Raw genomic sequence first — 57,671 nt, 5'->3', positions numbered from 1 at the left:
CAAGTCGGATTTATGGATGAACCTCAGGCCGCCTTTAAGGCGGGGCGCGCGGGGATGCATATTGATGGATCTTTCCGTATTGGGTCGCTCAATAACACGCGCGGATTGGAGTGGGCTGTTGCTGAGTTGCCTGTTGGGCCAACAGGTACGCAATCTAACTATTCCTCATATTGGGTGAACGCGATCACAACCAAAGCCGAAGGCGAACGTTATGAGGCGTCAGTTCGGTTCATGGAGTACATTACATCTGACGAAGCGATGCAAATCTGGCTGGATGTTGTGGGGGAACTGCCTGCGCGCCCATCCGTTGGGATGACCGAAGCCAATGCAACGCATGAGGTGTATGGTCCGTTTATTCGTGGGTTGGAGTACGCACACACGACTGTATTTGCGAACGAAAGTGCGCAGCGCCAGGTGTTGGTGGATATGCTTGATCGCGTTTCATTGCAGGGGCAATCTCTAAGCGACAGTTTAGCAGAAGCCGCCCAAGCAGAGCAGGCGATTTTGAACGAATACTACGCCGATTAATCCGATCTCCCTGTGGCGGGCCAGCGATGGCTCGCCTTTTTTATGCCAAAAGAGGCCGCGCAATGACGCTTTATCGCAATTTGACGATCCGCCAAAAACAGATCGTTTGGGCTTGGGCTTTTCTTACATTGCCGGTGATTTTTTACGGTGTTATCCGGTTTTACCCGACCGGAAGCGCGGTATTAATTTCCTTTCAAGATTGGAATTTATTGGGGGAACGCACATGGATCGGTGCGGATAATTACATCCAACTTTGGAACGACCCAGTGTTTTGGAAGGTGTTTAAAAATACCTTTGTTTATCTCCTGCTCGGAACGCCGGTTTCATTGGTTCTGTCGTTCACAATTGCCTATCATCTCGATAAATTAAGGTTTTTACACAGCTTTGTACGGATGCTGTATTTTCTGCCATTTATGACCAGTGCTGTCGCTATGGCTTGGGTGTGGCGGTGGTTCTATCAGGGCGTTCCTATCGGGCTTTTCAATAATATCTTAGCGAAATTTGGTATCGCACAGATCGAGTTTTTAAACTCCACATCTTATGCTTTGCCTGCGGTTTTGGCGCCTGCGGTTTGGGCTGGTCTTGGATTTCAGGTTATTATTTTTATGGCTGGCATTCGTTCGATCCCAACTTCGTATTATGAGGCCGCGCGCATTGATGGTGTGGGTTGGTGGACCGTTCTTACACAGATCACGCTACCGCTGTTGCGGCCGACCATTGTGTTTATCGTTGTGTTCTCATCCATTGGGTTCTTACGGATTTTTGATCATGTTTTTAACATGACCACGAATAATCCAGGCGGTCCCCTTAATGCGACAAAGCCGTTGGTTCTGATGATTTATGATACGGCATTCAACAGTTTCAATATGGGATACGCAACGGCGCAAACTGTCGTGCTCTTTACGATTTTGTTGATTGTGAGCCTTATTCAATTACGCCTGCTACGGAGCGCTTAAAATGACATCAATTGCCCCTACAAGCGTAAGTTTAAATAACGCGCGCCCCACAAAACCCCGGAACATGGGTCAAATTATTCGCTGGTTGATTTTGTTTTTTGGCGGCATCGCGATGATTATGCCAATTGTCTATATGATTTCGACATCGTTGAAGTGGCCGCACGAAGTTTACAACGTGAACCTTATGCCAGACGATCCAACACTCGAGAACTATACTTACGTGTTAGAGGATGGACGGTTTTACATTTGGTTTATGAACTCGGCGATCATTGCGACCCTGACTACAATTTCAAATCTGCTGTTTGACAGTCTGGTGGGGTATACTCTGTGTAAATTTAAATTTCCGGGCCGCACGCTTGTTTTTATCGCTATTTTGTCCACTTTGATGATCCCGACGGAAATGTTGGTAATCCCTTGGTACCTCATGAGCCAAAATTTTGGGTGGCTCGATAGTTACTGGGGCATCATGTTTCCGGGGTTGATGACGGGGTTTGGTACATTTTTGATGAAACAGTTCTTCGAAAGCGTCCCCGATGATTTTCTAGAAGCAGCGCGGATTGATGGCTTGAACGAGTTGCAGATTTGGTGGACCGTTGCCATGCCTTTGGTCAAACCGGCACTCGCGGCTCTGGCAATCTTTGTATTCCTCGGCAATTGGACTGCGTTTTTATGGCCGCTTATTGTGACAAACTCACCGGAGCTTTACACCATTCCTGTCGGATTGTCGGGGTTCGGTGATGAGGCCGATGTTGCTTGGGAATTGATCATGACCGGGGCAGCTATTTCTACAATACCTACATTGATTGTGTTCCTCATCTTCCAACGATTTATCATCCGAGGTGTTGTCATGGCGGGGTTGAAGGGATGATTGATAACTCTGTTTTTCCAGATCAAACATACGTCGAAACTGTTTTGGCACCGTTATTTGATGGTGTAAAAACCCATTTTGCAGATCATATGACGACAATCAATCGTGCCCACTTGGTGATGCTAAACGAAACGGGTATTTTATTACCGGATCAAAGCCGTGAGATCGCTAGGGCTCTGCAAGCAATTGAGACAGAAACAGATGTCGCCGCGCAAATTTATACTGGTGAATATGAAGATTACTTTTTCTTTGTAGAGGCAGAGTTAAAGCGGCGCTTGGGTGATCTTGGTGGGGCATTGCATACGGCGCGTTCGCGCAATGATATGGACCACACCCTATTTAAAATGGCCTTGCAGCTAAAGGGTGAAGCGCTTCTGGAGCAGTTAAATACCCTTTCCCAGGTGTTGATTGAGAAAGCGGAAAAAGAGGCTGATACATTAATTGTTGCTTATACCCACGGCCAACCTGCACAACCTACGACCTTTGGTCATTATCTGGCTGCGATAATTGAGGTTCTCAATCGCGATTGCTTACGATTGAACGCCGCACTGGAGGTTGTAGATCATTGCCCGATGGGAGCGGCTGCGATTACGACGTCTGGGTTCCCAATTAATCGGGCACGCATGGCGGATTTATTGGGATTTGATCAACCGACTCTGAACTCCTACGGCAGTATTGCCAGCGTGGATTATGTCACGGGGCTTTATTCAGCGATAAAGCTGGCCTTTCTGCATCTTGGTCGGGTTGTGCAGGATATGGCGTTTTGGTCGAGCTTTGAGGTGGGGCAGTTGTATGTTCCAAACGCGCTTGTTCAGGTCAGTTCTATAATGCCACAGAAACGTAATCCGGTACCGATCGAGCACATGCGCCATCTTGCGTCAGTCACCATTGGGCGCTGCGATATGATTATGAATACGATGCACAACACGCCGTTCACTGACATGAACGACAGCGAAGGCGAAGTGCAGCAGGCAGGTTATGGAGCTTTTGAAAGTGGTGCACGTATGGTCGCGTTGTTAACTGCGTTTCTTCCGGCTTGCTCTATCAATACGAAAAATGTCGCCCGTAACACTGATGCTGCATGCATTACAATTACGGAATTGGCGGATACCTTGGTGCGTGATGAGGGGCTTAGTTTTCGCCAAGCGCATGAAATTGCCTCCGTTACGGCACGCGCGGTCATTGACGACCAAGTTTCCCTAAGCGCGGGGTTTCAGGCATTTTCTGCCGCGTTTGAGGCTGAAGTAGGGCGGTCATCAATCCTGACAGAAGACTGCTTTAGCGATGCAGTTTCAGCCAAGGTTTTTGTTCAACGTCGTGACCGCCTGGGTGGCCCTTCACCAGCTGCGCTGGGGCATGCGTTGTCGACCTATGCAGGCGAAGTGAAGGCGTTGCACGCTCTACAATCTACTCGAAAATCACGTCGCATTGATGCGAACGCGCGGCTTCAGACCGCGTTTTTATCTCTGACGGAGTCCTGAATTTGGCCAATCTCGTCCTTAATAATCTTGTCAAAGCTTACGGCAAAACTGAAATTCTTCACGGTATTAATCTCGATGTAGATGATGGTGAATTCGTCGTGTTTGTTGGCCCGTCTGGTTGCGGAAAATCGACGACACTGAGATTGATTGCAGGTCTCGAAGAAATCACTTCGGGCGCTATCGAAATTGGTGGGCGTGAGGTGAATAATCTAGAGCCCAAAGAACGCGATATTGCGATGGTTTTCCAGAACTATGCAATTTATCCGCATATGTCGGTCAAAAAGAACATTGCGTTTGGTTTGCGATCTTCCAAGGCTTCTAAGGCCGAAAAAGAAAAACGCATTCAAGAAGTGGCGGGTATTCTGGATATGGTTGATTTGCTGGAGCGCAAACCAGACCAGCTTTCGGGGGGGCAGCGTCAGCGTGTTGCGATTGGCCGGGCCATGGTGCGTGATCCGGCGGTCTTTCTCTTTGATGAACCGCTGTCCAATCTAGATGCAAAGCTGCGAACACAGATGCGGCTCGAGATTAAAAAGCTGCACCAGCGTGTCGGCAATACAATTATTTTCGTAACCCACGATCAGGTCGAAGCGATGACCATGGCGGATCGTATTGTGATTATGAAAGATGGCTATATTCAACAGGTTGGTACACCGGACGATGTTTATAATCGTCCAGCCAATACCTTTGTGGCAACATTTATCGGCGCGCCGTCCATGAATATGATTGACGGAGAAATCGTAGAGGGGGGTGTTTCTGTTGGAAGTGAAGCAGTGCTCTCCGTCCCCATTGAAGGACACGAAAAAGGGATGGTCACCGTTGGCATTCGACCTGATGATCTGAAGCCTGATATTGGCACGCCAGTGTTAAAGGGAACTGTTACTGTGTGTGAACCACTTGGGCCGGAAACCTTACTTTATGTTGAAACAGGCCAGGGCGAAGTGATCGCGAAGGCCGACGGCCGTACTGCGCCTCAGGTTGGCGATAGTGTTCAGCTTGGTGTAGATTTGTCCACTGTTCATCTCTTCGATCACAAAACCGGAGTTGCGTTGACATCATGATGGACGCGCTAAACAAAATGGGTGGCGTTCTGTCTGTTGGGCGGTTGTACTGTGATTTGGTGTTTACCGGTGTTCCGAGATTACCAACCATGGGAACGGAAGTGTTTTCTGATGGTTTGCAAATCCATGCAGGTGGCGGGGCGTATATTACGGGGGCGACCATTCGCGCACTCGGTCGACCCGCTGCGCTTGCATCAACGCTTCCGGCGGCGCCTTTCGATCATGTGTTGTCGGCGCAATTGTCAATGTCGGGGCTTGATACAACGCGATGTGTTCCAGCGGATTCTGGAAGTGACCCACAGATCACGGTGGCCATTACCAATGGCGCAGATCGGGCATTCTTAACCCGTGCTGACGGACCCGCATTGGGAAATGTAACGTATGAATCCTTGAACAATTCTGGGATTTCTCATTTGCATATAGGTGAGTTACGCACCTTAGTTGAACATCCGGAGTTGATTTCTCTTGCCCGAACATTGGGCCTGACGATTTCTCTGGATTGTTCATGGGAAGATGCGCTGCCCGACATGGCGTCAGAATTGATCAACGCGGTCGATGTGTTTTTACCAAATGAAGAAGAACACATGCGGCTACTACAATCTGGTATCAATTTGAAACCAGAATTACTGACAGTTGTGAAACAGGGAAAATTGGGAGCAACGGCAATCTGGGATGGCAACGAACTGTATGCGAATGCAAAGCCAACACAGGTCGTTGATACCACTGGCGCAGGCGATGCGTTCAATGGCGGTTTTTTGCATAAATGGCTGTCGGATGAACCATTAGAAACCGCGTTAGAATGTGCCAATGATTGTGGGACGTCGGCCGTTTCTGTTGTTGGTGGAACGGGGTGGTTAGGCACTGTAAGGTGCCCATAAAAAGGGGCAGCGCATAAACCGCTGCCCATGAGTTGGGGGAGGTACTTTAGACTGTCCCGCCAAGTGAACCTTCCAGTGATGCCAATTCTTGACCACCAGCCATCATATCTTGCAGTTCTTCTTGCGTGACATTTCCGCGGGTTGCCGTACCAAGCGTTTTCCCGCGATTGAGAACGGTAAACCGGTCCCCAACAGCAAGCGCGTGGCGCACGTTGTGGGTGATGAATACAACCGCGATACCTTGTTTGCGAACCTTATCAATGGTTGCCAACACATTAGCGGTCTGACGGACGCCAAGCGCTGAGGTGGGTTCGTCCAAGATCAGGACTTTCGCCCCGAAATGAACAGCACGCGCAATCGCAACAGTTTGGCGTTCACCACCTGACAACGTGCCAACGGCCTGATCAGGGCCTCGAAGGTTGATACCCATCTTGCCCATTTCATCCATGGTCACCTTATTGGCGTGATCATGGTCAAAGACGCTGATGGGTCCCACTTTGCGAATAGGTTCGTTGCCCATAAAAAAGTTACGGCTGACGGACATAAGCGGGATCATGGCCAAATCTTGATACACCGTTGCAATTCCGGCAGCGATTGAATCGCGTGGGTCGGCAAAATGCATAGGCTCTTCATCAAACAGGATTTCGCCTTTGGTGGGCTTATGAACCCCAGACATTGTTTTAATGAAGGTAGATTTTCCAGCACCGTTGTCGCCCAACAGGCAATGGCATTCGCCAGGATAAATATCCACCGACACACCCGCAAGCGCAATTACAGAACCGAAATGTTTTTCGATGTTGGACATTTGAATAATTGGTTTTTGTGTCTCAGACATCTTATCTCTCCCCTGTGATCAGGCGGCGGATGTAGGTGTTTAGGATCACAGCAAACAGCAGGATCAATCCTAAGAAGACGCGGAACAATGAACTTTCAACGCCGGCAAAGAACAGGCCTTGTTGGACAACTCCGAAAATCAGCGCACCAAGTGCCGCGCCAATGACGGATCCATACCCACCGGTGAGAAGGGCCCCGCCAATAACAACGGCGATGATGGCTTCGAATTCTTTTAGTAAACCTCGATCTGCCCCAGCTGAGCCAAATTCCATGACCTGGCATGTTGCGAAAACGGTTGCGCAGAATGCGGTGAACATAAACATCAGGATTTTAACACGGTTTACAGGAACACCAGTGTAACGTGCGGCTTGGGCATCGCCACCAGCAGCGAAAATCCAGTTCCCAAATCGCGTCCGCACCAGAATAAAGTGCCCAACGATAACCAAGCCGATCGCCCAAACGATCAACATAGGGATGCCGTCAACGACGGGGTCTCCGGCACGTGTGCCGCGTTCGAAGGTCGCGATAATGCCATTGTCGCCAAGCCATTGAAACAACCCGCCGAAAATCTTGCCGCCAAACAAACCAGCGAGCCAATCACCCTCGGCTGCGTCGTCAATGCCACCAATAATAGTGCGGCGTTCGATCAATTGAGGAAGATAGATCGTAAACCCACGAAGAATGAACAAAAAGGCCAAGGTAACAATAAAGCTGGGCAATCCTGTGCGTACGACAATGTAACCGCTTAAGGCACCAATTGCGATGCAAAGAGCAAACGTAACCAGAATTGCCTGCCACACAGGCCACTCGAGGGTCACCGTGAAGATCGCAATCATCATGCCGGCAAAGCCGATCATTGAACCGACCGACAGGTCAAATTCGCCTGCAATCATCAACATGCAAGCGCCAACGGCGATGATCATGAACTGTGCAGATACGATCGACCAGTTCATCACGCCTTGGCTGTTGAACATGCCGCTGTCGCCAGCAAAAATTAGAAATAGCGCAAATACGATGATCGTGCCGCAAATACCGCCGAGCTCAGGCCGGATAAGGGCCGTTCGCAGTCGCGAGGTATTTTTGATCCGTTCATCACTTAAGGCGGTGTTGGCCTCAGACATGGTTGCCCCCAAAACGTGGTGTTGGATAAAAAAATGGCGACAACACGCGCTGTCGCCATTTTCAGGATTACAATTTAGCGATATTCGCCAGCGTATTCTTCAACCAAAGTCAGACCATCGGCGGTGATGAAGCCAGGACCAGAGTTGATGTTGTTACCCGGCAAAACGCCATAACGGTGGTAGTTGGTCATAACGACAACCGGCAGATAGGCCTGCAGGAATGGCTGTTGGTCGATGCCCCAGTTGATGATGCCATCTTTGATGCCTTCAACGATGTTGTCGCCGAGGTCAAAGGTGCCAAAATAGATTTCACCAGCTAGGCCATTTTCTTCGAGCGCAAGCAGGGTCGGGTCAGCACTTGTTGGACCAAGCGTCAGAATCGCATCTGTTTCTGGGTTGGTGTTAAGATAGGCGAGAACACGGTTTTTGATCTCTGCAGGGTCTTGGCCGCTGTCGATCATCTGATTGCCCAATTCAACGCCGAGGCCGTCGGCAAAGCCTTGGCAACGCTCTGTTGAAGAAGGAGAGCTGATGTAGTGGTTCACGCAAAGGAAGGATTGAACGCCTTCACCTGCCGCACGCAAACCTGCTGCGTGGCCTGCATCATACTCGGGCTGGCCAACATACATCAAAGCACCAACTTCGCGCGCTTGTTCTGGTGTGCCTGAGTTCATGATGATGACGTCTACACCGCTGTCGACTGCGGCGCGGATCGGACCAGAAAGTACGTCGTAATCAGAAAGAGTCGTGATGATGCCGTTTGGGCCGGAAGCAGCTGCCTGTTCAATAATGCGTGCCATATCTGCAAGGTCGCCGGTCGGCGGGTTGCGATATTCAACTTCGACATCCATTTGCTCGCCCGCGAGCGCGATGCCATTTTTGATGGTGTTCCACCAGCTGTCGCTGTCTGGGGCATGGCTTACGAGGATATAGCGTTCGCCTTCGGCAAGTGCTGTTGTCGCTGCCAACGCCGGTAGCGATGCAACGGTTGCCGCAATGGCAATTTTTTTAATGAGTGCAGTCATGGTTTCCTCCCAAAAAGTCATTTTTGCGTTCTGTGTGAATGAGGCGCAATCGCCATTCCAACGTAGCAAAGCACGAATCAAATTATTTTGCAACCGGTTGCAAAAAAGGTTTTAAAATTCCATGCTGCTATTGAAGGCGAAACCCATTACACACCTACTGGCTACAAAAATTAGGCAGTTTACACCGGAGCAAGTATCCATATGTCGGCTACACTGAAGGATGTCGCGTTGAAGGCGGGGGTTTCTACCTCAGCAGTGTCACGTACCTTCACACCCGGGGCGTCGGTGTCGACAAAGATGCGTACCCGGGTCGAAAAAGCGGCTGAAGAATTGGGGTATCAGCCAAATTTCCTAGCGCGAAGCCTGACGACTCGGCGGACCAAGTTGATCGGACTGGTGTCAGACAACTTTACCAATCCGTTTTTTCTACATGTGTTTGACCTGTTTACATCTGGTTTACAGGAACAAGGTCTGCGCCCACTTTTGGTAAATATCTCGGGCCAACATGACCCGGTGGAAACGGCCCAGATGTTGCGGCAGTATTCTGTTGACGGTGTTATTGTTGCATCATCCACCGTTGGTCGGGATTTTGTTGATGCTTTTCAAAATGTTAAAATTCCAATCGTCTATACGTTTTCCAGATATTACAGCAGCCCTGAGGTCAATATTGTCGGCATTGATAACCGCGCTGCGGGCGAATATGCCGCGAATATTTTGATTGATCGAGGATATGAAACCATCGGGTTTATGGGTGGCCCTAAAGAAGCGATTTCAACCTATGATCGTTATCTCGGGTTCTCAAAGGTGATGTCCGAGCATCCAGAAATAGACTTTTCCTATAGTTTTGCTGAGGCTTATTCATTTGCAGCTGGCCGTAAGGAAATGATGCGTCTACTCGAGGGGGATAAAGCCGAGGCTTATTTTGGTGCGGATGACGTCGTGTCGATCGGCGCGCTGTCCGCAATCGAGGCGCACGGGTTATCTGTACCGGATGATATTGGAATACTGGGATTGAACGATATTGAAATGGCGGGTTGGGAAAATATTAACCTGACTACGATTCGTCAGCCCGTAGCCCAAATTGTTGCGTCATCGATTGAATTGATGGCCTCACTTCTCGAACGAGAGGGGGAGCAATATCCAGAGGCGCGGTTGCTACCGAGTCGACTGGTTGAACGGGGGACATTACGCCCCCCGTCAGATATTTAAGACCGATTAGCGAAACATTGGCGGGCGGGCATCAACCCATGTTCCGTTGTCTTTTCCAGAATCAGCAACCGCAAAAACAGCAGCCATAGACCGAAGCCCATCTTCAGCGCGCGGATATAAATCTGCGGCAGGATCAATTGCGCGGCCTTCTTTTTGGGCGCGAATAGCTTCGTCCAGATCAGAGTAGATATTCGCGAACGCCAATGGCATGCCTTCGGCGTGACCGATGGTGACGCGTGTTGTGCGATCTGCCTCAGGTGACAGGTTCGCTTCGCCTCGTTCAATCACTTGCAGACGTTCATTCAGCGGCATGTAATAAAGTTGGTTTGGCTGTTCCTGTGACCAACGCAAACCACCCGTTTCACCAAAAACCTGCAGGGTCAAACCGTGCTGGCGACCAATCGCAACTGAGGAGGTCCAAAGACGGCCAACTGTGCCGCCATCCATGCGGAAATTGACCATTGCGTCGTCTTCCAACACGCGGCTTTCAATGCAAGACACAGTGTCTGCTGACAGGCGCTCAACCTCTTGACCCGTTACAAAGCTAGCCATGTGCAGCGCGTGAATACCGCAATCTGCAAACTGGGCAGAAACACCAGCCTGTGCCGGATCATAGCGCCAACGCACCCGCGGATTGTCCGCATCCGCAGCATCAGCGTGGTGGCCATGCGCGAATTCTGCTTTGACCAAGCGGATTTTACCAAGGTCGCCGCGCGCGACCATCGCCCGCATGTGACGCACCAATGAATACCCGGAATACCCGTAGTTCACTGCGCAGATTTTACCTGTTGCCTTGGCGATTTTGACGATCTCTTCGCCTTCCTCAACGGTCATTGTCATGGGCTTTTCGCACAAGACATTAAAACCGTTTTCAAGGAAAGATTTGGTGATCTCAAAGTGGGTTGCGTTGGGCGTTGCAACGGTGACCAGATCGACGCGATCATCACGGTTTTTTTCGCCCTCAAGCATTTCACGCCAGTCGCCGTAAGAACGATCCGCAGCAAGACCCAAGCGCTGGCCATATGCGCGGCCTTCTTCTGGGCGGTGATCCAGCGCACCCGCGACAAAAGAAAACGCGCCATCAAGCCCAGACCCAAGCCGGTGTGCCGGGCCGATTTGACTGCCTTCGCCGCCGCCGATCATGCCCCAATTTAGTTTAACCATGGTATAATCCTTAGTTGAAGCCGATGGATTCTAGGTATTCGCGGTTGAGACGTGCATCGCCAACCGGATCAGGGTCAAGGGTTGGGTCGCAATCTTGTTCCACGGTGCACCAACCTTCAAAACCTGCATCAACTAGAACCTGACGCACAGCAGGGAAATCAACATCACCGTCACCAAGGTTGCAGAAAATACCTTGACCACAAGCATCATAAAACCCAGTGGATTTTGCAATGACGTCAGTTTTGATTTTGGGGTCTACATCTTTGAAATGCATATAGGAAATGCGATCAATATGCTTTTTCATGAACGCAACTGGATCAAATCCTGCATAGGAATGGTGGCCTGTGTCAAAACAGATTTTGAGAATGCTCTCGTCGACCTCGTTCAACAGGCGTTCAAGCTCTGGTTCAAAATCCATGAACCCGGCGGCGTGGGCGTGAATGCCAACGGTCAGGCCGTATTCTTCGGCGCCGAGCTTTGCCACGGTCGCAATGCGATCACGGAATGCAGTCCATTCTGCTTTGTCCATTTGTTCGGCGTCAGCGGCACGTCCGGCAGTGGGGGCGCGGCGTTCTGAAATGCTGTCGATCAACACAAGATGTTTGGCACCATGTGCGGTCAACGCTTTGCAAGTGCGTACGGCGCCATCCATTACGTCGTCCCATTGGTTTGGGTCGTGAAATGCGCGAAAAACAACGCCGCCGATCAGTTCTAGATCGTGTTCCGCCAGCCCATCCGCAAGCAACGCGGGGTCCTCTGGCATAAAACCAACAGGGCCAAGCTCGATGCCTTTGTAGCCTGCCTCGGCGTTTTCCTTAAGCACGGTTTGCCACGCTGGATTGCGCGGGTCATTTGCAAATTCTACACCCCATGAACAGGGGGCATTGCCAATTCTGATTGTCATTCTGTGAGGCCTTTCAAATGGTCAGAATGTTTGTACGGTCTGCCATGATTTCGTACGCGACGATTCCACTGCAGCGGCTATGACTTGGTTTGCGGCAACCCCATCGTTGAAGGTTGGCCACACCGAAGTGTTGGTGTGAATGGCGTGCAAAAAATCGCGCGCTTCGATAATGATCTGGTCTTGGTACCCTGTGCCGTGACCGGGGCCTTGGCAAAACGGCAGGTAATCCGGATGCGCGGGGCCTGTCAGGATCTTACGAAACCCGCGTTCGGCTTCTGGGCCGTCCATGCGGTAAAGCCATATGGCGTTTTGGTCCTCTTGATCAAAACGGATGGCGCCCTTGGTTCCGGTGACCTCATAGGCGTATCCCATTTTGCGACCAGTTGCGATCCGACTAAAGAACATCTGCCCCATCACACCGTTTTCAAATCGGCACATCAATTGACCTTGGTCGTCGTTGGTTACGTCCCCGCCGGGCCGGGTGGTGTGCACGGTTTCAACCTCGGCGATCACTGATTTGATGGGTCCGATCAGGGCAAGTGCCGCGTTGACCATATGAGGCGCTAGATCGCCCATGGTGCCGTTCGCTTCGCCAGTGGTGCGCCAAGTTGCGGGGGCGGATGGGTCGGCGTAGAAATCTTCGGTATGTTCACCACGAAACCATGTGACATCGCCGATTTCACCGTCTGCAATCAGCTGGCGTGCATATTGGGACGCGGGGGTGCGGATGTAGTTAAAGGCAACCATGTTTACGGTGCCATTACGGGCGGCCGCATCAGCGATGGCGCGGCTATCATCCAGGGATGCGCCCATCGGTTTTTCGCACAACACAGGTTTTTTCAGGGCCATTGCGGCCTCTACGATGTCGCGGTGCATTTCTTGCGGGGTCGCTATGACGATGGCGTCAACCTTGGGGTCGTTGACCAAGACGCGCCAATCGGATGTTGCGCGTGCAAAGCCAAAGGCAGTGCGGTATTGCTCGGCGGATTGATCGCTGCTGGCACACACCATTTCAAGGCGCGGACGCAGCGCGGTATTGAAAACGGCCCCAACAGCAGACATGGCAACAGCATGCGCTTTGCCCATGTACCCACCGCCAAGAATCCCTATGCCAATTTCACCCATTGTGCGTCCTTTGTGAAAATCAATTTGCAACCGGTTGCAAAATTAGTATCTTTAGAATCGAAACAGTGCAAGACAGAATCGAAATACCCAACAGGGTGCTTTGATGTAAGAGGATGCAAAATACGATGGCCACACCCACATTCACTCTGACCACCGCGCAGGCGATTATTAGGTACCTTGCCAATCAGTTTATCGAAATTGACGGTGAAGAAATGCGGCTGTGCGGCGGCGGTTTTGGCATCTTTGGGCATGGGAATGTCACTTGTCTGGGTGAGGCTTTGCACGACCACCGCACTGAGTTGCCACTGTATCGCGGGCAAAACGAACAAAGCATGGGGTTTGCCGCGGCGGCTTACTCTAAACAATGGTTACGTCAGCGTTTTATGTTCTGCACTGCAAGCGCGGGGCCGGGCACATCTAACCTTTTGACCTCAGCTGCATTGGCGCATGCAAACCGACTGCCGATGTTGATGTTGTGCGGCGATACGTTTTTAACCCGTTTGCCTGACCCTGTTTTACAGCAGATGGAAAACTTTGGCGATCCAACCTTTGGCGTGAATGATGCGTTTAAACCGGTTAGCCGCTATTGGGACCGGATCACTCATCCGGCGCAGATCATCCAATCTTTGCCAGCGGCCTTGGCGACAATGATGGACCCCGCAGATTGCGGTCCAGCCTTTTTGGGATTGCCGCAGGATGTCCAAGGTTGGACATATGAATATCCGGCTGAGTTTTTTGAAAAGAAAGTGCATCGCATTCGCCGGATTACCCCGGACGATGCGGAAATCGCGGATGCAGTCGCAGCGCTGAAAACTGCCGAGCGCCCAATGATCATCGCCGGGGGCGGTGTACAATATTCACGCGCAGTGGCTGAGCTGACCGCTTTTGCCGAGGAAACGCAAATTCCGGTTGTGGAAACTATTGCGGGCCGGGCAAACATGGTGGCGACCCATCCTTTGAACATTGGCCCGATTGGCGTCACTGGATCTGACAGTGCAAATGCAATCGCTGAGCAGGCGGATGTGATTGTTGCGGTTGGCACCCGGCTTCAGGATTTTACGACGGGGTCTTGGACAGCGTTTGCCAAAGATGCGCAGTTTATTTCGGTCAACGCGGCACGCCATGATGCGGCTAAACATCGGTCGATGCCTGTTGTTGGAGACGCGAAAAAGGCGCTTGGTCAGTTAGCCGCTGCGGCCAAAGGTTATGCAAGCCCGCCGGCTTGGACAGAACAGGCGCAGGCATTGCGCGTCAAATGGGACGCCTACGTTTCTGAAAACACCGCATTAGGTAATCGACCCAATTCTTATGCGCAGGCGATTGGTGTTGTGAACGAATTGTGCGATCCGCGCGATCGCGTTGTTGCTGCGGCAGGTGGTCTGCCTGCTGAGGTGACTGCGAACTGGCGTACACTTGATGTTGGTACGGTTGATGTGGAATTCGGATTTTCCTGCATGGGCTATGAGATAGCTGGCGGCTGGGGCGCGCGGATTGCCCAGGCCGAGCGTGAGCCTGACAAAGACACTATCGTTTTCGTCGGGGACGGGGCCTATATGCTGATGAATTCAGATATTTATTCTTCGGTTCTAAGCCGTAAGAAAATGATCATCTGTGTGCTTGATAATGGTGGCTTTGCGGTCATCAATAAACTGCAAAACAACACGGGCAACGAAAGCTTTAACAACCTGTTGGAAGATTGCCCGACCATCCCCGAACCGTTTGCAGTTGATTTTGAGGCGCACGCCGCATCTATGGGTGCTGCGGCGGAAACCGTTGCCAATCCAACCGAAATGGCTGCTGCCTTTGCCCGCGCAAAAGCGAGCGACAAAACCTATGTTATCTGCATGAAGGTCGACCCCTATGAAGGCTGGACCACAGAAGGTCACACTTGGTGGGAGGTTGGAACACCGCATATCACTGACAATGACAAAGTGCGCGCCGCCCATACCGATTGGGAAGCCAGCCGCAGCAAACAACGTAAAGGGGTGTAAAGATGGATCTGTCTTCAAACACCTTTGTGATTGTCGGTCGCGCGGGCATGGATATTTACCCTGATCCCCCCGGCACGAAAACCGAAGAGGCGACGCAGTTCTTTAGTTGTCTTGGTGGATCGTCCGCAAATATCGGCGTGGCAATCACCAAACATGGCGGCAAAACCGCGCTGGTGACCAGTGTATCGGATGATGCTGTTGGTCGTTTTGCGTTGAATGAGCTTGATAAATACGGGATCAACCGCGACCACGTTAAATCCGTCACAGGCGAAGTGCGCACATCACTTGCCGTAGTGGAAACGCGGGTTGAGGATCATCAATCGGTGATTTACCGCAATGATGCCGCTGATTTCCAGATGACGCTCGAAGATGTGGCTGAGGTTGAATACAAATCGTTTGGGGCGCTGATCACCACCGGGACAGTGTTCGCTGCACAACCGTCACGCGATGCTGCGTTTCACGCGTTTGATCTGGCGAAGGCCGCCGGTATTCCACTGATTTTCGACGTCGATTACCGCCCGTATTCATGGCCATCAGCCGAAGATGCAGCAGAGACATATTCACGCGCAGCGGCGCTATGTGATGTGATCATCGGCAATGACGTTGAATTTGGCTTTATGGCTGGGGATTACGACAAAGGGTTAGATAAAGCGCGCGAACTGGCGCAAACAACAGCCAAGATCGTCGTTTATAAAATGGGCGAAGAGGGTGCCATCACCATCACACCTGACACGGAATTCCGAACGGGGATTTACCCGGTCACGGCGCTTAAACCAACTGGGGCTGGTGACAGTTTCATGGGTGGGTTTATTGCCTCACTGGCCGCAGGGCATGAACTGAAAGACGCCGTTTTGCGCGGGTCGGCCTGTGCCTCAATGGTCGTCAGCCGTGTTGGCTGTGCCCCTGCAATGCCCACAACTGCTGAGTTGGAGGAATTCCTTTCCTCCCACCCCGGCCCAACAGAAGTCTGAAAGGACCGAACATGCATATCGCCCCTTATAATAATGAAAACAAACCCATCGTTGATGTCGAAAGCGAAACTGTTCCGTTAAATTATTTCAATATCGTGAAGCTAAAACAGGGTGAAGCGTTTGAATATCAGGTGCCGGGGTATGAAACCTGTATCGTGCCTGCGACAGGCACTGTTGATGTCGATATCGAAGGCATGGCCTTTGAAAATTTAGGTGGTCGTGGCGTTGATGTTTGGGATGGCGAACCCGAAGGCGTTTATGTTCCCGTCGGTGCCAAAGCCACAATCGTTGGTAAATCTGACACAACCGAAGTTTTCATCGCCGGTGCGAAATACGATAAGGTACTTGATCCGTTTGATGTACGCGCCGATGGTATTGATCTGGTGCAATACGGGTCTGATGACACTAAAACGCATCGCAAAATCAAACACATTTTGGGCCAAAAACAACACGACAAAGTCGGGCGGTTGCTGGTCAGCGAACTTTATACTGTGGGGCAGGGCGGCTGGTCAGGCTTCCCAAGCCATAAACACGACACTGACCGTCTACCGGATGAGACGCGTCATGATGAAACCTATAATTTCCGGTTCCGCCCGAATTATGGGTCTGGCGTGCAGATGTTGCAACGCGAAGATGGCAAACCCGGTGATGCCTACCATATCGTTGATGGATCGACGATATGCCTAGATGCAGGTTATCACCCTTGTGCTGTGCTTCCGGGTTATGAAATGTACTATTTCACAATCCTCGGCGGGTTAAGCCAGCGGTCGTTGGTGCAGTATTTTCAGCCATCACATGCCGCGCAACTTGAGACAATTCCAGGCATCAAAGACATGATCGCGAAATTCAAATGACGCTTGCGACACTTGCTGATGTTTTGCAACCCGCGCTTAAAAACGGGTATGCGGTAGCGGGTCTTGTGACCCTTGGTTGGGAAGAAATGCGCGCCTATGTTGCCGCGGCTGAGGCCGAAGGCTGCCCAGTGATTTTGCAAGCCGGGCCAAGCTGTCGTGACCACACGCCATTGCCGATTTTGGGAAAGATGTTTCGCCATTTGGCCGAAAACGCTTCGGTGCCAGTGGTGGCGCATTTGGATCATGGGTACACCTTTGAAGACTGCAAAATGGCGCTCGATAGTGGATTTACGTCTTTGATGTTTGACGGGTCTCGCAAACCACTTCAGCAAAATATTGATGAAACCGCCGCCATTGCAGAAATGGCCCATGCGGCTGGCATTTCTTGCGAAGGCGAAATTGGGTTTGTTGGATATTCTGGGGGTGAGAATTCCGCCGGGACAGATCCTGCGGAGGCTGCTAAATTCGCGGTTGAAAGTGGCGTTGATGCCATGGCTATTTCCGTTGGCAACGTCCACTTGCAGCAGGACAAAGAAGGTGGTCTAGACATTGATCGCATCCGCGCGATTGAAGCTGTAACCGATATTCCGCTGGTTATTCATGGCGGATCGGGTGTGCCCGTTGATCAACGTACGTTGCTCGCTAAAAACTCAAGCGTGTGCAAATTCAACATCGGAACAGAGTTGCGGATGGCGTTTGGTCATGCGATGCGTGATGCCGTGAACCGTGATCCAAAGCGGTTTGATCGTGTCACAATTCTAAAAGAAACCCACGATCCGGTTGTTGCGGCAACCCGAAATGTATTGCGCGCCTTTGGTGCCCCCAAACTGGGATAGAACTATGTTAAATATCGGAATTCTGGGATGCGGTCGTATTGGTCAGGTGCATGCAGGATCAATCGCTGGGCTGGCCAACGCGCGTGTTTCGGCGGTTTCTGATGCGTTCCCAGCCGCAGCCGAAGCCTTGGCGGCATCGCACAATGCGCAAGTGTCCACGACAGAGCAGATTATCGCTGACCCCGCGATTGACGCTGTTGTTATCGGGACGCCAACCGACACACATTACGATTTGATCCACCAAAGCGCGCGTGCGGGCAAAGCGATTTTTTGCGAGAAACCGGTGGATATGTCTGCTGATCGCATTCGTGATTGCATCAAAGTGGTCGAAGAAAACAACGTCGCATTTCTGACGGGGTTCAATCGCCGGTTTGACCCGAACTTTGCCCATATTCAGGCGGCTATTCGGGCAGGGGACATCGGGGATGTTGAGATTCTGACGATCCTATCTCGTGACCCGTCCGCCCCGCCGGTTGAATACATCAAAAGCTCTGGTGGGTTGTTTCGCGATATGATGATCCACGATCTTGACATGGCGCGGTTTATGCTGGGCGAAGAGATTACCCAGGTATTTGCTGTTGGGTCTTCTTTGGTTGATCCCGAGATTGGCAAAGCAGGTGATGTGGACACGGCTGCGGTGACTTTGACAACAGCGAGTGGTCGGATTTGCCAAATTTCCAATTCCCGTCGCGCTACCTACGGCTATGATCAACGGCTAGAGGTGCACGGATCTAAGGGGATGTTGCGCGCTGAAAATTTACTTGAAAACAATGTTGAAATGGCAACGGCAGACGGGTTTGCAAAAGCGCCTGCTCAGCATTTCTTTTTAGAAAGATACCAGGCGGCGTATTCAGTTGAGATGGCGCATTTTGTGGACAGCGTTTTGGCTGGAACACCTCCAGCGCCGAGCATCCATGATGGCTTACAAGCGCAGATATTGGCAGATGCCGCCGCGCTTTCGCTTGAGACGGGCGCCCCTGTAAATCTATGAAACAGGTCGGCGGTGCAGGCGCGCCGCCGGCTTTTTAGCCATCTTCGGCTTTGTTAAGAACAACCCCGATAAGGGGTTTTTTTCCACCTAACATCAATTCGACATCTCTGATTTCTCTGGCGGTTGTCATAGATCCACTGGCGACTAATAGAACGCCGTCAATGTTGGGCAAGAATGACAATACATCATCATTGCTAAGGGCAGGGGGCAGATCATACAGAACGACATCAGGCAGTAATGTATCTAACATTTCGTCCAATACATCGCCCGTCATGTTTTCCTGTAGCATCTCTGCTGGCGCATCAACTGTTTCTGCGTTTAACCCGACAACTAAATTTGGCCCGACACGCAGAAAATACTCTTCGGGTGTGAGATGGCCAGTCAAATAATCACTGATTTTTATAGTGTCTTCGACACCCATCACTTTGGCTAAACTTGGATTGCGCAGATCGAGATCTATTAAAACCGTGCGGATGCTTTCGCGTCGGGAAATGCTCATCGCGAGGTTGGTTGCTACAAAAGTTTTACCGCAGTCCTGCGTCGGAGACGTAATCGCAATTCTGTTCCAGCCTCGATCCGCCAAAAGCTGCAACAGCCGTGTGCGTAAAATATCAAAGGACTTATTGGCCGGGTGTTCTCGTGAGGCGCTTATCACCAAAGATTGCTCAAGAATTTTGGCGTTTAAGGTAACAGTGTCTAAACCATCCCACGCATCGACAACAGTCAACGCAGCTGACCGCAGCTCTTGGCTGAGGTCTTCGGGGGATTTGGAGGCGCTTTGATCTGACATACTGAACCTTTTGTTACACACAGCATTTACCAAATGAATTCGGCAAAATGATGGCCGCTTGGGATTTGGCCTAAAAACCTAACAGATTTGCATCAACAATGGCTGCGTCGATAAATTTGCGGCGATCTGGTTCGGGGGCCCATCCCAACACTTTTTTCGGAAGCTGATTGTCAAACGGCGAAAAATGCGCGCGAGATTTCCAGTCCTTGAGCGATGCACGATCCAATCCTGTACGCCGCAGCGCATATTTCTTGAGTAGATGTTTGACAGTATCGGCTGCAAAAAACACATGAAGTGAACCGGGCGATACTTTGATCCGTGCGCCAAGCGTATTATGAATGGCGTTAAAGTAATCTCGTGCGGTCAGCATGGGTTCGCCGATCAAATTAAAGGACTGTCCGATCGCTTCGGGCACTTCGATCATTCGAATGAGCCCTTCGGCAACATCGTCAATCAACACAAAAGGAAGCGTGTTTTTGCCGGGTCCCCAAATACGAACCGCACCGGCACCATGCCAGCGTCCAATACCCCAGTGCTGGAGCGGGCCGCCTTGGCCAACTACAATGCCAGGTCGCGCAATCACGAGTGGCAGACCACGATCGCGATGCATTTTTAGCAGCTCTTCTTCGCATTTAGCCTTTGAGCGCGCATAGAGGTTTCGATCCGTCATATCCTGTGAAAACCCGGTGTTTTCAGTAATGTGATGGGCCGGATCGGACATGTCATATGATGCAATTGTGCCAGTGTAGACGAATTGTTTGACACCGGCCTCAATAGCGGCCTCTGCAACATTGATGGTCACTCCAACGTCGTTTTCTAGGCAGGCCTCCCACGTGTCTTCTAACGCCTTGCCTAGATGATAAACGGCGTCACAGCCTTGCATGGCCTGAACCAACGCAGCGCGATCTTTGAGCGACGCCTGCATGATTTCCACGCGGTCGGTGAGATGCTCAAACGGACCTTTGCGACCACGACTAAGCACGCGAACATCATGGCCACGTTCGACCAGCATTTCGGTCAGGCGTTTGCCAATAAATCCGGTGCCGCCGATCACCAACACGCTGGGATTTGGGGCGCGGCTCTGCGTATGCACAGGGTCCGGCTGTTTTGGCAAAAAGGCGAGCGTGTCGTCGATGGCGTGCATAACCGTCTGTGCGGATTCCCCGGAAAACCTCGGGTCAATTGGGCGACCATGGCGCAGGCTCTCGCTAACGCTTTTGACCATTCCTTGAAAACTAAGCGCATAGGCGGATTTACGATTAAGGGATACAGTTTGGCGCGCGGCGTTTACGATCCCTTCGCGCAGATCCTGACCTGTCAGCGAAAGCTGGCGCCGCAGTGGGTTCATAACAATATCGGACGAATTTTCAGCGTTTATAGTTAATGTATCTGACGCATAATCAAGCCGGGCAATGCCCGTGCTTCCGCGTACAGTGACTGACCTGTCGTCCATTGTTTCAACAAGCGAAAGATTGATGGTGATATCAACATCCCCCGCACGTGCGATGACCCGCCAAGATTGCGGTCGTTCTGCCCCACCCGGCAGTGTAATCGGTTTGCCGATGCTAAGGTGTTCGATGTTAAGCGGACCAAACAGATCGACGGCAAAGCCAAACAAATGTGGGCCGAGCTCGAGCAACAGATTTTTGGTGTCTTGCAATAACCACAGGCCAAATGGCCCAGACCGCAAAGGGGCCAGAGGAAAATGCCAGTTAAACTCTGCGGATGTGATGCGCCCAATATCGCCAGCATCTTTGGCAGCTTTTAGGCGCTGATATCCGGGGGTGCCCATGAAATTGTGACCGGCTGAAAAACAACGGTCTGCCGCTGCGGCGGCTTGGTTTATTTCGGTGACGTCAGATGCCGACAGGGCCACTGGTTTTTCGACCAACACATGTAATCCACCCTGCAACGCCTCAATCGCGAGAGGTTTATGCAAAGGAGGTTGTGTAAGGATATGAACTGCATCGCAGGTGCCAGATTGAATAAGGTCTTCTAAAGAGGAAAACGTGGGAGCGCCGTGTTTAGCAGCGAGCGCCTGCGCCGCGCCCAAGGCGGGATCGCAGATGGCTGCAACACTTGCGCCATCCGTCATACGGATCGCGTCAGCGTGCCAATCTGCAATATACCCAGCACCGACAAGCCCAATTCTGATCAATTCTTTAGCCACGTTAGAAAACCTATTCGTCAAATTATGATGCGTTATTTATACTCAATGATGTTCATTTTATGGCCTTGGCGTTGCCGCTTTGTGAATATGAGCATGCCGATGAGGTTTGGAAATTTGGAAATCAGCAGATACAATCCGTGATGCAAAGCCTCGGGCAGGGGTAGCCCGTTTTGTATAAGCCCTTGGACCGTGCGTAGGTATGAAAGAACATAAGCACCCAGCAGGAAAATTAAAAAGATAGGGCTTAGTGTTAGAAAAATGAGGGCAAAGAGCGGCAATAGCGCTGCAAAAATCCAAACACGGCGTCGCTCACGTTGAAAATAGGGCGGGTGCATTGCGCCCACTTGGGCAAAGCCATGGCCGCTACGAATGGCGCGTTGCCACCATTGCGAAAATTGTGTCATGTCGGCATCGTGAAATGTCATGTCTTCTGGAAGGCGGCGAATTTTCCACCCAGCATTGCGGATGCGAATGCAAAATTCATCGTCCTCTGCGGCGATCACAGTTGGATCAAAGCCACCTACCTCGTCAAAGGCTTCAGCGCGAACCATCATATCGCCGCCGCACGTCAGGATTTCGCCAGCCGGGCGATACCATTCAAAGTCACACATGGCGTTATAGATGCTAGAGGCGCGGTTCACCTCCGAACGCCAACCTGTCACGATCCCAAGGTCGGGGTTTTCTATCAAAGCTGCTTTTGCTGCGCTCAGCCATGTTTTTGATAACACACAGTCCCCGTCGATGAACTGCACGAATTCGATGTCGGGGTTGATTTTCATCAATGCCTCAAACCCGGCATTGCGGCCACGGGCTGCTGTAAAAGGAAGGTCGGCGCGCAATTCTACAACATTTGCCCCTGCCGCACGGGCTGTGGTGACGCTTTGGTCTGTAGAACCTGAATCTACATAAACCATAGGGACAGCGATGTGTGATATCACGTCTAAGGCGCGCGCCAAACGGTTCCCTTCGTTGCGGCCGATTAATACAATTCCGATACTCATTACTTGTCCTCTGGCCGTAGCCCGGGTGTTTTGTGGTTGTGGTGGTCGATGATGATTTGGCTAAGCCACTTTGCTTCTTTCGCGGCATCAAAGTCTTTTAGAACTTTAGCACGCCCCTGTTTGGCCAATGCGGTGGCGTGAACCGGGTTATGCAGCAGGTCTTTGATACGCTGGGCAAGTTGTTGCGCATCACCGGGGGCTACCAACATTGCGTCATCCACCAGTTCAGACACACCCGCGATACGCGTTGCAACAACAGGCATCTCTGAGGCTAGGGCTTCCATCAGCACCACAGGAAGTCCTTCAGCAAAGCTGGGCAGGATGAGCATATCATGCGCTTCTAAAGCCTGCGCCACCTCGGATTGTGATTTATATCCGACAAATTTTACGTTGCTTGGTGCAGTCTTTTCCAACGCGGTGCGTTCGGCACCATCACCGATGAGGGTAACGGTCAGGTCTGGGTGTGTTGGGCGCAGTTGATCAAGTGCCTCAAACAACACAGGCAACCCTTTGACGGCAGCAAGGCGGCCCACGAACAGTAGGTTTTGGCCGCTCCGCTCGCGGGTGTTTTGATAACGGTCAGGGTCAACGCCGCAATGCACGATGTGAAATTTGCTCCAGTTTTCCGACGATGCAAAGCTCATGGCTTGGGAGCGCGCGAAATGACTGATACAAGCAACAAATTGCGCGCGCTTCAATTTTTCATCCAACCGCCAACGATGCGCCTCATAAAAAATATCAGGGCCATGCAGGGTAAAGCTGTAAGGAATGCCTGAGATTTCACTGGCCAGCATCGCAACAGTGCCGCTGGCCATGGCGATGTGGTTGTGTAGATGGGTGATCCCTTTGCGGTGCATGTGTCTTGCCAGTACGCTTGCCTCGGCAAGATATACCATTTGATATAGCAGCCCCTTCATCCCCGGTTGACGGGTTTTCAGCGCCAATGCAAAGGCAGAAAAGCAGCGTCGCGGATTCCGACGCATGTTGGACAGGTGGCTGCGCAATAATGTGAGCGGCGATAAGGCGGCTTTTAGGACGTGAAAGGTGCGTGTGGCTTCGGATTTTTGCTCCTCGCCGACCAGATGTTCAAGGCTTGTTTCGCGGATAGAACATGTTTCAACGGTAAGGCCGGTTGCCCGCAAGCCAGCGACTTCGCGCTGGATGAACGTATCCGTCGCACGCGGGTATTCCCCAGTGAGATATGCAATTTTATGATCTGTCATCTGATCCCCCGCTTTCGGCAAAAGCCTTTTCAAAGCTATGGGTTTGTTTCCATCCCATGGCATGCAATTTTTGCGTGTCATAAGTTACGCTTTGATAACGCGCCCGTAAGGTTGCAGGTCTGAGGATACCCGGAAGAGGTAACGATTGGGGGAGAATATGTGCTAATGCCAGCAGAAGTTTCCATGAAAATGGGATGATAATCCGCGGCCAGTTTGTAGTTTGCATGGTGTGCAAAAAATCGGCTCGGGTTGGTCGGTCATCATCAATGACATTTGTGATGTCATTTTGCAGGCCGCTTTGCTCCGCTGCAATTACCAATGCTTGAGCACAGTGTTCTACATAACAGGTGGGAACTGTTCCATGTTTTGATAGGCGAACTAATATTGGTCCTAACCCCACACCGATATGGCTGTTCCATAGCCGACTGGGGCCAAAAACAGCACCAGGGCGCATGATGTGAATGGGGCCGGAATACAGTCTTTGAACCAAGGCTTCTTGGGCTATTTTACTCTGACAATAGGTGTCTCGTAGTGTGGGGGTTGGCTCAACAGGGCAGCTTTCGTCAATGTGTAGTGCATTCGCGGGGTAGACCGCGATCGAACTGACCAAAACGAGGATGGGTTGGCCTTGAATGGCTTCGATTAAACCTTTGGTGGCTGAATGCGTGTCTCTTTGTTGGCGCGCAGGGTTTGACGATAGAGACGCAGCCACGTGAATGACGGCGTCTACCTTAGGAAAGGGAGCAGGCCCGTTCGCCAAATCGGCAACCAACGGTGCGATTTTCTGATCGTCGGCCCATTCCGGCGGGATGCTTTCTGGGTTGCGAACAACAGCGATAACGTCATGGCCACGTTTGCGTGCCATTTTGACAGTGTACTTTCCGATAAACCCAGAGGCCCCAGTGATCAGGATTTTTTTCATTTGGCCCAGTCCATGAGATCTGGTCGCTGGCATGAGGTTTGCATGGTCAAAGCGCCAGAATGTGCACCAGAGTTCTGGATCGCCAATGTGATCTCATTCACATGAAGGGCAAAATCCGCAGCCATACGGCAGGGGCGGTTTTCGCGTATTGCGTCACGCATTTCGATTGGGCCGAGCGCAAAGTTCATAGCCGCAGCGCCTTTGCGCGTCACCTGAGGATGGGTTGGGCCGCTGACTTTAACGCGCTTACCGAACGGATGTTCTAACAACCGCCTACGCAGGTTAAACCGTCGGTGAAATTTGACCGTCGCTGCGTTGTCCCACGCTTTTTTTACCGCCAAGACACCATTTTCACCGATAACGCGAATTTGGTGATTGTGGGGGGCGACAATTGAACAGGTTAAGCGTGCAACCATGCCATCAGTGAAAAACAACGTCGCGGTTGAAAAATCGGGTGTGTCAGTCGGGCCGGGTTTGTCAGGGATTAGTGCTGCGGAAGCGGCGACAACCTGTTTGACCGGACCAAACATTGCGATAAGCCACGTCAGATAATACCCGGCATGTTCCAATGTGCATCCCACATTGAACTCATCCTTGTAAGGCCATGGTGCGCCCGATTCACTGATCCAGTCGTGATAGCGGGCCTGCGGTATAAATCCATCGTCCAGTTCCGCGTAGACTAGGCGCGGTATTCCGACGATGTTGTCACGAACAGCTTTGGCTAACGTTTGCGCGGCTTCGCCCAAGTAACTACAAGGGGCCGAGGCAAGCAGGCGTTTTCTGTCGTCGGCAAGTGCGTAAAGCGATTGAGCATCGGTCATATCCATTGCGAGCGGTTTTTCGCAGTAGCAATGAAACCCAGCCTCAAGGATAAGTTTGTTTAATTCGAAATGCGCATCCGGGTTCGTAAGGTTGAGAAAAATAGCGTTTTCGTCGTTTTGAGCGCATTCAAAAAGTGTCTCAAGACTATCAACCGTCGAAACATCCCAATGCTTTGCAAAAGCCACCCGCCTGTCAGGGTCTTGATCAAAAGCTGCGGAAATTTTTGCATCTGAATAGAGGGCGAATGACCTCATATATAGGTCCGCCACGAAGCCACAGCCGATGATATAAAATGCGGTCATAAAATCCTCTTGTGAGGGACTTCTTCCCTTAAAATTGTGGCAAAACTATAGCGAAAAGCCCAAAGAATTCCAGTGAGATGCAAGAAATTCGTGTTGGTCACTGGCAATCGTGTTAAGCCAAGCCAACTTTGACGGAGGCCCAAGTGGAATTTACAGCAGGCGCACGTAAAATTTCAGTAAATGTTGCGACGCAATCCGAGCTTTGGACTGAGGTTGATCATCGGTTTCAGGCGGGCGAAGGCTTTGCCTTGGCGACGTTGAATTTGGATCATCTGGTGAAGCTGCGTGATTCAGCGGAATTTCATGCGGCTTATTGTGCCCAGGATTTGGTTGTTGCTGACGGAAATCCGATCGTTTGGATTTCTCGTGTGGCGGGTGAACCTGTTGATTTGCTTCCCGGTGCTGATCTGGTCTTGCCCTTGGTTGAACATGCCACACAGGCTGGGGTGTCTATCGCGCTGCTTGGCAGTACAGAGCAGGTGTTGGATGCAGCAGCGGAGCATTTGGAAACGCGCGTGGCAGGGTGCCAGGTGGTTTGCAAGATTGCGCCAAAGTTTGGATTTGACCCCGAAGGATCTGATGCTGCCGGCATGTTTGATGCGCTGAACGCGTCTGGGGCGGGATTATGTCTTGTGGCACTTGGTGCACCAAAGCAGGAAATATTTGCCGCACGTGGGCGAAGATTATCCCCACAAATCGGATTTGCGTCCATTGGTGCAGGTGTTGATTTTCTGGCAGGTGAGCAAAAACGCGCCCCTAAATGGGTGCGAAAACTGGCAATTGAATGGTTGTGGCGGCTTCTATCTAATCCAAAGCGTTTGTTCGGGCGCTATTTCAAATGCGTTGTGATTCTACCCGGACATTTTTTACGAGCATTGAGACAGCGTTATAAGTGACGTAACTTTGGCCCGCTGCGTAGAATTTTATCCCGGATGCGGCGTTTCAGTGATCTAGGTTCAGGGAGTTCGCGGTCCATTTCAAAGGTTGTTCCGCTCAGGCTACGATCATGCCAAAGCGCGAGTTTCGCACCCCACTTTGCGGCTTGGGTAGGGGACAAGCCAGTTGCCAACCCCATGTCGGTGGCCAACATGCCGGGCATCCAAGTGTTGACCACAATATCAGGAAACCTGTCAGAAATATCTGCTATCAGCGCGCGGGTAAAAATGCGCTGTGCTCCTTTGGAAACACTGTATGCCCCGGAGGCAGGAAGCGGCGCGATATCGGCAAAACTGGAGACATTTATAATTCGCCCAATTCCGGTACCTGTCATGGATTGCAGCGCTGCATGTGTTGCATTGACGGTCCCACCCAGATTGATAGCAACGGTTTGGGCATAACTTTCGGGCGTTTCATCTAAAAAGTCGCGATGCGGGTAAACTGCGGCGTTATTGATTAGGATGGTGATAGCGCCGAGGTCTGAAATGACCGTATCAAAGGCCGACTTTAATTCATTTGGATCGGATACATCTGCAACAACGGGGGTGAATAACCCGCTTTGCGCAAGCTTTTGCGTTTCAATGAGGGCTTCGTTGCGCCGACCAATACCCGCCACGCGCACACCTTGTAGCGTCAATTCAATTGCAAGCGCACGGCCCAGTCCAGAGCTGGCGCCCGTTACAACAGCAATTCCGTTTCTAAGGTCAATCATCCGATACCTTCAATTCATCAATAAGGTGCGCAGCAACCCTAAGTGCATTGGCCGCAATGGTTAGACTTGGATTAACGCCCATAGAGGTTGGCATGAATGAGGCGTCAACCGCATAAAGATTTTTAACCCCGTGCAATCGACATTGGGCATTCAAAACGCTGCTACGTGGATCATGTCCGAAAACCAAGGTGCCAGAAGGGTGGCCAAAATTCAATTCAGGCTGATGGGACAGAAAAAAGGGTTTTAATCCCCGCAAACGGGTTTTGATCTGTTTTCTAAACAAGCTGCGCCGGGCCATGAGTTCAGGGTGAAAGCGATATTCGAGTGTGATCGTATCTGGGTTCTGGTCCAGAATGACTCGGTTTTCGGGGTAGGGCAGGTCTTCGAAAATACCGACAAACAGACTCGCGCTACCAAAGAGTTTTGTTGCGATGGCAGCGGGCAATCGGGTGAGATGGCGCAGTCCTTTGAGGCGGCGTAAAAAGGAGCGATCATATATCATATTGAGATAATGAACGATTTCCCCATAAGAGGCCTCTATGCCCAAGGCTTGGATCATGCCAAGGCGTGTGGCGTTGTGTGTGTATAAATCGCGCAGGGCGATTGCCTTTGAAGTGCCTACACTTGCGCCCTTCGGCCTCAGCGCAAACATTTCGTTGAGGTGAAACATCAGATTGCAACCGACCAACCCGTTGGTATTTCCCAACCCATCTGGCCAGTGTCCGTTGCGTGATTTCAATAATAAATGAGGCGAACGAAGCGCACCAGCCGACAGGATATACCGCCGCGCGCGCAAAGAAACTTCGGTGCCTTTGTGCATGGCGGCAATATGGCTAACCTGATCCGAACTGCTGTGAATATGGGTCACGTCACATTCATCCAGTAGTTCTGCATGTCCGGTGGCAAGCGCAGGTTCCACCCCGGCGGATCGCCCATCCATTTTGCACGCTTTCGGGCATTTGAACCCTAGGCAACTCTGGCAATCTTCAACGTTCTTTATCGCCATATGGCCACGATAGGGGTGCAGGCCTTTGGATTTTAGCGCAGCAAATAAAGCGGTTTCACCCTCAGTTGGGGCAGGCGGGTTTTCTAATGTAGTAGGCTGTTTTGATAGCGGATCTGGCGTCCCATTGATGTGGTATTGGGTTTGCGCTTTGCGGAAATATGGAGCGAACTCAGCATAAGAGACTGGCCATCCCCCAGTAGGGTGTTTGATTTTCGCGGTATCGTCTAAATCGTGGGGCTCAGGACATTCAAGCGCCGCCGCATAAAACACAGAAGAGCCCCCAACCCCGGCACCAAGTGGCGCGAAGAATTCGGTTTCTATGCCGTTGACTTTGGCCTTCATCGGTTTTGGCCAATACCCGCGCGTTGCCCGCGCCGTTGCATCCCATACATCGTGCCGCAAAGTATTTTGCTCGCAACGCAAGCCCTTCTTACCTTTTTCTAAGAACAAGACCGAAAGACCTGCCTCGGCTAAGGCACGTCCAATTGTACCGCCACCTATTCCGGTACCAATAACGATAACGTCCCATATCTTATCGCTGGCTGTGGTCATTCGTCTGAACCTGTAAAGAAACGCGTAAACAGATGACGTAAGCTTAAGGCAGCAGTATTTGTGATGTGATTGTTGTCAAAATAATAGCCGGAACCATTTTGAATGGCGTTGCATCCGTTTTCACAAAGGATCGGTTGAGGATCAATTAGTGTGACTGTATCGGCTTGTGCGGCTGATTGAAGTTGTGGATCGCTTGAGGCAATGCGCTCTGCGAGTGCGGATTCTGTCGCCGTTAGCTGATCAGCTGTAACGGCGCGCCTGTGCGCCAGCGCTTGGGCGACATTCCGTGAATCGTAGTTGGGGAGTTCGGGGACTTGCCGCAAGATAAACACGTCTGAAACATAGCTTTGCAGCGCGGAAAGGGTCGTGTCAAAGGCTGTGCCAAAATGGGGTTCTAGGCTTATTGTATTGTGGGCGTCATTCCCAATGCCGGTACCTTCAGCATAATAGGACCATCGACCAATCAGCATCACACGTTCAATTGTGTCGTAGGTGTTGAACACATGCTCTATGCGGGCGTTCGCATCTGTACAGCTTGCATCCTCCGATGGTGTTGCAGCAGATTCCGTTTTTTGGATATTGAAAAAAGGAGGACAACCAGCACGCCATATCAAGAGCCCGGCGACTCCGTTTTCATGTGCGGCTAAATCAAGCCCTTCGCGAAAGGCGCGAACATGGGAATCCCCCCATACCAATACCTCGGGAGTTTGACCCTCGGGACCGATTGCGCAAATCTCTATCCCTGTAAGGGGGCCATCGTTGGCAGTGTCGCAGCGACTCCAATCTTGTAAAAAATCTTGGGTGGCGCGAATGTGGATTTGGGCAGTGTCGGAAAAACGATCAATCACGCCATTTTTCACGTATAAGGCGGCCCCGAGCGCACATAGTGTAACTGATGCTATTGCCGCGCTGGAAAATATCAGGTGGGGTGATAGAGATTTTGCGTGGCGTATTGGGTTTTCAACATAGCGCCAACTGATCGTCGCGAGCACAATGGATAGCATTAACCAGCCCAGTGTTTCACCTACGTTGGACGGTTCGCCAAAATAAGTATGTGACAGGACCACGACAGGCCAATGCCAAAGGTAAAGCGAATAAGATATCAACCCAACAGCCACAAAGGGGCGTGAGGACAAGATTGAGTTTACGAGGTTTTTGTTTCCCCCGTTTATGAGGATTAAAACCGTTCCCGCCACCGGGGCCAATGCATAAATGCCGGGAAAGGTTGCGTTGGGTTGTATCAACAGAATCCCCATACCGAGGCAGGCAATTCCAGCCCACGACCATAACGGGTGAATGTCCCATTTCGCTTGTGTTTCACGCCCCCAGATCGCCAGTAAAACCCCTGCAAGCAGTTCCCATGCACGGAATGGAAATAGATAAAATGCGGCAGGTTGATTGATTGAGGTGGCCCAAATGGATGCGGCCAACGAGGCGACAAATGCGAAACATAGGCAACCAAGCAGAGTCTTTCTGTGTCGGAGCAGCAAAAGCATCAAAAGGGGTAGGAAAATATAAAACTGCTCTTCCACCGAAAGCGACCAAGTGTGCAGGAGCGCTTTGTCCTCTGACGCGGTGTCAAAGTATCCAGCCTGACGAAAAAATAGGATATTCGAGAGATAGAGCGTCGCCGCAATGAGCCCTTTCCCGAATTCTCGGAATTCAAATGGCAGAAGAACCAGCCATCCAATCGCGAATGTTACCAAACACATGACAACGTAGGCCGGGGCCAAACGTTTTAGGCGACGTTGATAAAATCGGGACAGAGAAAGGCGGGAATGTGTGGAAATTTCGTCCCACAAAATGCCGCCGATGAGAAAACCAGAAATGACAAAGAAAATGTCAACGCCGACAAAACCGCCGGAAATTCCGGGTACAGAAAAGTGAAATAGCACAACCGCCATCACAGCGATACTGCGCAGCCCATCTATTTCTTTGCGGTAAGTCATGTAATTTCCTGTAAACCCTTGATTTCATCCATAACGCGTGGATCATGCGCGACAGTCAAGGCCCGGTTTCTCGGCGCTCTTGCCCCTGCGGCAGAAGTGAGACAGGCTAAGGGAAATTTATACAAAGGAACATCGCTTGGAGCCGCATCCAGATGATTTAAATGTCAGTGCTACCCAACCAGATTGGCATCGGGAAGCACCGCGTCGTTTTTGGGACCCTGCGCCAAAGCTATTGCGGAGTATTCGAAGCTATCAAAAAGCGCGGCAATCAGGCGGAGTGTTTGGAAAGATCTGCGCGAAGTATTGGGTGCTGGTGCATTGGTTCTGGTCTGTTGCGACGCAAAGTGAAATCCATCTGCATATGGAAATCAGCGGGGGGTTGCGGCTGCCACATCCGACAGGGATAATTATTCACCCGGATAGTGTGATAGGCCCTAACTGTATGATTTTCCAACAGGTTACCCTTGCCGGCGCCGTGAAGGTTGGTGGGCATGTCGATATAGGGACGGGTGCCAAAATCCTTGGACCGCTGACCATTGGAGACCACGCTAAAATTGGGGCCAATGCAGTTGTGACACAAGATGTCCCAGTGGGCGCAACTGTTGTTGGCATACCTGCGCGTGAAATTTAAAAGTCGAACGTTGGTTTGTCTGTGTGTCCAAGGGCCCAATCATAAATTTGGGCTATTTGGTTGGCTTTTTCGGTCCACGTAAAATGATCAGCAACGCGTAATTTTGCGGCAGCTCCCACAGTTCGGACGTGTTCTGGGTTGGCTGCGAGTTGTGTTAAGGCATCGCGAAAGCCCGATACTATTTCCGACCTTGCCCCTAAGGGGACTTTAAATCCTGTTGTTTCCGTGACCAGTTCAGCTGGGCCAGCATAGTCAACGATTAAAGGCGCGATGCCGAGCGCCATCGCCTCAAGCACAACACCGCCCCCGAATTCACGAACGGACGGGAACGATAGAAGTTGACAGGCGGCGGTGATATTTTGCACGTCTTCGTGGGCGCACCATCCATGAAATGTGACGGCACCCGCGAAAGGTTTTGCTTGGTTTTTAAGGGCTTCCATCATCGGGCCGTCCCCGATGAAGTCGATTGTAAGCTGTTCGTTTTGTAGCAGTGGTGCCGCAGCCTCTAACAACATATCAGGGCCTTTGTAGGGAACCATACGACCAATAAAGCTGGCTTTTAATGGACCAGATGTGGGCTTATTCGTTGCTGAAAACCTTAGGGGGTCAATTGCATTTTCTGGGATGTAGATGCTTTTTTCTTGGGCAAAATTCGGGATTTCACCCTTGGTGTGATGGGAGCCAGCAATGATCGCGGCCGCATGGCGCAGAGTGGATTTTCGACCGGGGAGCGCTTTGTAAACCCCACGGACATATGACAGAAATTCGCGCTCTTGACGGCGCTCAGCGTCAAAACCTTTGGGCCACGGAACCCCACCATTCAAAGGGCCAAGAACAAATGGGATATTTGCACGCGCGCACTTTGCAGCGATGGGACTGCTGATCGTTGGGGATAGGGGTGTCACCCGATGGACGATATCGTATTCACCGGCGCGAATGGCACCGCCGAATTGTTTCCAAACAAGCCGTTCAAAATATGGATAGGACAGGGCTGAAACGGCCTGCAATGCAGTCCATCCTTTGCCTTCGCCCATACGCAAAGCAGACCCAATGGCCCAAAGGGGTTTGGCGAAGGCTTCGGAATCGATTGCGGTAAAATCTTCCCCTTCGGTTAGGCCTGCCCGTAAAAACGCATCGCGATTGCGGATTTGCGTAACGATATGCACATCTGCGATCTGCCCAAGTGCGCGCGCAAGCGCCCATCCGATCAGCGGGACGGACACCCATTCCGGGTTGGCGGCTTCAGCGATCACGAGAACGCGCTTACGGGGAGGGGAGATCGTATTCAAATGAGTGTCCGCGCTGGAGTATCGGGAGTGGCGCCGTAGATATCTAATGGTTTCAATGTGCGTCCGCGCCGCAAGAGTTCTGCGTGACCAAGCAAGGCCCCAGAGAGCAACCATGTCATTGGTGTGAGTGTCGCATTTGGAATGAGGTCGATTAGATTGACTGCGAGCAAAAGCGATAAAGGTCCTATGTAGGGTGAAACAGCGCCCTTGGGTAAGTGCCTTGTTTCTCGCCATAACAAAAATAACGGTAAAGCCAGCAAGCCAAATTCGCCTAAAAACCCGACGATTCCAAAGACGCCAAAAGTTATGATCCATTGACCATCTGAAACAGTTGAAATGCTACCTGTTACAGGATCATGAAGATGGTTTCTGCCCCAACTTCCCCACCCAAATAATGGTTTTTCACGGGCGCGAACTGCCAATAAATCCTCATTCTCAAATCGAAATTGCAGAGAATACGCGCGCTCTCCGCTGACCTTTTGAGCAAGGGAAAGTAGCGTATTTGTTGGCACCAAGTCTGCAGATTTTAGCGCGGGATACAGTATCGCAAAAAATGCAAGTACCGCGGCTATTCGAATTTGGGTCCGATTTGGAAGCAATATGATTGCGGGGATAAGGAAAACAACGAAAATAACCGGCCCTAACGTTTTGCATAAAATCAGCAAAACTGAAAACAGTACTACGGCCCAAATATAACGGGTCCGCTTTGCCAGAGGCTCAGAGCGCCACAGGATAAATGCAGCGACGAGCGCTGTCATAATAAAGAACGCCACCCAGATCCCGTGTTCTAGAAAAACGAGGGGTCGAAATCCACCTGCTCGGATTGTTTGGCTAAAGACGTGTTGGAAAAATCCATAAACCCAGGTGTTAATTTGTGGGCTCAAGCGGACTTCGATCAGGATTGGTAATGTGTAAAATAACGCGCCGATCACCAACGCGACCAGCAAATCGCGCTGAGCATTGATTGAATTCAACAAAGGGCGCGACAACAAAAAGCCACCCAACAAAATGGCCTGATTTATGCATAATGCAAGGGCGTCTGTGACCTTAAGACCGGGCAGACCTTCGCCGCCGAATATCAAAGGCTCGGGGTTGTTTAAAACCGTAAAGATTGGCGAGAATATAAAAACGGCCAAAAGGCAACGCGCGGCAAGGGACTGTGGAACGAGTGGAGTACGTTGTGGCAACAGAACGACACACAGCAAAAGCGCCGTGACATTCGGAATAGTGTTTTTGTTAAACGGCGGTAGTAGCGGAAAATCAAAGCTGGTGGGTAAGGGAGGGAGCAGAAGATAAGCCCCCAACATTGTCCATATCAATGCCCGTGCTGGCGGTAGTTGTCGCCACAGCCCGACCGTTATGAGGGGCCAGAGTAAAAGCATTATGTATGCGATGGTGTTGGGCATACCCGACAGTACTACCTTTTTGTATTCTGAAAGAGATTCGTCATGATTTGGTCGATTTTCAATTGTATAGCAAAGGCAATGAAGACTGTCGTAAGGATGGTTCAAAGAAGAGCATTCTAAGTTAGGGTGTGTTTTTAGGGTCGCGCAAGTGCGGGTCTTTGAAACGGTTGGGTAAATGGATTTAGGGGTCGGCCTTGAAAATCGCGTATCTTTGTGACCATTCGCCAGAGTTGGACTGGACCTATTCAGGTGGAAATGCCCGCATTTTTAAAGCCCTTCAGTCCGAAGTGGGCGATGTCACTGTCCTGAGTAATCATTGGGGGGCATTAGAATGGATGCGCCGCGCAATTCATGAAATGCCTGACGCGTTAAACCTGCGACTACGGTGGCGGTTGCACTTGGCCTTTTCGCGACTGATTGCAAGAAAGGTTGCTGGGGAACTGGGCAAAGAACGCTATGATATGTTGTTTTGCCCTTACAGTTTCCAATCGCTTGCCGGATTGAAATTACCCTATCCGATGTTGCGTGTGTTTACGGCTGATGCAACTCCGACGGTCTATAAAAGATCCGAAGTCGGGGCATCCTTCGGGTCATTTCTTTCTGTTTCTCGCTTGTTTGACCCATTGGTTTTGAGGGCAGAGCGGAAAGTATTTCAGGCCAATGACCTAAATTTGTGGCCGTCTCATTGGCAGAAAGAACAGGCTGATCATCTCTATGATTTACAGGATGCGCAATCCGTCGTTGTGCCATGGGGTGCAAATATGTCGGCACCTCAATTGGGTTGCAGCCGTGGACTGGACAATGGTGTCCGGCTTTTACTGGTTGGGCGCGATTGGTTTGCAAAGGGTGGTCTCCTGGCGTTTGAAACGCTTAACGCCCTTCTTTCACGTGGGGTAGATGCCACGCTGAGTGTTGTTGGCTGTACCCCGCCTGATTTTCACAGGAACGCGGCGGTCCATGTTTTCCCTTCGCTGGATAAGTCAAAGCCAGAGGAGTTGAAGACATTTGAAAACCTCTTTCAGCAGGCGCATTTTTTATTGATGCCCTCGTTTGAATCCTACGGCTTTGCATTTTGCGAAGCCTCGGCATACGGATTGCCTTCTTTGTGCCTCAGGCAGGGAGGTATTCCAATAGTCGAAGGTGTAAATGGGTTTGCTTTGCCTTCTGGATCAACGCCAGAGATGTTCGCAGATCAGATTCAAAGTGTTTTGTCGCATAGCGAAAAATATGAAGCGCTTTGCAGATCATCGCGTAGATATTACGAAACGGATTTAAACTGGAAAAGCTGGGCGCAGAACCTGCGAAATCTATGCGAAGGAAGGATAGTAGAGCGACCCCTCGTTTCCCCCCGGAACGAGTAGGCCGCCCATGCTTTGATTAGTGGCCTGTGCCACGCAGCACGACCGACACTGTACGAAGCAAAACAACAAAATCGGTTCTTAATGACAGATCGCGATAGTAGCTCGTATCGAACAATGCGCGCTCAGCAAAGCTACATTCATTGCGTTCAGATATCTGCCAATATCCGGTGATACCAGGACGCATAGAATAGTATGCTGCGCCGGGATAAAGGTCTTTTTGGTTCCGCATCATTGGGCGCGGTCCAACAAGTGACATATCACCCAGAAGAACGTTTAACAGTTGAGGTAGCTCATCAATGGATGACTTGCGTAAAATCCGTCCAATTGGTGTGATCCGTGGGTCATGAGATAGCTTTTGATAAAGATCCCATTCTTTACGGGCCTCGGGGTTTTGTTCCAGATGATGCTCTAGCAGGTTGTCAGCGTTCGGGACCATACTGCGAAGTTTATACATCTTGTAGATGGTGCCGTTTTGGCCAATGCGCTCTTGGCAATAAAAAGCAGAAGCGCCATCGCGTTTTACCAAAATGGCTGCAACACCCAGAATGAGCAAAGCGATAGGGGCGACCAACAAGACAAAAAGAATGTCTAATGTTCTTTTAAGTGCATGCCGATAGGCCCCAAATGGCCGTGTCTCAAATGCACGAATACCAACAAAATCTCTACCAGATTCATATGACATTTCGGTTCCCCAGTTTTTGCTTAGGGGATCGATCAATTGTGCATGCTAACAGAACCCATGAAACGGGGCTCTGATTGTTATGGTTATGCGAAACAAATTTGCAGACATTTTCCCGCAAAGGGAAACAAGTTAACGCAGCAGCAGCACTATTTAACGATCACCTTATTACTCATCACTTGATTAAAATATGACGTATAGTGGTTTACAAGTCTATGCCAATGACCCTATCCAAAAGGATAAGGTCGTTGAAATCATTGAATAAATTTCGAAATCAGGGTTAATTCACTCTGAAATAATTGAAAAGACTCAACTATGAGGTGTAAATTGTTTCAATATTTTGGTTGACCTATCAGAAACGCGACTATTGTTTCAATTTTTCTCGGTTGAATTAACTAAGAATGCTCGAATCAAGATAGGTTTTTTGAACGCGAACATTCTAATTACACGGAAAAATTCAACTCAGCTCTCTTAAATACTCGTTGCGATGCCTAATAAAATGACAGCGCACAGAATCCCAACAATGAGATACAAATACCTCGGCCGGAACTGCACGATAGCTCTTTGAGGGGTTATGTCAGGTATTGCGACAATGGGACGAATATCTAAATTGCGTTCAAATTGTCCTGCTGTGCGCAGAACAGGGTTCCGTAGCTCCAGTAGGAAGACCACTCCAATCGCGATGGCCAAACTTGCCATAAAACCAAAGGCCACCAGTTTTTTCCTGTTTGGAGAAATTGGAAATTCTGGGACCAGCGCCGTTTCAAGAACTTGGAAATTCTGGGATTGATGACTGGAATCCAGCATCTGGCCCATTTCCGCCTCTGCCCGATTGCGGGTAATGACTAGGAACTGATCCTCGAGCTGCTGCAAGAACCGGTTGAGCGAATTTAATTCCCGTTCGACTTGTGGCCCATTCGAAAGTTGTTGCTCCAGCCCAATGCGTCTTTCTTGGATGAGGGATCTTTCATCTTCTAAACGGCTTAGTCGGTTGGCAAAAACAGTGCTTTCAGAGCTGTTGCTGTTGAGTTCTACAATCTGACGATCCAATTCCAATTCGGTTTCAATTAGGGACAGAAGCTGGGTGCGAATAGAGGCGAGCCCCTCAGGCAACACCTGTGCATTGATCTCTTTGAACGTGGCAATCTGATCGCTCATTGCTTCGATGGCATCACCCACCCTAAGTTCTTCGCTTTCAAAGAACGCGAGGGTTTCTTCAACTTGTTGAGTGCGGCGCTGGCGCGTTTGTTCGAGCAGGTTATTCACCAATTCATTCGCGATTTGCGCGGCTGTTTCTGCCTCCCCGTAGGTTACTCTTATCAAGAGTGCCGTTGGCGAGATATCAGATCGCCATCGCAAGTTTGGATCGATAATTTGCTCAACTGCTGTCGCTTGTCTAACCAACAACACTTGAGATCCCAAAGGTTGACCTGGGAACAACTCATATTTTTCGATGATTTGGATCAGATTGTCCCGTGCCATTAACCTTTGCTCGATGATCTGCAAGAGCTGCAAAGTGGCACTGTTGGTTGATCCGGCTGCGGTCGGATCAGGTATGCTTGGTTGTTCAATCTGAATAACTGCGGAAGTTTCGTACAACCTTGGTTGGCTAAACGCATAAAATACAGATGCAACAACGCCCACGATTAGGATAACGCAAACTACCAACAGGTGGCGGCGTAGGGTACTCAATAACTCACTGACGGGTGGGAACCTGTCCATCTATATTCTCCGCTTTTTAAAAGACCCCGGATTTGGCTGCTAACAAATCGGGGCTTTAGCTATATGAAGTCGAATCTCAGCGTTAAAATTGCCTTAAGATCGACGCCATGGGAGCACGATAGATTTCGAATATGGTTAACTTGTGGCGGGAGTTAGAAACTCACGCGGCAACAGTAGTTAAGATATAGCCATCTGCCTGGCCGATTTTACCTGAGATTTCATGACCTTTTCGGTACTCTCCGGTGTCCTCTGTAAACATCGCGCTAAAGGTCCGCCCTAAAAGGATGACGTTAAAGCGTTGAAAATCAAAAATCTCTTTTGTTTTGTTGTACTGGGCTTTGTACGCGCATTCTTTTGCGCTAAAAATTTCTTTGGCCTTGATCCCGCGCTCTGCCACGGGCTGCCGGGCTAACCATTCCTGTTCACTTTTGGTAAAAACGGTATCCCACAATTCTTGATGCAGCGGAGATGCGGGTTCAATGTCAATTGCCAACGTTTCAACCTCGGCCTGATGGGCAACAACCCCGATGCAGGCAGAGTCACAATGTGACAAGCTGCCAGTTACGCCATTTGGCCAAATGGGGGCCCGATCATCCCCCATAGGGATTGCCTGCGGCGGAAGGTCAAGCCCAGCCATAGCGCGCCTTAATGTGGTTCGACCTGCGGTAAATTCACGCAAACGCTGTGGTCGCGCGGATTGCATAGATTTTGCTTCGTCTGGGTATAGATCACCCATCGGCAAACGAGGGTCGACAACCACTACTTCGGCTTCTGGGGGTAACATGTTTTTGGCAAGGGTTTTCAATTCAGCAAAATTCATGAGCGGGCAGCCTTTCGTTGAGCCCGCATTGCACGCCGTTTGGACATGGCGTCAGTGCGGGTGGTCGTGGAATTTTCATTCGCGGGCGTCGCAACCTGAGGCGATGCAGATTTCGCCTCAGAAAGATCGCGGATGCGCCCCGCCAATTCTTTCAGCTTAGGGAAACGGAATATATCGGTGATGCTGAGTTTTTGCAATGAAAGCGTTGTACGCAACTCACGATGCACCTGAACCGCCAGCAAAGAATGGCCGCCAAGTTCAAAGAAACTCGCAGAGGAACTGATGTTTTCCACGCCTAAGAAATGGCTCCAAACCCGCGCGATTTGTTGTTCTAACGTGTCCGATGCCCCGACCATTGATTGGGGCATTGCGACGACTGAGGTGGGTTTGGGCAGTCCAGCACGATCGATTTTCTGGTTGGGTGTCAGAGGAAATTGATCGACGGAAACGAAATGCGACGGCACCATAAATGATGGTATCACTGTTGACAGGTGTTCTTTTAGGATTGTTTCGGAAAACTGTTGGCCTTTGATATAGGCTACGAGCCGTAGATCGCCGGGCGTATCTTCGCGTGCGACCACAACGGCCTGTTCAACTGAATCGTGATGTTCCAATGCAGCTTCGATTTCTCCAAGTTCGATGCGATAGCCCCGTAATTTAACCTGATGATCAGAGCGACCAAAAAAATCGAGCCGCCCATCAACCCGCCAAGCGGCCAGATCGCCAGTTCGATATAGGCGTCCTTGGCCAAACGGGTTGGCGACGAAACGCTCAGCAGTGAGCGTATCGCGTTGCCAATACCCTCGTGTTACGCCCTGACCGCCAATATACAATTCACCCGCTTCGCCAATGGCAGTGGGGTTCATGTCATCATCCAGTACATACATCGACGTGTTTGCAATGGGCTTGCCGATGTTCATTGTGCTTTCGCTTTGCATGACAGGTTCGACCGATGACCAAATGGTCGTTTCTGTTGGGCCATACATGTTTAGAACTTGCGCAGAAGTGGCTTCGCGCAAATCATCAACCAACGCGCCGGGCAGGGCTTCACCACCAATCAAAAGCTGGTCTAGCTGCCCCAAAGTGTCGCGCGCATCATCATCCATTGCGATCATGCGGGCCATACTTGGTGTGCATTGCATATGGGTGACATTGTGCCGTGCAATTTGAGCAGCGATCGAAAAATCATCTTCGGCAATATCAGCGGCTATATTTGATTTGCGCAGAACTTCCGCGAGTGGTTTCAGCCCCTCAAGAACAATTTCTGGCGCTATGCCGTAGTCGATAAGGCAGGCAACTTCGTCAACACCGATGCGTTTTAACGCTTCGACCCTTTGCACACAGTCATCTACGGTGCCAAACAAGCCGGAGTCTTCAAAATAGCGCAAGAACGCAAAATCCAGGATTCCCTCAAGCTCTTCTTCTTCGAGTGAACCTAACTCAAGATCAAAGGCGTTCTTGGCCCCTTCTGGGCGCTTAAATGCAGGGAACGCCCAAGCGTATTGTTTGATTAATCCGGCAGCGGACCGCAGGTAATCTTTCATCGGTTCGCGGGCAATTTCGCGCGCAGTTTCTCTGTCATCTGCGACAAAGCTGTGCAGCATCAAAGTCACATTGAAGTCAGCTGGATCATGACCGGATTTGCGCAACGCCTCGTGATACAGTTTAATTTTCTCGCCGACTTCCTCGACACTTTGGCCCAAAAGGTGGGTTAAAATGTTCGCGCCAAGCTCGCCTGCTTCGATCCAAGTTTGTGGATTGCCAGCCGTCGTGACCCATACCTCCAACTTTTTAGAAACAGGGCGTGGTTGCGTCACAACGCTGTGCATTGATCCGTCTTTTTTGGGAAACTCAACAGACTCACCCGCCCAAAGTGCGCGGACCGTTTTGATGCTTTCGTATAATGCAGGTTTGTTCAGTGGCGGTGTATTTTCCGGACGTAAGAGGAAATCATCCGGCTGCCATCCTGACGCAAATCCGATACCAGTGCGACCGTTGGTGAGGTTGTCAATCACGGCCCATTCTTCGGCGATCCGAGCAGGATGGTGAAGGGGGGCGACACAGCTACCCGCACGCACGGCAATGTTATTCGTGATTGCTGCAACCGCGGCCCCAGTCACTGATGGGTTCGGATAAGGGCCGCCAAACGCGTGAAAATGTCGCTCAGGTGTCCAGACAGCACAAAACCCGTTTGCGTCTGCAAATTGTGCGCCTTTCAAAAGGGTTGCGTATTTTTCAGGCCCAACGCCGTCGTCGTTGCCCCAGTAATACAGGCTGAAATCCATGCCACGCCCAGTTCCGATTACGGGGCCGTTGGACAATTGTGCGCGATTCTCAGACCCACTGATCACGGTTTTAAAGCCGCGGGCCAAGGTATAGAAAAGTTCAAGCACTGAAATGTCAAAAGACAAGCTGGTGACTGCCATCCAGACGCCAGCGGGGTCGTGCAGTACGTGGGCATCCATTCCGGCAAAGAAATTAGCCACATTGCCATGTTCGACCATCACCCCTTTGGGGCGCCCGGTCGAGCCGGAAGTATAGATCATGTAGGCTAAATTTTCAGCGCTAACAGATGTGCCTAGGTTTTCTGCGGAAGCGGATTCAAACCTCGGATCAACGTCTATTTCTAACACTGCCGCGTTATGTGCAGGCAGACGCTCCGTGAGGGCGCGCTGTGTGATTAATACCGACGCGTTGCTGTCGTGAATGAAGTGACTAATTCGGTCATCTGGATAGGTTGGATCCATGGGCACATAGGCGCCGCCTGCCTTTAAAATGGCAAGGGCGGCAACAAGCATGTCCAAAGAACGGTCAACATACAATCCGACCAACACGTCAGGGCCAACACCCAACTCACTTAAAACGCTGGCAACTTGATTTGCGCGTTTGTTCAAAGCTTCGTAGCTAAGTGATTTGTCCTCAAAGACCAACGCTGTCGCATTAGGTTTACGTTGTGCTTGTGCTTCGAACAAATGATGGATGGGCTGTGGATTATTGCTTGCTGCAGTGTCGTTCCATTGCGTCAGAACGGTTTCGCGTTCTCCGGCTGGGATAATGTTGCCAGTCGCAATAAAACTTTGCAGCCGAGCAAGGATAACATCTATCGCGGCATTACTTAGGCGGGATTGATCCACAAAGAGTTGGCCTGATGCAATGTCAAAACACAATACTGTGCCGGTCAATGCGCCAGCACCGTTTGATATCCCCATCAATGGTATCTGGTGCGACAACGAAGTGTCCCGTGCAAACAGATCCGCCGCCATTTCAGTAGCGCAAGTTTGGACATGTTCATTTTGGGAAACAGGCACCCAACCTGTCAGCAGGGGGTTTTTATTGGGCGTGTTTAGGGCAAGCGTAGGTTGCTTGATTTTCAAAAACGCCGCTGCAAATTCAAAAACCTGTTGTGTTGAAATTGAAATCGGGTGCGCCTGATACTTTGAGGGTTCTGCCTTAGGTTCGGCAAAGGGAAACTCATACGGGACGGCAGCGCTCAGTCTTTTGCGCCAGGTTTGTTCATTCGCAAGCGAAACATTATCAAATTGGCCCGGTTTGGTGATCATTTGACCAAGCGGAATTACATTTTTGTGAGTTTCACCTGACAAGCTTTGGAAGCCCCATAACTTTACCGCGCCTTGTCCACAGGCAACTGTGATATGATCTTGGGAGGTTTCCAGAACGCGGCCCGGCGCGCCGTCACCGTTGACAGGTTCAGCGTGCTGGACAATTGATATGCTATTGTTGTGGGTGATTTTTGCACAGCACAATGGGTTCCAATATGGTCCGTGGTCTAACCCGCGCACAAGTCGAGCAACTGCAATAGCGGGCTTTTCGAAATCCAAAACCCCATTGAAATCAGGGTAGGCATCGCGCGAAAAATAACTGCGCTGGTCAAAATTTTGGGGTTGGCGATTTGGCAGTTTGTTTTCGATTTGAACGATCAAATCTCCGAAACTATTGAGTGCAGCCTCATAGCATTTAGTGTTTAAAGTAAGTGCAGTTTCGTTGGGGCTTATTTCAAAGAGGCGTTGTTCAACGATGTCGCCGGTATCTGCGCCTTCTTCGATAACATGCCAAGTGATCCCATGTTCGGTTTCGCCGTTGAGAATTGCCCAGACAGGCGCGTTTAATCCTGCGTAGCGCGGGAGAGGGCCGTCGTGAAAATTCAATGCGCCCTTTTTCGCCAATTTTAAAATCGATTTTGGGATCATCGTCAGATTAGCAATGCTTAATAACCAATCGAATTTCAACTCAGGTAGGTCGGAAAAACTATGAGCGACCGTGCAGTTATGCCCTTTGGCCCATGCATGAATTTCTGGGTTGGTGCTGACCACCGCTCCAATAGAATGCCCTCGTGTCAACCATTGCTCACCGCATTGGATCAGGAGTGATCCGTCGCCAATAAAGAGACCGTTTAAAGGTGTCATTTATGCCTCCTGCGTCTTGGTTGAAATCTGAGGAACATCTGCCACAGCGCGTTTACGCCAAAATGAATGCCGAATGAGATCGCGTAGAAAATGGTTTGGGTCAGCCTGCGGTTTGCGCTGAATCAACCGGCGTATGCGCCACAAAAGCCCGCCTGAAACATGAGCTAAAGTCGCACCCAACGCGTAAAACTTCCCGTGGTTTTTGCAAAAATAATGATGCCGAGAGTCAAACCAAAATTTTGGGGTGCGCTGCCAGGATTTCATGCCTGTTGAGACTGATCCTATATGCATGACTTCGCTTTCGCGCACGAATAAAACTTGCCATCCCGCCCGTTGCGCTCTTAAACATAGATCTGTTTCCTCAAAATACAGGAAAAACCGTTCATCAAATAATCCGATCTCCTCAAGGGTTTGGAAACGCATCATCATGCTTGCGCCTGCGAGCCAGTCGACGGGTTGAGTTACCTCCGGAATTGGAATGGGTACCACAGCAGATTTAAGGGCACGGCTGATCGGGCCAAAGCGCGCAGCACCCTCCAGTTCGCTCGCGATTGATGGAAAACGAAAAGTTGTTACATGTCCTTGCGCATCTGGTCCGTGAATATAGCTTCCTGCAAATCCGATATTTTTATGGTTTTCGAGTGCATCCAATAAAGCCTGAATTGAGTTTTTTCCGGGGAAGGCATCAGAATTTAAAATATAGACATAATCAGGTTTTAAACCTGCGCTTAGCGCCCACTGAATTCCAAAATTATTGCCAGCACCGAAACCACCATTATGACCGGAGGCAACAACATGAACATGCTCCATATCTTGGGTTTCGGCTTGTAGCTTTTCAAAGGATCCATCCCCTGAATCGTTATCCACAACGACAATGTTGCCACTGATACCTTGCATTTCAGTGGTCGCCGCAACGATCGATTGCAGGGTCATATCCGGGGTTTTGTAATTTAGGATGACAGTCAGAAGGCTGATCGGTCGTTTCATTCGGCTGCCCTCACTTTGGTTTGTGTCGATTTGCGCTCAGCGGATGAAATCAAGCGTTTCATATGTGCGGCCAAAACGCGGACATTTGGTTCAAGCACCATTGAGTCATGATCGCCGGGCACTTCGATTACGTCGACTGTATTAATCCAGTCACCCCAATCATTGTCATGGAAAAGATAAGCGCGCTCTGAGCTGATTAAGCGGCCTTGCGCACCTGCCCAATGCCCAACAAGAGGGGGGCGGAACAACGCGACGGGTCCATCCCATTTTCGCAAAGAATAAGTGGCGACAGCGTGTAAAAATGCCGCCTCAATATCAGAGTTGTGGAACTGGTGTGTTGCGATTGCCGCATCAGGTTGGGATTGGCGTTTTTGCAGTTCCCATTGAATGCGGTTTTTGAGCCAAACAAAGGGGTATGAAAGCCCTTTGCGTTTCAATTCCTGCCATTGAATGCGCATACGATCACTGCGTTCCAGTGGTCGGCGGGTTGGCAGAGGCGTATCCAGCATTACCAGCAATGCGGTTTCTTCGCCGGCTTCGCGCAGTTGGCGTGCAATTTCATAGGCGGTGATACCACCCCCTGAAAAGCCACCTAGGAAATAAGGCCCATGTGGCTGCACGATCTGCATTTCCGCAATGTAATCTGCTGCCGCTGTTTCAATGTTGTCATGTGGCTTGTCATCGCCATACAACCCTTTGGCTTGCAATCCATAAAACGGGCGATCCGCCCCAAGAAGGTGCGCGAGATGGCGCAGGTTTAAGACGTTCCCGAACATACCAGCAACAAGGAAGAAAGGTGTTTTGGAAGCAGCTTCGCCTTCGTGCATTGGGACGATATGGGTGAAGCGGCGTGTAGGTTTTTTTAGCGGAGTAGGGGTGTCGCCATTGTTAGTGGCGCCGCCAACTTGATCCGCGATCAACGCTGCGCATTTTGTGATTGTTGGCGCTTCGAACAAAATCGAAATCGGAAAATCAATTTGATAAGCCTTTTTGACCATCGCAAACAAACGCACAGCAACGAGCGAATGCCCGCCAAGGTCAAAGAAACTATCCTCGACGCCGACTTGTTCAACACCCAGTAAATCCTGCCAGAATCCTGCAAGTGTGCGTTCGATATCATTGCTCGGCGCGATAAAATCACTGTCGAGTTCGGGCCGCTGAAAGCTCTGCCCAGTTGACGATTTTTCGACGGTTGCATCGGCTTGTGCAATCAATCCATTCAGATTCAGCGATGATACGATGATCTCAGACTGACCAGTCGCCAATGCACGCCGAAAGGCTGCGGCACCTTCGCTCGGTCTAATACCTTGTTCAAGATTATGGCGCAGGCGCTCTTCGGCGGCTGTCTGAGGTTGCTGGGCCCCAGTGATATCAAATTCCAGATCCTGTTCTTTGGCCGGAATGGGTTTTGCAAAGCTTTGGTTTGTTCCTAAGCGATGCAATGTAAACCCAGAAACCTCAACGCAGATATTGCCATCTTCGTCGGTGATAACAATGTCAAAGCGTGCGGTTTCGTCTTGGCTTGTATTGTGTGAAGCGTTGCGCACCCAGCTGTAAACGGTGTCGGGCAAGGTGCGATAAACGTCAACGGAACCATAAGACAATGGCACCCATAAATGGGTTGCAGTGTATCCATCAATCAGCTTCATTGCCCAACCGGTTGCGATGTCCATCAGGGCAGGGTGCAATAGAAACCCGGCGTCGATATCGCTGCGCAGATCATCAGGTAAGGCAAGCCGAGCAATACCTTCGTTTGTGCCATAGGCTGTTTTTTGAAGAACACTCCAACGAGGGCCAAAATTCAGGTGAACCTCTTGCGGAGATTTTTGCAATCCATCAGTAACATCAGGGCAACGTTCCATAACTTCTGCGATGTTGACGGGGGCAGGGGGGTCAATCGATGACAAATCAACATTGGCCTCTGCATGGGTTTCCCACCCCTTTCGACCGTTCACAGGGGATTGGCTTTGTACCTTGATATCGTAGCCAAAATCGCTGCGGTGCAGTTTAAGGCGTATTTCTTTGCGAGCGTGATCATCGACGGCGAGGGGCCGTAGGAACAATAGATCGTTTAGGGAAAATGGCCCGTCTTCGCCATGGGCCCGCAAGGCTTCGGCGGCGAGTTCCAAATACCCGGTTCCGGGGAGCAGGGCATCGCCTGCTTTGGTACGGTGACCATCCAAAACCCATTGATCTGAGACACGGTAGGTCGCGTGAAATTGCCGTTGCCCAGCGTGATCAAACCCTGCGTCGTCTAATAACGGCATATCAATTGGTTTAGCCTCAGACTGTAGGGCCGCATCGCGCTGTGCTAAGGCGTCTGCGGCCATGCCAACTTCGGCCCAGATCCCCCAGTTTAACGCTAGCACCCGTGTTTTGTCGTTAGAACGCGACGCGGCATATGCATTCAGAAAGGCATTGGCGGCGACGTAATCAACCTGCCCCACAGGCGCTGTTGCTGTACTGGTGGACGAAAATAGAACCAGCCAATCTAACGTGCCGTCGGGAAAGACTTGATGCAGAACCTCTGTGCCGTGCAGTTTTGGGGTAAAGACATCTTCGACGGAGGATGGCGTTTTCGCCAAGATAGGTGCATCATCCACGACACCTGCAGCATGAATGACACCGTGAACAGCGCCTAGGCTGCGCGCCAAATCGCGCATTTCAGTGATATTACAAACATCGGCACGACATAGAACAATTTCAGCGCCTAATGTTTCTAGGGCTTGAACGGCTTTGATACGGGTTGAGGTTTGATCAACCGGGCTGTGGGTTTTTAAATGTCCGACCCAATCCGCGCGATCAGGCAAACCCGAACGCGATAAAAGCACGATCCGGCTTGCGCCCTGTTTAATCAGGTCCTCAGCCAGCGTGAGACCAATACCGCCAAATCCGCCAGTGATCAGATAGGTTCCATCCCCGCGAATATTGGGGGTATCGACATCTAGGGTTTGTGTCCGATACTCGAGTTCAAACCGCTTTTCACCACGAATAGCCGCAACCATGTTGATGGGCGGTGCTATTAAATCTTCAAGTAATCGTAACGCGGTTTTGTCAGCGGCAACCTTACCAACATCAATCATTGACGTCGTAACTTGGGGCAATTCACGCGGGATGACACGGCAGGGGCCTGCGATTGTTGCTTTTTCTGGGTAAGGGAGCGGTTCGTTTTTGACTTGGCGCGCGCCGGAAGTCACTGCGGTGATATGCAAAGGTTTTGGTAGATTTTCGCCTTCGATTGCCTGTGCAAGAAACAGCAGGCTGAAAAAACCCTGTTCAATATTGCGATGGAAAAATGAACTGCCGGGGCGGAACGTTTCACGATCTGTTAGCAACCAAAGATGCACAATGCGTGTCGGAACAGTACCATTCGCGACCAAGGCCTGAAGCAATTGATCATAGCCTTCGCGCCCACGTTCGGGCGGCAACACATAGGATGTTTCGTCGATTTGCCCAAAGGCATCTCCGGCATGGATTTCGATAACCGGATGACCGGCCGCCCGCAGTCTTTTGGCCAAAGCTGCCCCTACGCCGGCATCATCCATAAAGATTAGCCAGCTTTGGGGGTCAGCCATATCCAATTCGGTTTCGGGGTCAACATCAGCCTCGGCCAATCTTGGGCGCCAATGGGGGCGATATCCCCAATCCGCAATTTCATCTGTTCGACTAAGGTAGTCGTCAACAACAGTTTCTTTGGCAGTACCCGGTTCGATAAAATATGGGGCGCGTTGAAAGGCGTAGGTCGGCAGCGGTACGCGATGGCGTTTTGCGTCACCCCATATCTGTTCCCAGTCGGCTTCTACGCCAGTTGCCCATAGGCGCCCAACAATTCCGAGAAAGTAAAGATCATCCTCGATGGCTTCATCCGGGTGACGCAAAACGCTAAAGACCTGTTGGGCAGTCACGGCACTGTGCATCTGGGTCAACGAGGACAGAGCTTTGCCCGGACCCATTTCCAGATAAACTCTGTCGGTCTTTTCCGACAGTGTTGTGATGCAATCCGCAAAATGAACCGTACCGCGCAGATGGCGGACCCAGTAGTCCGGGTTTGTTGCCTCATCCGCTGTGATGAAATCCCCAGTTTGATTTGATACAAATGGGATTTGTGGGGCATTCAAGCGAATGGAGCGCAAATAATCCCTAAAGCGGTCTAAAATCGGGTCTAGCATTCGAGAATGGGCGGCGATGTCAATCGGGATGCGCTGTGCAATAACGTCATCTTCGTCCAGAATTTGCGCCAAGGTATCAAGGGCATGCTGTGGGCCAGAAACCACGGTTAGGTCCGGCGCATTCAGTCCAGCAATATCTAAATCTTGCGACAGATATGGTTCAAGATCCTGCAATGATAACGGAACACTCAGCATACCCCCCGCGGGGACGGTATCAAACAATTGCCCACGCAATAACACCAACCCAATACAATCCTCAAAGCTGAGAACACCGGCCAAACAGGCTGCGGTGTTTTCGCCCATGGAATGACCCACAAGTGCGGCAGGTTTTACGCCCCAAGACATCCACAGTTGTGCCAGCGCATATTCAACGATCATGATGAGCGGCAACTGTACGGAGGGTTGTTTCAATTTAATGTCAGCTGTTGACCTAGCATCTCCGTCAGCCAACCAAAGCGCACGAATATCGTAGTCAATTTGTGGTTCAAGTACCGCAAATCCACGATCCATCCAGTCCTGAAAAACTGGCTCCGTTTCGTAGAGATCGCGAGCCATGCCGACATATTGAGCCCCGCCGCCGGGGAACATGAATATGGTTTCGGGATCATCGCCCAAGGCCGAATGCGTAAAGACCCGGCGTTTGTCATTTTCTTCGAGTAGACGCGCGGCTTCTTCGTGGGTTTCAGCAACGACGATACGGCGTTTTTCAAAGGCGCGACGCCCCTCCTTCAGGGTATATGCAACATCTGCCAATGGCTGATCTGAATGTGCCCGCAGATGCTTTGCCAAAGCGGTCGATGCGTCATCAAGCGCGCCTTTGGAACGTGCCGATAACGTCAGAATGTGAAAGGGCCAATCGCTTTCGTCTGATGCGGAACGAAGAGGGGCCTCTTCGAGGACTGCGTGCGCATTGGTTCCACCAACACCCAAGGAATTGACGCCTGCGCGTCGTGGACCCTTATGAGAAGTCCAATCGCGCAAGCTGGCGTTTACTGAGAAAGGGGACCCATCAAAATCAATAACCGGGTTTGGGGCCTCGTATCCAAGGCTCGGTGGGATTTGTTTATGGGTCAGCGACAGCGATGTTTTGATCAAGCTCGCAACCCCTGCGGCTGTGTCGAGATGACCAATGTTGGTTTTTACCGATCCGATGCCACAAAACCCTGTTTCATCGGTGGTTTTGCGAAAGGCTTCGGTCAGCGCGGCAACTTCGATCGGATCACCTAAATAGGTCCCGGTACCATGGCATTCGACATAGTCGATAGTGTCAGCCGGAATTTGCGCGATAGCATGTGCTTCGGAAATAGCGTTGGCTTGACCGTCCACACTGGGGGCCAAATACCCCGCCTTGGCCGCGCCGTCATTGTTAACTGCGGTGCCTTTAATCACGCCCCAAATATGGTCACCGTCGTTTATCGCGTCGTCCAATCGGCGCAAAACAATCGCCCCAGCGCCACTGCCAAATACAGTACCCTCGGCGCGGTGATCAAAGGCGTGACAATGCCCATCAGGTGAAAGAACTTCGCCCTCTTTAAAAATATAGCCGCGGTTTTGGGGTAACTCGATGGTGACGCCACCCGCCAGCGCCATATCGCATTCGCCATTCAACAAAGCCTGACAGGCGTAATGCGTAGCAACCAACGATGTTGAGCAAGCCGTTTGCATATTGATGCTTGGGCCCTTGAGATCGAAAACGTGACTAACACGCGTGGCCAGAAAATCTTTGTCATTGCCTGTGTGGCGCAACAAAAACATGCCAACATCATCAACCAGATCCGGGTTTGAACAGATATTGAAATAAAGATAGCTGCCCATGCCGCACCCGGCAAAAACACCGATTGGGCCATCAAATTTTTCGGGCACATGCCCTGCGTTTTCCAGCGCTTCCCATGTGACTTCTAGAAATTGACGATGCTGTGGGTCTAAAATGGCTGCTTCTTTTGGGCTGAACCCAAAGAAATCTGCATCGAAATACTCAAAGCGATCCAAGGGTGCAGCTGCGCGTACGTAGTTTTTATGATGAAGGCGGCCTGGTTTCTCGCCAGCGGCCAATAATTCTTCGTCAGACATTTGCCGAATAGATTCGACACCATCGCGCAAATTCGACCAGTACCGTTCCAAAGTATCAGCCCCTGGAAGGTGTGCAGCCATCCCTACTATCGCAATGTCATTTTCACTCATCTGAATGTGACCCGACCCGTCATTCATTTTAAAACCTCAGACCGGGGCAGAACCGGCCAATATACAAACGGGCCCGATGAGCCCAATAAATTACTTACCACCTGTCGCGAAGTTGAGGATAAACCGAGGGCAACGCTGTAAAAAGGATATTTCAGGGCATTTTTGAGGCAATAAGGATAGTTATCGCCTCTTGGTTGTAAATATAGGCGCCAAGAACCAAGATTCCGCCTATAATAGCGAAGATACTATCGTGTTTTGGATCCCATGCACCTTGTTTTAGGGCGAGCCAAACAACCACAGGATAAACCAAAAGCATCGCGATTCCCTGCCCGATTAGCGCGCCAAAAAGACCCGCAAAGTGAAACCCCAGCAATAAGCCAGCAATCATCGCCGCCGCGCGGGAGGCGGCCAGAACGAAAAAACCACGACTGTCCCCAGCGGCTAAGGCGGCTTGATCATAAGTTAAAACGATCACCTGTGGGATCTGTGACAACGCCAATATGACGACCATTGCGCCAGCCGCCTGATAGCGGGGATCATACATAATGCTTATCAAATCGACGCCGCCAAAGGCAAAGAACATGACCATCACGAAAATCAAACCCGTCAGCAGGAACCGCATCTTTTGCAGCTTGGCAAAGTTTTCGACGGATTGAGATGGGGGTTTTTCGCGATACAGAGGGATTAGAATACGTCGTATTACAATCCCCCCAAGTAGGAGCGGGAAGCTCGCCAGAAAATATCCGATATTATACACACCGAGTGTTTCGAGAGATAGAAACTTACCCAAAACCACTTTGTCGCCTTGGCTTAAAATAAAACCCGCGACAGTGCTGAGGAAAATCCATTTCCCAAAATGAATAAGCTCTTTGGCAGCGGGCTTTTCCCATCTAAAATGGTTGCGTACACCGGGCAAAAATCGATCATACATCCAAAGCTGAAACGCCGCGCCAATCAGGCCGCTAAATACCAACGCCCAAACTGAACGCAGCCAGTAGGCCAGCGCGATGGCGCTAAGAATCCCGACGGCTTGCGTTACCATATCAATGACGGTGACCCGCCCCAGCATGAGGTGACGATTGGCGGTTTCCAAACGCGTTGGATTAAAGGCTGTGATCAATAGGGATAAGCTGGCGACAGGTAACAAATGCAGTAATTGTGGTGTTTCGTAAAAGGCGGCCATCGGCCAAGCCAACACCGACGCAACAATCCACAAAACGCCGCCTCGGATCACTTGAATGGTCCAGGCTGTATTTAAAAAGTCAGGGTCATCACCGCGTTTGTTTTGTTGAATAGATGGCCCAACCCCAAGGTCGGAAAACATCGCCAATCCCATCATAAATATCCCGACAAGTACCATCATGCCAAAGGCATCGGGGAACAAAATTCGGGTTAAGATGAGGTTTGATGCGAGGCGCAAAATTTGCGAAATGCCATAGCCCATGACGGTTAGGCCCGAACTACGCATCACCCGCGCACGCAAACCTTCGCCAGCTAAAAGAGCGCTAAAAAGTTTCATCTCCCGCGGCTCCAATCTGAGGTATGCTTTTGGGCAGTCAGGCGCACCGCGATACGCACACTGGTATAAACGGCAAACCCAACCGGATCGCGTAGACCTAGCGCCAAAAGGCCTTTTATCCCCAAGCTACTTTCGTCGTCATTTTTCATGAGATCAGGGTGGTTTTCACGTAGCTGGTGGACACCGGCTTCTTGGCGGCGACGGACTTTGATAAGGTTTTTATAGCCTTCGACCAAAGGCCAATCATAGGTCGCGGGAACTCCGATGCGTTCAGTTGGGGTAAAGCTTAATCGGGCAAATGTGTCGTCAGAAATAATGTCACCCCAATGTCCCCAGCGCGCGCGACCTTCTGCATTTACGGCGAACAAGCCTGCGCCCGGTACCCCCTGTGTAATGAATGGAACTTTGGTGTAGATGCGACGGTATGCTTTGCTCGCCCAAGACCGCGGAATAGGAATGCGTAGCGTGCCACTGGCATAACGCGGGGCGGCAACATTCAACGCATCTGCAATTTGGTTCAATACATTGGAACTGATGTTCACATCTGCGTCCAGATAAACCCTTGCACCCCAATGGGCCGCAGCGTCCCCTGCGTTTAATGCATTCAGTTTTCCGCCTTCGGACAATTCGAGAACTTTAAACCGCCATCCACGCCCAGCAAAATGTGTTTCAAACGTGCGCGCCACCCCTGCCGTTTCATCGGTGCACCCATTGGCCACCACGATAACCTCCGCGTCATGCGTGCCATGTGATCCTAGAACGGCCGCAAGACATTGGCCAATCTCATCTTCTTCGTTGCAGGCAGGGATAATGATGCTCAGCATTGGAATGGCTCGGCTTTTGAGGAAAAGAATGCTAGGGCTAAATCAACGTGACGCATATTTTCGTATAACACCAACAAATCCCTAGTCAAAATGCCTGATGAATTAAAAAATCAAACAATCGGATATCTGATACCCCAATTTCCGGGGCAGACCCATATTTTCTTTTGGCGTGAGATTGCAGCGCTTGAGGCGCGTGGTGTTGATGTCGCACTTTTTAGCACGCGGTCTCCGCCAGCAGGGTTGATTTCACATGAATGGTCGCAGGAGGCGATGGATCGTACAACGTATTTAGGTGCGATAAAACCATTGGAGGCGCTGAAGGCGCTACTGTCCATTGCTCCGGGCAAATGGATGTTTGATGTCTGGCGCGAAGGAGTAGGGGCGTTCAAAGATGTCCTGATAACCCTCGCGGCGGCCCAAACACTTAGGGATGATTGCGCACGCAGGGGCATAACGCATGTTCACGTTCATTCCTGCGGTCGCGCAGCATTAATCGCGATGTTTGCCCAGCTAATGGGGGGGCCAAGCTATAGCCTAACGTTGCATGGGCCGATGTCTGACTATGGATCGCTGCAGGGGCTGAAATGGCGCCATGCTGACTTTGCGACGATCATCACGCAGAAACTTACCGCTGAGGCCCGATTGCAGTTGGGGAATGATTTTCCAGATCGTGTTGCTTTGCAGCCAATGGGTGTGGATACGGATGTATTAAAACGACCAACCGCGTATATTCCCCCAAAGACCGATGCCCCGATTCAGCTGTTTGCCTGTGGGCGGTTAAACGTCGTCAAAGGTCACCAAGATTTGCTGAGTGCAGTTCGCAATTTGGTTGATCAGGGGCTTGATATCCAGCTTGAAATCGCTGGCGAAGATGATGATGGCGGGCAGGGGTACCATCGCGAATTAGCTGCGCATTTGGCTGATCTAAATTTAGAAGGCAACGCTAAGCTACTCGGCGCTATCAGTGCCGAAGCGGTGCTTCAGAAATTAACTTCTGCACATATTTTCATTTTAGCGAGCTGGCACGAACCCTTAGGCGTGGCCTACATGGAGGCTATGTCGTGTGGCACACCTACCATTGGGACAAATGCAGGCGGTGTGCCAGAACTGATCCGCGACGGTGTTGATGGGATTTTAGTTTCGCCGCAATCACCCAAGGAATTGGCAAATGCAATTCAAGATCTGATCAGCACCCCGAGCAAGGCAGAGTCGTTAAGCGTTGCTGGTCGTGCGCGTATCGTTGGCCAATTTCACAGTGATATTGGCGCTGAAACCTTACTTTCTTTGATTAATGAGGGTCCAGACTGATCACTGTAAATCGGCAACAGGGACGACCAAACCCGGGTTTTTCTGAAACAGCAAATCTTCGATTGCGAAAAGAGTGTATGTTTCTGTCGAGCCAAACACGATGAGACGTTGATGGGGTGACCCTGACACCGTTTCAACCTCAAAGGCATAATCATTTACGGCACCTGAAAATACCGCGGCGTCGCGGCCTTCTCCGCCGTGCAATCTATCGCCTGTACCGGAGGCCGTCAAAATGTCGTCTCCATCCCCAGCAAGTATAATATCTGCTTTGGTGGTTCCTGACATTTCTTCGCTATCGTCGCCGCCGATCAACATAACACCATGGTCAAAAATAGAACCATCACGATCACTCCACCATGCTGGGGTGTTTTGGTTGAAATCGGTTAGTACGTCATTGCGCGTATTTTCATCGCCAAGATACCGCAAAGTTCCCCAGCTGCCGTATTGGCTAGGGGCGCTGACATCAACAAAGGCGTTGAACAATGTGCCTCCGACCTCCTGCCATGATGTTAACAGCTCTTCATATAGCTCTGCCATTTCAGGGGTGTAATTGAGGTGGTTAAAAAACGCAGTCAGTGAATCGTTGCCCGACCAATCCGCAAGCCCAACGACGTGTGTGCTGCCTTCGTACATGACCAGCTCAAAATTATTGTCGCGGGCGACTTCGGCCTGATACGGCCATGCTTCATCGACCAAGTGTTTCAGGGACCCATCCCTGATCATTTCAATGGCGCGGGCCGTCGCCGATTCATATTGACGTTCTTCGGCAAACAGGCGTAGTCGCACCCGGGCGAGACCTTGTTCGCGTCCTGTGGCCTCAGCCTCAGCGCGGCTTTCTTCTATCCAATTTAGAACCTCTGGGGCGACTTCGTCGGTGCCGAGTTCTAAGCCGAAATACCCGGTGACCGCATAAGCATCAAACCAGTCAGCAGGCGCACCTAACCGCCCAATCTGCCATAGCGGCGCCTGAAGAAGTGGTTCTTCCAACCCCGGCCAATCTGTGTGAGTGGCGATCACCCGGCGCAAACGCGTTTCTGTTTCTGGGCCAAAAACGTTGGTCCAGATCGCCATCATTTCCGCGGCGCGCAGACCGGCATATTCCATCCACTGCGCATCTGATCCGCTGTCCCCCCAGCGTTGTTGCGCTTGGGCGGCCACCCAATGGGTCTGGGGAAAACCAAAGTTCCATAGCTCATTGGAATATTCAATATAAGCGAGCAACTCAGGATTAAGATTGTCCAATACGTAAAACGCAAAATTGCGTACATAATCGTCTTGGGCCATATGTGGCATATTAAACCAAGGATCAGCCCCTATTTCATTGGCCAAGGCAACCATGACCTCAACGGGGGTGCCGCGCCGAATATAGGTGTAATCCAACAGATTGGCCCGGGTCTGCCATGTGGTTTTTTCCGACCCATTGGTGAACATCCAATCCATAAACCGCACAGACCGAAGATCAGACACCACATTGACCCATTCCGGGTTAAACATGGCCCCAACTTCAAACAGTGGAATGTTGTCTTCGCGCACCACCGAGATATTACGGATGTAGTCCCCGGTGTCGTCAGGGTCAGAGCTGCGGATTTGAATACCTACTTGGCCCTCGCCGGGTTCATAACTGAACCACATTTCACCGTCTTCGTATTGCACGCGTCGTGCGCGACCGGTTAATTGAATGTCGCCGGTACCTTCATAGGTGACGCGGTAGCGGCCGGTTAACCAATCAGAATCTGTCGGTTGGTCCGTTAACAACAGAGTTTCAATCGCCGTTAAATCCTCAGGAACATGCGTAACCCACCCAGCGGCATCTAAGATGCCAAGCGCTTCTAGTTCTTGTGCCGTGCGCCCGCCCCATTGTCCGGGAATATGGCCTGTCCATGGGCGGGCTGTTTTCATCAGGTCAACAAATGGATGTTGAGTAGACCAATCTGCAATCCCATTTAAACCCATCGCTAACGAAGGCGCATCCCGCGCAACAACGTGTTGGAAATTCTCCAATACAAAGTCGTCAAACTGGGCCTGTCTTTGATTAAGAATTGTGCGAACCTCAAACAGATGATCGTTCACCAACGGATGAATTGTATCAGGAAAGGATATCTCGGGGAGTGTGTTTTCAAAAAGTGCGCTATAGGTGATTGCGCTAGCCAAAGCATAAAGGGTTGCCGTTCCATGTGGATCTGTATCCACATATAGATCATTTGGTGCTATACCAGCCAAAGGTGTCTCGGTCATAAATTGCGCAAGCTTCTGGGCAACCGGAATGAGCGTAATCTGATAATCCGGACGTTCCTTTTGCAAATGGTCGACATAATCTTCGTACCATGCATGATAGGGGCCAACGGCGTCTTCGTAGTATTCCTGCAAATCTGTGGCCACGCCGACATCACCATTGATGTAGCCTGCCATTTCGGACCAACCTTCATAGATATAGAACTGAGCATCAGGGGCTTGAACATGCACCCAATCCATTACCTCTAAAGTAGCGCTAAGCGGGGAGGATTGATCAGGGTTTTCGCCGTCGTATGCGGTGTCAGCCGGTTGATATTGAATGAAGTTGGCGGGATTTATCATTACCGCATCAAATCTGGCCTGCGTAAAACTTTCACGTTCTGAATTCCACGCTGGTTCGACATCCGAGAAAGACCAATTTGGTTCTGGGGGCAATGTATCGGCAAAGTTACGTAAAAACCCCCATTGGCCTGAAATTTGGATTTCATGCCCATCTAAGGATGCAAACTGCGCCAACCAATGCGGCACAGTTGTTTCATCACTACCACTGTGGAAATTTATCAGGCTATTGCCGAATACAAATAGTTTAAGCGTATCGGCCCGTGCGGGTGATACAGCCATCAAAAACACAAAACAGAATTTGAGAAACACAGCGGATACTAAAGAATTTTTCATGCTCTAATTATGCCGAGTCTCCTGCGAGAAGAAAGAGCGAATTGTCGTACCAAATAATGAGCGATCAGTTTTTAGTATTTATAATCCGAAAAAATCGAAACTAAAGCGTTTCATTTGACCAAATTGACCCATGATCGTTTGAATATGGAGAACATATTCGGGATTTTTGCGATGAAGAGTCGGACGCGTGTAGTTGTAATAGGTGGTGGTATAGCGGGGTGTTCTACGCTTTATCATTTGACGCAGGCGGGGTGGTCTGATG

The 57,671-nt window shown here is 50.7% G+C and carries 43 protein-coding genes (1 of these 43 running past the window's edge); 17 read left to right on the top strand and 26 right to left on the bottom strand.

Features of this window, described 5'->3' with window-relative positions; all coding sequences use genetic code 11:
- From G9C99_RS16110 to G9C99_RS16085, 6 genes are all read left to right on the top strand, one after another.
- A protein-coding gene (locus G9C99_RS16110; RefSeq protein WP_166418591.1) for an extracellular solute-binding protein crosses the window boundary here: on the top strand, nt 1–528 show its final stretch. Its footprint begins 726 nt before the window's first position; 528 of the gene's 1,254 nt are visible here — the last part of the coding sequence; its start codon lies beyond the left edge, outside the window; the stop codon is at nt 526–528.
- 62 nt (nt 529–590) lie between these two features.
- The gene (locus G9C99_RS16105) at nt 591–1,484 is read left to right on the top strand and encodes a carbohydrate ABC transporter permease (RefSeq protein WP_166418554.1); all 894 of its coding nucleotides are present in this window, start codon (nt 591–593) and stop codon (nt 1,482–1,484) included.
- A gap of 1 nt (nt 1,485) precedes the next feature.
- Complete coding sequence (locus G9C99_RS16100; protein ID WP_166418553.1) at nt 1,486–2,352, top strand: carbohydrate ABC transporter permease; 867 nt, start codon at nt 1,486–1,488, stop codon at nt 2,350–2,352.
- Nucleotides 2,349–3,833: an argininosuccinate lyase gene (argH, locus tag G9C99_RS16095; protein ID WP_166418552.1), complete on the top strand. Its 1,485-nt coding sequence runs from the start codon at nt 2,349–2,351 to the stop codon at nt 3,831–3,833. The genes G9C99_RS16100 and argH overlap by 4 nt, the downstream gene beginning before the upstream one ends.
- 2 nt (nt 3,834–3,835) lie before the next feature.
- Nucleotides 3,836–4,894: an ABC transporter ATP-binding protein gene (locus G9C99_RS16090; protein ID WP_166418551.1), complete on the top strand. Its 1,059-nt coding sequence runs from the start codon at nt 3,836–3,838 to the stop codon at nt 4,892–4,894.
- Nucleotides 4,891–5,772 (top strand): carbohydrate kinase family protein, encoded by an 882-nt coding sequence (locus G9C99_RS16085; RefSeq protein WP_166418550.1) that lies wholly within the window; start codon nt 4,891–4,893, stop codon nt 5,770–5,772. The genes G9C99_RS16090 and G9C99_RS16085 overlap by 4 nt, the downstream gene beginning before the upstream one ends.
- Before the next feature lie 46 nt (nt 5,773–5,818).
- Here the strand turns inward: G9C99_RS16085 and G9C99_RS16080 are convergent, their stop codons facing one another.
- The 3 genes from G9C99_RS16080 to G9C99_RS16070 all read right to left on the bottom strand — a co-directional run bounded on the left by G9C99_RS16080 (nt 5,819) and on the right by G9C99_RS16070 (nt 8,752).
- Entirely contained in the window at nt 5,819–6,607 is a 789-nt protein-coding gene (locus G9C99_RS16080; protein ID WP_166418549.1) for an ATP-binding cassette domain-containing protein, read from the bottom strand.
- Nucleotide 6,608: 1 nt separating this feature from the next.
- Complete coding sequence (locus tag G9C99_RS16075; RefSeq protein ID WP_166418548.1) at nt 6,609–7,727, bottom strand: ABC transporter permease; 1,119 nt, start codon at nt 7,725–7,727, stop codon at nt 6,609–6,611.
- Nucleotides 7,728–7,801: 74 nt separating this feature from the next.
- Complete coding sequence (locus G9C99_RS16070) at nt 7,802–8,752, bottom strand: sugar ABC transporter substrate-binding protein (protein WP_166418547.1); 951 nt, start codon at nt 8,750–8,752, stop codon at nt 7,802–7,804.
- Between the two features lie 201 nt (nt 8,753–8,953).
- Here G9C99_RS16070 and G9C99_RS16065 point away from each other — a divergent pair, with 201 nt between their 5' ends.
- Nucleotides 8,954–9,961, top strand: a complete 1,008-nt coding sequence (locus G9C99_RS16065; RefSeq protein WP_166418546.1) for a LacI family DNA-binding transcriptional regulator — start codon at nt 8,954–8,956, stop codon at nt 9,959–9,961.
- Nucleotides 9,962–9,967: 6 nt separating this feature from the next.
- Here G9C99_RS16065 and G9C99_RS16060 read toward each other — a convergent pair whose 3' ends face one another.
- From G9C99_RS16060 to G9C99_RS16050, 3 genes are read right to left on the bottom strand one after another with little or no spacing between them, the layout of a single operon-like run.
- Complete coding sequence (locus G9C99_RS16060) at nt 9,968–11,125, bottom strand: Gfo/Idh/MocA family protein (RefSeq protein ID WP_166418545.1); 1,158 nt, start codon at nt 11,123–11,125, stop codon at nt 9,968–9,970.
- A 10-nt stretch (nt 11,126–11,135) separates the two neighbouring features.
- The gene (locus G9C99_RS16055; RefSeq protein WP_166418544.1) at nt 11,136–12,029 is read right to left on the bottom strand and encodes a TIM barrel protein; all 894 of its coding nucleotides are present in this window, start codon (nt 12,027–12,029) and stop codon (nt 11,136–11,138) included.
- A 21-nt stretch (nt 12,030–12,050) separates the two neighbouring features.
- A complete protein-coding gene (locus G9C99_RS16050) occupies nt 12,051–13,154 on the bottom strand; it encodes a Gfo/Idh/MocA family protein (RefSeq protein ID WP_166418543.1) in 1,104 nt (367 codons plus the stop codon).
- Nucleotides 13,155–13,279: 125 nt separating this feature from the next.
- Between G9C99_RS16050 and iolD the strand changes: the two genes are divergently transcribed.
- From iolD to iolG, 5 genes are read left to right on the top strand one after another with little or no spacing between them, the layout of a single operon-like run.
- Nucleotides 13,280–15,145, top strand: coding sequence for a 3D-(3,5/4)-trihydroxycyclohexane-1,2-dione acylhydrolase (decyclizing) (gene iolD, locus G9C99_RS16045; RefSeq protein WP_166418542.1), 1,866 nt, complete (start codon nt 13,280–13,282; stop codon nt 15,143–15,145).
- Between the two features lie 2 nt (nt 15,146–15,147).
- Nucleotides 15,148–16,116: a 5-dehydro-2-deoxygluconokinase gene (gene iolC, locus G9C99_RS16040; protein ID WP_166418541.1), complete on the top strand. Its 969-nt coding sequence runs from the start codon at nt 15,148–15,150 to the stop codon at nt 16,114–16,116.
- An 11-nt stretch (nt 16,117–16,127) separates the two neighbouring features.
- Complete coding sequence (locus G9C99_RS16035) at nt 16,128–16,970, top strand: 5-deoxy-glucuronate isomerase (RefSeq protein WP_166418540.1); 843 nt, start codon at nt 16,128–16,130, stop codon at nt 16,968–16,970.
- Entirely contained in the window at nt 16,967–17,806 is an 840-nt protein-coding gene (locus G9C99_RS16030) for a class II fructose-bisphosphate aldolase (protein WP_166418539.1), read from the top strand. Before G9C99_RS16035 ends, G9C99_RS16030 begins: the two co-directional genes overlap by 4 nt.
- A 4-nt stretch (nt 17,807–17,810) precedes the next feature.
- Entirely contained in the window at nt 17,811–18,797 is a 987-nt protein-coding gene (iolG, locus tag G9C99_RS16025; protein ID WP_166418538.1) for an inositol 2-dehydrogenase, read from the top strand.
- Nucleotides 18,798–18,831: 34 nt separating this feature from the next.
- On the opposite strand, the gene G9C99_RS16020 is transcribed toward iolG, so the two are convergent.
- The 6 genes from G9C99_RS16020 to G9C99_RS15995 all read right to left on the bottom strand — a co-directional run bounded on the left by G9C99_RS16020 (nt 18,832) and on the right by G9C99_RS15995 (nt 26,027).
- Entirely contained in the window at nt 18,832–19,587 is a 756-nt protein-coding gene (locus tag G9C99_RS16020; RefSeq protein ID WP_166418537.1) for a CpsD/CapB family tyrosine-protein kinase, read from the bottom strand.
- Between the two features lie 70 nt (nt 19,588–19,657).
- Nucleotides 19,658–21,757, bottom strand: coding sequence for an NAD-dependent epimerase/dehydratase family protein (locus G9C99_RS16015; protein WP_331460021.1), 2,100 nt, complete (start codon nt 21,755–21,757; stop codon nt 19,658–19,660).
- A 32-nt stretch (nt 21,758–21,789) separates the two neighbouring features.
- The gene (locus G9C99_RS16010; RefSeq protein WP_166418536.1) at nt 21,790–22,758 is read right to left on the bottom strand and encodes a glycosyltransferase; all 969 of its coding nucleotides are present in this window, start codon (nt 22,756–22,758) and stop codon (nt 21,790–21,792) included.
- Complete coding sequence (locus G9C99_RS16005) at nt 22,758–23,981, bottom strand: glycosyltransferase family 4 protein (RefSeq protein ID WP_166418535.1); 1,224 nt, start codon at nt 23,979–23,981, stop codon at nt 22,758–22,760. The genes G9C99_RS16010 and G9C99_RS16005 overlap by 1 nt, the downstream gene beginning before the upstream one ends.
- Nucleotides 23,968–24,903 carry an NAD-dependent epimerase/dehydratase family protein gene (locus tag G9C99_RS16000; protein ID WP_166418534.1) on the bottom strand — a complete coding sequence of 312 codons (936 nt, stop codon included), beginning with the start codon at nt 24,901–24,903 and terminating at the stop codon, nt 23,968–23,970. The genes G9C99_RS16005 and G9C99_RS16000 overlap by 14 nt, the downstream gene beginning before the upstream one ends.
- Nucleotides 24,900–26,027, bottom strand: coding sequence for a Gfo/Idh/MocA family protein (locus G9C99_RS15995; protein WP_166418533.1), 1,128 nt, complete (start codon nt 26,025–26,027; stop codon nt 24,900–24,902). Before G9C99_RS15995 ends, G9C99_RS16000 begins: the two co-directional genes overlap by 4 nt.
- Before the next feature lie 143 nt (nt 26,028–26,170).
- On the opposite strand from G9C99_RS15995, the gene G9C99_RS15990 reads away from it, so the two are divergent.
- Nucleotides 26,171–26,923, top strand: coding sequence for a WecB/TagA/CpsF family glycosyltransferase (locus G9C99_RS15990; RefSeq protein ID WP_166418532.1), 753 nt, complete (start codon nt 26,171–26,173; stop codon nt 26,921–26,923).
- Here the strand turns inward: G9C99_RS15990 and G9C99_RS15985 are convergent.
- The 3 genes from G9C99_RS15985 to G9C99_RS15975 are packed head-to-tail and all read right to left on the bottom strand — an operon-like array spanning nt 26,914 to nt 31,182.
- The gene (locus G9C99_RS15985; protein ID WP_166418531.1) at nt 26,914–27,675 is read right to left on the bottom strand and encodes an SDR family NAD(P)-dependent oxidoreductase; all 762 of its coding nucleotides are present in this window, start codon (nt 27,673–27,675) and stop codon (nt 26,914–26,916) included. The genes G9C99_RS15990 and G9C99_RS15985 overlap by 10 nt on opposite strands.
- Complete coding sequence (locus tag G9C99_RS15980; RefSeq protein ID WP_166418530.1) at nt 27,668–29,233, bottom strand: GMC oxidoreductase; 1,566 nt, start codon at nt 29,231–29,233, stop codon at nt 27,668–27,670. Before G9C99_RS15980 ends, G9C99_RS15985 begins: the two co-directional genes overlap by 8 nt.
- Nucleotides 29,230–31,182 carry an acyltransferase family protein gene (locus G9C99_RS15975; protein ID WP_166418529.1) on the bottom strand — a complete coding sequence of 651 codons (1,953 nt, stop codon included), beginning with the start codon at nt 31,180–31,182 and terminating at the stop codon, nt 29,230–29,232. Before G9C99_RS15975 ends, G9C99_RS15980 begins: the two co-directional genes overlap by 4 nt.
- A gap of 136 nt (nt 31,183–31,318) precedes the next feature.
- Here G9C99_RS15975 and G9C99_RS18520 point away from each other — a divergent pair, with 136 nt between their 5' ends.
- Nucleotides 31,319–31,813 carry a serine acetyltransferase gene (locus G9C99_RS18520; RefSeq protein ID WP_231704103.1) on the top strand — a complete coding sequence of 165 codons (495 nt, stop codon included), beginning with the start codon at nt 31,319–31,321 and terminating at the stop codon, nt 31,811–31,813.
- On the opposite strand, the gene G9C99_RS15965 is transcribed toward G9C99_RS18520, so the two are convergent.
- Both G9C99_RS15965 and G9C99_RS15960 read right to left on the bottom strand, forming a co-directional pair.
- Nucleotides 31,810–33,102, bottom strand: coding sequence for a glycosyltransferase family 4 protein (locus G9C99_RS15965; RefSeq protein ID WP_231704102.1), 1,293 nt, complete (start codon nt 33,100–33,102; stop codon nt 31,810–31,812). The genes G9C99_RS18520 and G9C99_RS15965 overlap by 4 nt on opposite strands.
- Nucleotides 33,099–34,484 (bottom strand): hypothetical protein, encoded by a 1,386-nt coding sequence (locus tag G9C99_RS15960; protein WP_205859871.1) that lies wholly within the window; start codon nt 34,482–34,484, stop codon nt 33,099–33,101. The genes G9C99_RS15965 and G9C99_RS15960 overlap by 4 nt, the downstream gene beginning before the upstream one ends.
- 218 nt (nt 34,485–34,702) lie before the next feature.
- On the opposite strand from G9C99_RS15960, the gene G9C99_RS15955 reads away from it, so the two are divergent.
- Nucleotides 34,703–35,869 (top strand): glycosyltransferase family 4 protein, encoded by a 1,167-nt coding sequence (locus tag G9C99_RS15955; RefSeq protein WP_166418527.1) that lies wholly within the window; start codon nt 34,703–34,705, stop codon nt 35,867–35,869.
- 16 nt (nt 35,870–35,885) lie between these two features.
- Here G9C99_RS15955 and G9C99_RS15950 read toward each other — a convergent pair whose 3' ends face one another.
- The 8 genes from G9C99_RS15950 to G9C99_RS15915 form a co-directional block, all read right to left on the bottom strand.
- Nucleotides 35,886–36,551, bottom strand: coding sequence for a sugar transferase (locus tag G9C99_RS15950; protein ID WP_166418526.1), 666 nt, complete (start codon nt 36,549–36,551; stop codon nt 35,886–35,888).
- 468 nt (nt 36,552–37,019) lie between these two features.
- Nucleotides 37,020–38,270, bottom strand: a complete 1,251-nt coding sequence (locus G9C99_RS15945) for a GumC family protein (protein ID WP_166418525.1) — start codon at nt 38,268–38,270, stop codon at nt 37,020–37,022.
- Nucleotides 38,271–38,430: 160 nt separating this feature from the next.
- Nucleotides 38,431–39,090: a 4'-phosphopantetheinyl transferase family protein gene (locus G9C99_RS15940; RefSeq protein ID WP_166418524.1), complete on the bottom strand. Its 660-nt coding sequence runs from the start codon at nt 39,088–39,090 to the stop codon at nt 38,431–38,433.
- The gene (locus G9C99_RS15935) at nt 39,087–43,514 is read right to left on the bottom strand and encodes a MupA/Atu3671 family FMN-dependent luciferase-like monooxygenase (protein ID WP_166418523.1); all 4,428 of its coding nucleotides are present in this window, start codon (nt 43,512–43,514) and stop codon (nt 39,087–39,089) included. Before G9C99_RS15935 ends, G9C99_RS15940 begins: the two co-directional genes overlap by 4 nt.
- Nucleotides 43,515–44,501, bottom strand: a complete 987-nt coding sequence (locus tag G9C99_RS15930; protein WP_166418522.1) for a glycosyltransferase — start codon at nt 44,499–44,501, stop codon at nt 43,515–43,517.
- Complete coding sequence (locus G9C99_RS15925) at nt 44,498–50,878, bottom strand: type I polyketide synthase (RefSeq protein WP_166418521.1); 6,381 nt, start codon at nt 50,876–50,878, stop codon at nt 44,498–44,500. Before G9C99_RS15925 ends, G9C99_RS15930 begins: the two co-directional genes overlap by 4 nt.
- A gap of 124 nt (nt 50,879–51,002) precedes the next feature.
- Nucleotides 51,003–52,370, bottom strand: coding sequence for an oligosaccharide flippase family protein (locus tag G9C99_RS15920; RefSeq protein ID WP_166418520.1), 1,368 nt, complete (start codon nt 52,368–52,370; stop codon nt 51,003–51,005).
- Complete coding sequence (locus tag G9C99_RS15915) at nt 52,367–53,194, bottom strand: glycosyltransferase family 2 protein (protein WP_166418519.1); 828 nt, start codon at nt 53,192–53,194, stop codon at nt 52,367–52,369. Before G9C99_RS15915 ends, G9C99_RS15920 begins: the two co-directional genes overlap by 4 nt.
- Nucleotides 53,195–53,284: 90 nt before the next feature.
- On the opposite strand from G9C99_RS15915, the gene epsE reads away from it, so the two are divergent.
- Nucleotides 53,285–54,502, top strand: a complete 1,218-nt coding sequence (gene epsE, locus G9C99_RS15910; protein WP_166418518.1) for an exopolysaccharide biosynthesis GT4 family glycosyltransferase EpsE — start codon at nt 53,285–53,287, stop codon at nt 54,500–54,502.
- Here the strand turns inward: epsE and G9C99_RS15905 are convergent, their stop codons facing one another.
- Entirely contained in the window at nt 54,503–57,355 is a 2,853-nt protein-coding gene (locus G9C99_RS15905; RefSeq protein WP_231704101.1) for a calcium-binding protein, read from the bottom strand.
- 225 nt (nt 57,356–57,580) lie between these two features.
- Between G9C99_RS15905 and G9C99_RS18645 the strand changes: the two genes are divergently transcribed.
- Nucleotides 57,581–57,671 (top strand): FAD-dependent oxidoreductase (locus G9C99_RS18645; protein ID WP_407926025.1); only part of this gene is annotated, 91 nt, incomplete at its 3' end.

Source organism: Cochlodiniinecator piscidefendens, assembly GCF_011326755.1.
Lineage (GTDB): Bacteria > Pseudomonadota > Alphaproteobacteria > Rhodobacterales > Rhodobacteraceae > Cochlodiniinecator > Cochlodiniinecator piscidefendens.
The sequence above is the reverse complement of the archived record's forward strand: the minus strand, read 5'-3'. Positions and strand labels throughout refer to the sequence as shown.

Coding starts and splice junctions, on each gene's coding strand:
- G9C99_RS16105 (WP_166418554.1), top strand. CDS start 591: ATGACGCTTTATCGCAATTTGACGATCCGCCAAAAACAGATCGTTTGG.
- G9C99_RS16100 (WP_166418553.1), top strand. CDS start 1,486: ATGACATCAATTGCCCCTACAAGCGTAAGTTTAAATAACGCGCGCCCC.
- argH (WP_166418552.1), top strand. CDS start 2,349: ATGATTGATAACTCTGTTTTTCCAGATCAAACATACGTCGAAACTGTT.
- G9C99_RS16085 (WP_166418550.1), top strand. CDS start 4,891: ATGATGGACGCGCTAAACAAAATGGGTGGCGTTCTGTCTGTTGGGCGG.
- G9C99_RS16080 (WP_166418549.1), bottom strand. CDS start 6,607: ATGTCTGAGACACAAAAACCAATTATTCAAATGTCCAACATCGAAAAA.
- G9C99_RS16075 (WP_166418548.1), bottom strand. CDS start 7,727: ATGTCTGAGGCCAACACCGCCTTAAGTGATGAACGGATCAAAAATACC.
- G9C99_RS16070 (WP_166418547.1), bottom strand. CDS start 8,752: ATGACTGCACTCATTAAAAAAATTGCCATTGCGGCAACCGTTGCATCG.
- G9C99_RS16065 (WP_166418546.1), top strand. CDS start 8,954: ATGTCGGCTACACTGAAGGATGTCGCGTTGAAGGCGGGGGTTTCTACC.
- G9C99_RS16060 (WP_166418545.1), bottom strand. CDS start 11,125: ATGGTTAAACTAAATTGGGGCATGATCGGCGGCGGCGAAGGCAGTCAA.
- G9C99_RS16055 (WP_166418544.1), bottom strand. CDS start 12,029: ATGACAATCAGAATTGGCAATGCCCCCTGTTCATGGGGTGTAGAATTT.
- G9C99_RS16050 (WP_166418543.1), bottom strand. CDS start 13,154: ATGGGTGAAATTGGCATAGGGATTCTTGGCGGTGGGTACATGGGCAAA.
- iolD (WP_166418542.1), top strand. CDS start 13,280: ATGGCCACACCCACATTCACTCTGACCACCGCGCAGGCGATTATTAGG.
- iolC (WP_166418541.1), top strand. CDS start 15,148: ATGGATCTGTCTTCAAACACCTTTGTGATTGTCGGTCGCGCGGGCATG.
- G9C99_RS16035 (WP_166418540.1), top strand. CDS start 16,128: ATGCATATCGCCCCTTATAATAATGAAAACAAACCCATCGTTGATGTC.
- G9C99_RS16030 (WP_166418539.1), top strand. CDS start 16,967: ATGACGCTTGCGACACTTGCTGATGTTTTGCAACCCGCGCTTAAAAAC.
- iolG (WP_166418538.1), top strand. CDS start 17,811: ATGTTAAATATCGGAATTCTGGGATGCGGTCGTATTGGTCAGGTGCAT.
- G9C99_RS16020 (WP_166418537.1), bottom strand. CDS start 19,587: ATGTCAGATCAAAGCGCCTCCAAATCCCCCGAAGACCTCAGCCAAGAG.
- G9C99_RS16010 (WP_166418536.1), bottom strand. CDS start 22,758: ATGAGTATCGGAATTGTATTAATCGGCCGCAACGAAGGGAACCGTTTG.
- G9C99_RS16005 (WP_166418535.1), bottom strand. CDS start 23,981: ATGACAGATCATAAAATTGCATATCTCACTGGGGAATACCCGCGTGCG.
- G9C99_RS16000 (WP_166418534.1), bottom strand. CDS start 24,903: ATGAAAAAAATCCTGATCACTGGGGCCTCTGGGTTTATCGGAAAGTAC.
- G9C99_RS15995 (WP_166418533.1), bottom strand. CDS start 26,027: ATGACCGCATTTTATATCATCGGCTGTGGCTTCGTGGCGGACCTATAT.
- G9C99_RS15985 (WP_166418531.1), bottom strand. CDS start 27,675: ATGATTGACCTTAGAAACGGAATTGCTGTTGTAACGGGCGCCAGCTCT.
- G9C99_RS15980 (WP_166418530.1), bottom strand. CDS start 29,233: ATGACCACAGCCAGCGATAAGATATGGGACGTTATCGTTATTGGTACC.
- G9C99_RS15975 (WP_166418529.1), bottom strand. CDS start 31,182: ATGACTTACCGCAAAGAAATAGATGGGCTGCGCAGTATCGCTGTGATG.
- G9C99_RS15960 (WP_205859871.1), bottom strand. CDS start 34,484: ATGCTTTTACTCTGGCCCCTCATAACGGTCGGGCTGTGGCGACAACTA.
- G9C99_RS15950 (WP_166418526.1), bottom strand. CDS start 36,551: ATGTCATATGAATCTGGTAGAGATTTTGTTGGTATTCGTGCATTTGAG.
- G9C99_RS15945 (WP_166418525.1), bottom strand. CDS start 38,270: ATGGACAGGTTCCCACCCGTCAGTGAGTTATTGAGTACCCTACGCCGC.
- G9C99_RS15940 (WP_166418524.1), bottom strand. CDS start 39,090: ATGAATTTTGCTGAATTGAAAACCCTTGCCAAAAACATGTTACCCCCA.
- G9C99_RS15935 (WP_166418523.1), bottom strand. CDS start 43,514: ATGACACCTTTAAACGGTCTCTTTATTGGCGACGGATCACTCCTGATC.
- G9C99_RS15930 (WP_166418522.1), bottom strand. CDS start 44,501: ATGAAACGACCGATCAGCCTTCTGACTGTCATCCTAAATTACAAAACC.
- G9C99_RS15925 (WP_166418521.1), bottom strand. CDS start 50,878: ATGAATGACGGGTCGGGTCACATTCAGATGAGTGAAAATGACATTGCG.
- G9C99_RS15920 (WP_166418520.1), bottom strand. CDS start 52,370: ATGAAACTTTTTAGCGCTCTTTTAGCTGGCGAAGGTTTGCGTGCGCGG.
- G9C99_RS15915 (WP_166418519.1), bottom strand. CDS start 53,194: ATGCTGAGCATCATTATCCCTGCCTGCAACGAAGAAGATGAGATTGGC.
- epsE (WP_166418518.1), top strand. CDS start 53,285: ATGCCTGATGAATTAAAAAATCAAACAATCGGATATCTGATACCCCAA.
- G9C99_RS15905 (WP_231704101.1), bottom strand. CDS start 57,355: ATGGCTGTATCACCCGCACGGGCCGATACGCTTAAACTATTTGTATTC.